This is a genomic window from Gimesia chilikensis (assembly GCF_007744075.1).
Taxonomy (GTDB): Bacteria; Planctomycetota; Planctomycetia; order Planctomycetales; family Planctomycetaceae; genus Gimesia; species Gimesia chilikensis_A.
Map to the genome: position 1 here is coordinate 4,541,918 of NZ_CP036266.1, position 57,671 is coordinate 4,599,588.

The 57,671-nt window shown below is 51.9% G+C and carries 44 protein-coding genes (1 of these 44 cut by a window edge); 24 read left to right on the forward strand and 20 right to left on the reverse strand.

Annotated features, from left to right (window positions below; all coding sequences use genetic code 11):
• The 4 genes from HG66A1_RS17065 to HG66A1_RS17080 all read left to right on the forward strand — a co-directional run.
• A protein-coding gene (locus HG66A1_RS17065) for a PQQ-binding-like beta-propeller repeat protein (RefSeq protein WP_197996636.1) crosses the window boundary here: on the forward strand, window positions 1-2,426 show its 3' portion. It extends 1,537 nt beyond the left edge of the window; the window shows 2,426 of its 3,963 coding nt (coding positions 1,538-3,963); its start codon lies off the left edge, out of view; the stop codon is at window positions 2,424-2,426.
• Window positions 2,427-2,478: 52 nt separating this feature from the next.
• On the forward strand, window positions 2,479-3,279 hold the full coding sequence (locus HG66A1_RS17070; RefSeq protein ID WP_145186478.1) for a TPM domain-containing protein: 801 nt from the start codon (window positions 2,479-2,481) through the stop codon (window positions 3,277-3,279).
• The gene (locus HG66A1_RS17075; RefSeq protein WP_145186481.1) at window positions 3,221-4,000 is read left to right on the forward strand and encodes a TPM domain-containing protein; all 780 of its coding nucleotides are present in this window, start codon (window positions 3,221-3,223) and stop codon (window positions 3,998-4,000) included. Before HG66A1_RS17070 ends, HG66A1_RS17075 begins: the two co-directional genes overlap by 59 nt.
• 184 nt (window positions 4,001-4,184) lie before the next feature.
• Window positions 4,185-4,445 (forward strand): hypothetical protein, encoded by a 261-nt coding sequence (locus HG66A1_RS17080; RefSeq protein WP_145186484.1) that lies wholly within the window; start codon window positions 4,185-4,187, stop codon window positions 4,443-4,445.
• Window positions 4,446-4,452: 7 nt separating this feature from the next.
• On the opposite strand, the gene HG66A1_RS17085 is transcribed toward HG66A1_RS17080, so the two are convergent.
• The 6 genes from HG66A1_RS17085 to HG66A1_RS17110 form a co-directional block, all read right to left on the reverse strand.
• Window positions 4,453-6,240, reverse strand: a complete 1,788-nt coding sequence (locus HG66A1_RS17085; protein ID WP_145186487.1) for an arylsulfatase — start codon at window positions 6,238-6,240, stop codon at window positions 4,453-4,455.
• Between the two features lie 40 nt (window positions 6,241-6,280).
• On the reverse strand, window positions 6,281-7,222 hold the full coding sequence (locus tag HG66A1_RS17090) for a sugar phosphate isomerase/epimerase family protein (protein WP_145186490.1): 942 nt from the start codon (window positions 7,220-7,222) through the stop codon (window positions 6,281-6,283).
• 36 nt (window positions 7,223-7,258) lie between these two features.
• Window positions 7,259-8,017, reverse strand: coding sequence for a phytanoyl-CoA dioxygenase family protein (locus HG66A1_RS17095; RefSeq protein ID WP_145186493.1), 759 nt, complete (start codon window positions 8,015-8,017; stop codon window positions 7,259-7,261).
• A gap of 64 nt (window positions 8,018-8,081) precedes the next feature.
• A complete protein-coding gene (locus HG66A1_RS17100; RefSeq protein WP_145186495.1) occupies window positions 8,082-9,410 on the reverse strand; it encodes a Gfo/Idh/MocA family protein in 1,329 nt (442 codons plus the stop codon).
• Between the two features lie 44 nt (window positions 9,411-9,454).
• Window positions 9,455-10,018, reverse strand: a complete 564-nt coding sequence (locus HG66A1_RS17105; RefSeq protein ID WP_145041660.1) for a DJ-1/PfpI family protein — start codon at window positions 10,016-10,018, stop codon at window positions 9,455-9,457.
• 165 nt (window positions 10,019-10,183) lie between these two features.
• Window positions 10,184-11,341: a XylR family transcriptional regulator gene (locus HG66A1_RS17110; RefSeq protein WP_145186498.1), complete on the reverse strand. Its 1,158-nt coding sequence runs from the start codon at window positions 11,339-11,341 to the stop codon at window positions 10,184-10,186.
• 185 nt (window positions 11,342-11,526) lie between these two features.
• On the opposite strand from HG66A1_RS17110, the gene HG66A1_RS17115 reads away from it, so the two are divergent.
• Genes HG66A1_RS17115 through HG66A1_RS17125 form a run of 3 tightly spaced genes read left to right on the forward strand, consistent with a single transcriptional unit; the run spans window position 11,527 to window position 15,096 of the window.
• Window positions 11,527-11,985, forward strand: a complete 459-nt coding sequence (locus HG66A1_RS17115; RefSeq protein WP_145186501.1) for a GNAT family N-acetyltransferase — start codon at window positions 11,527-11,529, stop codon at window positions 11,983-11,985.
• Between the two features lie 22 nt (window positions 11,986-12,007).
• On the forward strand, window positions 12,008-13,711 hold the full coding sequence (locus HG66A1_RS17120; RefSeq protein WP_145186504.1) for a glycerol-3-phosphate dehydrogenase/oxidase: 1,704 nt from the start codon (window positions 12,008-12,010) through the stop codon (window positions 13,709-13,711).
• 17 nt (window positions 13,712-13,728) lie between these two features.
• Complete coding sequence (locus HG66A1_RS17125) at window positions 13,729-15,096, forward strand: carbon-nitrogen hydrolase family protein (RefSeq protein ID WP_145186507.1); 1,368 nt, start codon at window positions 13,729-13,731, stop codon at window positions 15,094-15,096.
• A gap of 9 nt (window positions 15,097-15,105) precedes the next feature.
• On the opposite strand, the gene HG66A1_RS17130 is transcribed toward HG66A1_RS17125, so the two are convergent.
• Window positions 15,106-17,664: a bifunctional serine/threonine-protein kinase/formylglycine-generating enzyme family protein gene (locus HG66A1_RS17130; protein ID WP_145186510.1), complete on the reverse strand. Its 2,559-nt coding sequence runs from the start codon at window positions 17,662-17,664 to the stop codon at window positions 15,106-15,108.
• Window positions 17,661-18,278, reverse strand: a complete 618-nt coding sequence (locus tag HG66A1_RS17135) for an ECF-type sigma factor (protein WP_145186514.1) — start codon at window positions 18,276-18,278, stop codon at window positions 17,661-17,663. Before HG66A1_RS17135 ends, HG66A1_RS17130 begins: the two co-directional genes overlap by 4 nt.
• A 234-nt stretch (window positions 18,279-18,512) precedes the next feature.
• Here HG66A1_RS17135 and HG66A1_RS17140 point away from each other — a divergent pair, with 234 nt between their 5' ends.
• From HG66A1_RS17140 to HG66A1_RS17150, 3 genes are all read left to right on the forward strand, one after another.
• On the forward strand, window positions 18,513-19,442 hold the full coding sequence (locus tag HG66A1_RS17140) for a hypothetical protein (RefSeq protein WP_145186517.1): 930 nt from the start codon (window positions 18,513-18,515) through the stop codon (window positions 19,440-19,442).
• A gap of 160 nt (window positions 19,443-19,602) precedes the next feature.
• Window positions 19,603-21,900 carry an FAD-dependent oxidoreductase gene (locus tag HG66A1_RS17145; RefSeq protein WP_145186520.1) on the forward strand — a complete coding sequence of 766 codons (2,298 nt, stop codon included), beginning with the start codon at window positions 19,603-19,605 and terminating at the stop codon, window positions 21,898-21,900.
• Between the two features lie 107 nt (window positions 21,901-22,007).
• Entirely contained in the window at window positions 22,008-23,327 is a 1,320-nt protein-coding gene (locus HG66A1_RS17150) for a 4Fe-4S binding protein (RefSeq protein ID WP_145186523.1), read from the forward strand.
• Window positions 23,328-23,336: 9 nt separating this feature from the next.
• Here HG66A1_RS17150 and HG66A1_RS17155 read toward each other — a convergent pair whose 3' ends face one another.
• The 4 genes from HG66A1_RS17155 to HG66A1_RS17170 form a co-directional block, all read right to left on the reverse strand.
• Window positions 23,337-26,597 (reverse strand): PAS domain S-box protein, encoded by a 3,261-nt coding sequence (locus HG66A1_RS17155; RefSeq protein ID WP_145186526.1) that lies wholly within the window; start codon window positions 26,595-26,597, stop codon window positions 23,337-23,339.
• 363 nt (window positions 26,598-26,960) lie between these two features.
• Complete coding sequence (locus HG66A1_RS17160) at window positions 26,961-28,232, reverse strand: hypothetical protein (RefSeq protein ID WP_145186529.1); 1,272 nt, start codon at window positions 28,230-28,232, stop codon at window positions 26,961-26,963.
• A gap of 64 nt (window positions 28,233-28,296) precedes the next feature.
• A complete protein-coding gene (locus tag HG66A1_RS17165) occupies window positions 28,297-29,889 on the reverse strand; it encodes a hypothetical protein (RefSeq protein ID WP_145186532.1) in 1,593 nt (530 codons plus the stop codon).
• A 292-nt stretch (window positions 29,890-30,181) separates the two neighbouring features.
• Complete coding sequence (locus HG66A1_RS17170; RefSeq protein WP_145186535.1) at window positions 30,182-31,450, reverse strand: rhomboid family intramembrane serine protease; 1,269 nt, start codon at window positions 31,448-31,450, stop codon at window positions 30,182-30,184.
• A 174-nt stretch (window positions 31,451-31,624) separates the two neighbouring features.
• On the opposite strand from HG66A1_RS17170, the gene HG66A1_RS17175 reads away from it, so the two are divergent.
• From HG66A1_RS17175 to HG66A1_RS17195, 5 genes are all read left to right on the forward strand, one after another.
• Window positions 31,625-32,758: an FtsW/RodA/SpoVE family cell cycle protein gene (locus HG66A1_RS17175; protein WP_232106596.1), complete on the forward strand. Its 1,134-nt coding sequence runs from the start codon at window positions 31,625-31,627 to the stop codon at window positions 32,756-32,758.
• A gap of 181 nt (window positions 32,759-32,939) precedes the next feature.
• A complete protein-coding gene (locus HG66A1_RS17180) occupies window positions 32,940-34,505 on the forward strand; it encodes a pyridoxal phosphate-dependent decarboxylase family protein (protein ID WP_197996637.1) in 1,566 nt (521 codons plus the stop codon).
• A gap of 138 nt (window positions 34,506-34,643) precedes the next feature.
• Window positions 34,644-34,898 (forward strand): RNA polymerase subunit sigma, encoded by a 255-nt coding sequence (locus HG66A1_RS17185; protein ID WP_145186544.1) that lies wholly within the window; start codon window positions 34,644-34,646, stop codon window positions 34,896-34,898.
• Window positions 34,899-34,967: 69 nt separating this feature from the next.
• Window positions 34,968-36,560 carry a DUF6798 domain-containing protein gene (locus HG66A1_RS17190; protein ID WP_145186547.1) on the forward strand — a complete coding sequence of 531 codons (1,593 nt, stop codon included), beginning with the start codon at window positions 34,968-34,970 and terminating at the stop codon, window positions 36,558-36,560.
• A gap of 25 nt (window positions 36,561-36,585) precedes the next feature.
• Window positions 36,586-38,088, forward strand: a complete 1,503-nt coding sequence (locus HG66A1_RS17195) for a PQQ-binding-like beta-propeller repeat protein (RefSeq protein ID WP_232106597.1) — start codon at window positions 36,586-36,588, stop codon at window positions 38,086-38,088.
• A gap of 41 nt (window positions 38,089-38,129) precedes the next feature.
• Here HG66A1_RS17195 and murA read toward each other — a convergent pair whose 3' ends face one another.
• The 4 genes from murA to HG66A1_RS17215 form a co-directional block, all read right to left on the reverse strand.
• A complete protein-coding gene (murA, locus tag HG66A1_RS17200) occupies window positions 38,130-39,554 on the reverse strand; it encodes a UDP-N-acetylglucosamine 1-carboxyvinyltransferase (RefSeq protein ID WP_145186550.1) in 1,425 nt (474 codons plus the stop codon).
• Between the two features lie 65 nt (window positions 39,555-39,619).
• The gene (prmC, locus tag HG66A1_RS17205) at window positions 39,620-40,543 is read right to left on the reverse strand and encodes a peptide chain release factor N(5)-glutamine methyltransferase (protein ID WP_145186553.1); all 924 of its coding nucleotides are present in this window, start codon (window positions 40,541-40,543) and stop codon (window positions 39,620-39,622) included.
• A gap of 42 nt (window positions 40,544-40,585) precedes the next feature.
• Window positions 40,586-41,668 (reverse strand): peptide chain release factor 1, encoded by a 1,083-nt coding sequence (prfA, locus tag HG66A1_RS17210; RefSeq protein ID WP_145186556.1) that lies wholly within the window; start codon window positions 41,666-41,668, stop codon window positions 40,586-40,588.
• Window positions 41,669-41,837: 169 nt separating this feature from the next.
• Window positions 41,838-42,125 carry a type B 50S ribosomal protein L31 gene (locus tag HG66A1_RS17215; protein WP_145186559.1) on the reverse strand — a complete coding sequence of 96 codons (288 nt, stop codon included), beginning with the start codon at window positions 42,123-42,125 and terminating at the stop codon, window positions 41,838-41,840.
• 611 nt (window positions 42,126-42,736) lie between these two features.
• Here HG66A1_RS17215 and HG66A1_RS17220 point away from each other — a divergent pair.
• The 7 genes from HG66A1_RS17220 to HG66A1_RS17250 all read left to right on the forward strand — a co-directional run bounded on the left by HG66A1_RS17220 (window position 42,737) and on the right by HG66A1_RS17250 (window position 50,138).
• The gene (locus HG66A1_RS17220) at window positions 42,737-44,428 is read left to right on the forward strand and encodes a dihydroxy-acid dehydratase (RefSeq protein ID WP_145186562.1); all 1,692 of its coding nucleotides are present in this window, start codon (window positions 42,737-42,739) and stop codon (window positions 44,426-44,428) included.
• Window positions 44,429-44,472: 44 nt separating this feature from the next.
• Window positions 44,473-45,891 (forward strand): UTP--glucose-1-phosphate uridylyltransferase, encoded by a 1,419-nt coding sequence (locus HG66A1_RS17225; RefSeq protein WP_197996638.1) that lies wholly within the window; start codon window positions 44,473-44,475, stop codon window positions 45,889-45,891.
• Window positions 45,892-45,942: 51 nt separating this feature from the next.
• The gene (locus tag HG66A1_RS17230; protein ID WP_145186568.1) at window positions 45,943-47,022 is read left to right on the forward strand and encodes a mannose-1-phosphate guanylyltransferase; all 1,080 of its coding nucleotides are present in this window, start codon (window positions 45,943-45,945) and stop codon (window positions 47,020-47,022) included.
• Window positions 47,006-47,494: a Holliday junction resolvase RuvX gene (ruvX, locus tag HG66A1_RS17235; RefSeq protein WP_145186571.1), complete on the forward strand. Its 489-nt coding sequence runs from the start codon at window positions 47,006-47,008 to the stop codon at window positions 47,492-47,494. The genes HG66A1_RS17230 and ruvX overlap by 17 nt, the downstream gene beginning before the upstream one ends.
• Before the next feature lie 54 nt (window positions 47,495-47,548).
• Entirely contained in the window at window positions 47,549-48,451 is a 903-nt protein-coding gene (locus HG66A1_RS17240; RefSeq protein WP_232106598.1) for a hypothetical protein, read from the forward strand.
• Window positions 48,452-48,746: 295 nt separating this feature from the next.
• The gene (locus HG66A1_RS17245) at window positions 48,747-49,223 is read left to right on the forward strand and encodes a hypothetical protein (RefSeq protein WP_145186574.1); all 477 of its coding nucleotides are present in this window, start codon (window positions 48,747-48,749) and stop codon (window positions 49,221-49,223) included.
• 135 nt (window positions 49,224-49,358) lie between these two features.
• Entirely contained in the window at window positions 49,359-50,138 is a 780-nt protein-coding gene (locus HG66A1_RS17250; protein WP_145186577.1) for a class I SAM-dependent methyltransferase, read from the forward strand.
• 30 nt (window positions 50,139-50,168) lie between these two features.
• On the opposite strand, the gene pyrH is transcribed toward HG66A1_RS17250, so the two are convergent.
• From pyrH to rpsB, 3 genes are all read right to left on the reverse strand, one after another.
• A complete protein-coding gene (pyrH, locus tag HG66A1_RS17255) occupies window positions 50,169-50,933 on the reverse strand; it encodes a UMP kinase (protein WP_145041688.1) in 765 nt (254 codons plus the stop codon).
• A gap of 112 nt (window positions 50,934-51,045) precedes the next feature.
• A complete protein-coding gene (gene tsf / locus HG66A1_RS17260; protein ID WP_145186580.1) occupies window positions 51,046-51,882 on the reverse strand; it encodes a translation elongation factor Ts in 837 nt (278 codons plus the stop codon).
• A gap of 148 nt (window positions 51,883-52,030) precedes the next feature.
• On the reverse strand, window positions 52,031-52,783 hold the full coding sequence (gene rpsB, locus HG66A1_RS17265) for a 30S ribosomal protein S2 (RefSeq protein ID WP_145041690.1): 753 nt from the start codon (window positions 52,781-52,783) through the stop codon (window positions 52,031-52,033).
• A 376-nt stretch (window positions 52,784-53,159) separates the two neighbouring features.
• On the opposite strand from rpsB, the gene HG66A1_RS17270 reads away from it, so the two are divergent.
• Both HG66A1_RS17270 and HG66A1_RS17275 read left to right on the forward strand, forming a co-directional pair.
• Complete coding sequence (locus HG66A1_RS17270) at window positions 53,160-55,064, forward strand: GTPase (protein ID WP_145186583.1); 1,905 nt, start codon at window positions 53,160-53,162, stop codon at window positions 55,062-55,064.
• 44 nt (window positions 55,065-55,108) lie between these two features.
• Window positions 55,109-56,953, forward strand: coding sequence for a GTPase (locus HG66A1_RS17275; protein WP_145186586.1), 1,845 nt, complete (start codon window positions 55,109-55,111; stop codon window positions 56,951-56,953).
• A gap of 2 nt (window positions 56,954-56,955) precedes the next feature.
• Here HG66A1_RS17275 and HG66A1_RS17280 read toward each other — a convergent pair whose 3' ends face one another.
• Window positions 56,956-57,357 carry a thioredoxin family protein gene (locus HG66A1_RS17280; RefSeq protein WP_145186590.1) on the reverse strand — a complete coding sequence of 134 codons (402 nt, stop codon included), beginning with the start codon at window positions 57,355-57,357 and terminating at the stop codon, window positions 56,956-56,958.
• Window positions 57,358-57,671 lie beyond the last annotated feature (314 nt).

The following is a 57,671-nucleotide window of genomic DNA, read 5'->3' on the forward strand; positions in this document are numbered from 1 at the left end:
AGAACGGCTTCTGCCTGGTTCTGGGTGCTGAAGAAGGACAGCTGGCTTACGAACTGGCCCGCAACTCAAAGTTGAAAATCTACTGTATCGAACCCGATGCGGCCAAAGTTGCTGCGGCCCGGGAAAAACTGAGTCAGGCAGGCTACTACGGACATCGGATCACATTCCATCAGACCGAACTCTCGCCGCTACCTTATTCACACTACTTTGCAAATCTGATTGTCTCAGACACACTGCTCAAAACAGGAAAAGTCCCCGGGATTCCCCAGGATGTCGCCACGCATGTCAAACCGCTGGGAGGCACTATCTGTCTGGGAACCCCCGCCGACCCGAAATCAGCAACAACAGATTCAGCCAGTCTGACAGGCTGGCTCAAAGATACCGGCCTTACCGAAACCGCAGAGATTAAGACTCAGGATGGCTACGCCCTGCTCATCCGAAGAGCCCTTCCAGGAGCCGGCAGCTGGTCACATCAGTATGCTGATCCGGGAAATACCGCCAGCAGCAAGGATCAACTCGTCAGAGGTGGTCTGGGTGTGCTCTGGTTTGGCGACCCCGGTGAAAAGAAAATGGTAAACCGCCATGAAGGGGCAGTAGGTCCTCTGGCAATCAACGGCCGCCTGTTCATTCAGGGTGAAAGCACCATCATGGCCTTCGATGCCTATAACGGACTGTTTCTCTGGGAACGTGAAAACCCCCAGGCCATCCGTACCGGTGTCTTTCAGAACCAGAACCCCGGAAACCTGGTCGCCAGTGAAGACAGCCTGTTCTTCATGATGAAAGAATATTGTTATCAACTGGATGCTGCCACGGGAAAAACGGTCACTAAGATCCCCCTGCCCGAGCAGTTCAATGATGGCAAGCACGAATGGGGATACCTCGCCTACCAGGACGGCTTGTTGTTCGGTACCGCGACGACTCGCCAGGAACTCGCTGCCCGGCAGATCCGCCGCGGTCGCAGAACTGAAGATTCAACGGACGCCGTTTTTGCAATCGACGTCAAAACAGGTAAACCTGCCTGGACCTATCAGGGCAAAAGCATCGCGCATCACACCATCGCCATAGGTCCGGAAGCCGCATATTTCATCGACAGCTCCATTTCCAGCGAGCAGCGGGCAGAGATTCTCCGTCAGGACAAATCGCACCTGAAAGATTTGACCGGGAAAGAACGGGAAATCGCAGAAGACCGCTTGAAAAAACAGGACCTGCGTTTAGCAGTCGCCCTCGACGTCAAATCGGGCAAAAAACTCTGGTCCACCCCAGTCGATGTGACTGACTGTAGCGAAATTGGCATCGGGGGCGGAAAACTTACGTTGCTCTATCAGAACAACGTTCTGCTGCTCTGTGGCGCCAATGCCAACGGTCATTACTGGAAACAGTTTATCGCTGGCGATTTCTCGCGACGTCGACTCGTTGCTCTGAATGCAAACGATGGTGCCCTTCTCTGGAAGAAGGACGCCAACTACCGCCATCGTCCCATCATCGTGGGTGACAAGGTGATTGCCGAACCCTGGTCCTACGACCTCTACACCGGCCTACAGCACATGCGGAAACACCCGCTGACCGGCAAAGAAGTTCCCTGGAGTATCATGCGGGAAGGACATCATTGCGGCATGCTGGCCGCTTCCGAAAACCTGTTGATGTTCCGTTCCGGCTTCACCGGCTTTTATGACCTGGAAAAAGATGCAGGTACCCGTCACTTCGCGGGCCATCGTACGGGTTGCTGGATCAACGCGATCCCAGCCAACGGTCTGGTCATGATCCCGGAATCGAGTGCCGGCTGTGTCTGTCTGTTTTCAATCTCTTCCACCATTGTGCTCGAACCGCGCGAAGAACGAAAACACTGGACTATTTTCAGCTCGGTCGGACCGAAAACACCAGTCGATCATATGGCACTTAACATGGGAGCCCCTGGCGACCGACGGGATGCCCGCGGAACTGTCTGGATGGCATATCCGCGTCCGACCCCGAGTCGTGAAACAGGGCTCGACTTCAAATTTGATATCAGCCCGAAATTCAATAGTGGCGGTGGGTACAACAGCCTGAATGAAATTACTCATCCCGTAAAAGAAGCAGAACCTCCCTGGGTCTATACATCTTGGGCACGGGGATTGAAAGAATGTACGATTCCGCTGCTGGGTAAAGATGATGCACCTGCCAACTATGCGGTGCAGCTCTCGTTCTCGGAACTGGAACCCGTCTCTGTGAATGACTCTCAGGCTGCCCCCCTGTTTACGATTAAACTGCAGGGTAAAGTGGTACAGAAAGATTTTAACCCACACGGAAAACAGGGCATCCAGGTTCGGAAATTCGAAGGTATTCCAGTCAAAGACAATCTACATCTTGAACTGGTCCCGCAAAACGAAGCGGCAGAGCAGATGCCGGCCGCGTTAAGTGGAATTGAAATTATCCGCACAGATTCATAGACTGAATTCAGTTCAATCACTGAAGTCAGTTCTCTGAATCAAGCGAGATTACGTGAAATCCCAACACAAGTATCAATACCTCGTCGTCTTTCTGACGCTGACTGTAATCGGTTTCAGCAGGCTGAGTTCAGTTCATGCCCTGGAATTAACGCTCGAACCGCCGGGAGATCGTGAATTCGTTCGCGATCTGGCCGGCATGATCGATGAACCGACCAAGAAACAGATCCAGGAGATCTGCGATAAGCTGCTTACCGATAAGGCGACGCCGATCATTGTTGTCACCATCGATTCGATGGCCAAGTACGGCGGCGCTGATATGCGGATCGAAACGTTTGCTACGATCCTTTTCAACCAGTGGCAGATCGGACACGCTAAACTGAATGATCAGGACTGGAACACCGGCATTCTGTTACTGGTGTCTAAAGATGATCGCAAGGCACGCATTGAGCTGGGAGCCGGCTGGGGGCGGGAAGACGATGCCAAGTGCCGTGAAATCATGGACGACTATATTATCCCCCATTTCAAACAGGGACAGTTTTCACAGGGAATTCTGGCGGGCGTCGAAGCCCTTGATAAAATGGCGCGCAAGCTGGCAATGCCTGCCAAGCCACAATCTGCCTGGAGCTACGTCATCATCGCAGTTGTGATTGGGCTGGCCATTTTTACCATCGTCTCTTTAATCCGCCGCGGATCCAGTGGCTGGGCCTGGCTATTCTGGGGCGTTATCTTTGCGGTGATCGGCACGATTCTCTACCAGATGCTCACCAACCGGGGAGGTGGAGGAGGCGGTTTCAGTGGCGGCTCATTCGGAGGTGGCTTCTCCGGTGGTGGCGGTGCCACCGGCTCGTGGTAACCAGATCGTTATTCCCCAGTTTCCAGATCGAAAGCTCATTTCCATGCAGAGCGCATTTAACTTTTTAACCGGAGAACAACAGAAGCAGGTTGAGCAGGCCGTTGTTGATGCCGAGGGTAAAACATCCTGTGAGATTGTCCCCGTACTGGCAACCACGTCAGGTCGCTACGATCGTCCGGAGGACGTTGTGGGGCTCTGGTTGACCGTTATCACAGCACTGGGCTTCTGGTATTACTTTCCCCGGGTTCAGGGACCGGCAGGTGACTGGGGTGGTTTACCCGTCGTTGTCGAACTGATTCTGGCAGCCCTCGCGATGGTCATCGCGTTTATTCTGGGAGCGATTGCCGGAAGCCGCATCGGCTGGCTTCGTCGTCTGTTTACACCCCGCCAACAGATGCAGGATGAAGTCGCCGCTCGTGCCCGGGAGATCTTTTTCGATAAGCGCGTACATCATACCGAAGGGGGGACCGGAATACTCATCTACATCTCCCTGTTTGAACATGTGGCAGTAGCACTGGCTGACCAGGCGGTCATCGACAAACTGGGGCAGACTTTCATTGATCAGATCTGCCAAAAACTGACAGCAGGTCTCCACTCAGGGAAGGCAGCTGAAACGATCTGTGAAGTCATTCGAGAAATTGGCGACGAGGCAGCGACGCCCCTGCCTCGTGCCTCAGACGATAAAAACGAACTGCAGGATACCCTGGTTCTGATTGACTGACAAAGCCCCAAGGTAGACAACTGATGTAAGCCATTAAATATTCGTCAGTTGCAACTTAACGGCTGTCGACTTCCTCGGAAAACTGGTATAATGTCAGTAGTGAGCTGTTAAAACTAAGCAAGAATCAATCTGACCCATTGATCTTTGTTTTCAAGATAATGATCCAAAGTAAGGAACCATGACCATGACTAACCGCAATCGCATGGAAGAACTGATTGGTGCTCTGCAACAGCAACGCGATGAGCTGGCCCTGAAAATTCATCTGGGAAAGAAGGAAGCACAGGACGAGTGGGAGCAGGTCACCGGTCGGTTTGATAAACTGAAAGACGATTATAAACCGATGAAAGATGCCGTCTCGGAATCAGCGGGCGGAGTAGCAGATGCGCTGTGGAATGTCGGCAAAGAGATCCAGGAAAGCTTCCAGCGAATTCGTAAGTCACTCTGATCCTGATTTATTCAGGTAATGCTTTGAGCCAGATTGAATTCAGTCGCAGTCCCTGAATCCCCTCAGGGGCGGCGGCACGAATTGTAAGCTTCTGTTTTCCCTGAGACAGATCCAGTGTCCCAGCTATGTTTTTCATGAAGACATTCTGACTGGTCGTCATGGGGAGCTTACAACTCAGACTCTGATCCCCCGCTGTCAGAAGCAGAGTTCCGCTTGTCGCGGGTTCTGAACGATACCCATAGCTGAGTTCGACCTCATAACGGCCTGGCTTTAGTACGTCCAGCTGCCAATGAGCGGTAGTCTTGTTGGATTTCCAGCCATCTAGGGTATCCCAGTCATACCCGTCGAACGAATACTCGAGTCCGTCACCATCAATGATGGCCCAGCTCGGCTGTAACTCGACGACAGTTTCCGTAGGATCTCCCACAGGTATCGCAGCCGGCTGATATTCCTGCCCCCGGGTCACATCATCGAACCAGCGGTGAAACTCATTTCGCAGGCGGGAAGCCTCTTCGGGGTATTTCCGGGAGACGTCCTTGGTCTCACCTGGATCTGCTGTGAGGTCATACAACTGACCAGCCGGCTCCTGCTGTTTCTTTTTGCCTTGAGGATCGTGTCCTACCAGCTTGAACCGTGGACCATGAATCGACCAGCGATGCCAGGGGTTCGGTGTGTAACGGTCCCAGGTGTGATACAGGTACTCGTGAGGCGACTCACCTCCCCCCTGCTGCATGAGAGAGAGGATGGATTTTCCATCAAGGTCAACACCTTCGGGAATACTGACTCCCGCCAGTTCGCAGAACGTGGGAAACAGATCAATCTGAGCCACCAGCGCGTCGGTCTGTTTTCCTGCTGGAATCTGACCGGGCCAGCGGACGACGAAAGGCACTCGAGTCCCCCCTTCATAGGCACTCGCCTTGCTCCCTTTCAGGCCCGCCTTGAACGCCTTACTGACGCCTCCATTATCGCTGGTATAAATCACCAGCGTCTCTTCATCCAGTCCCTGTTCCTTCAGCATTTTGAACAATCTATCGAGATTTTGATCGATGCGTTCCACCATTCCGTAGATGCGTGCTTCTCGGAGAGGAAGCCCCTTGGCGAGGTATTTCTCAATCAGCTTGTCCCCCTCGGGTTGACCGAAGTGAGTTGTATCCAGGAGAAAGGGGGAGTGTGGTGCATTGAAGGCCAGAAAACAGAAAAAGGGTTGCTGCTGGTCGCGTTTAATAAAATCGATCGCCGCTTCGGTAAACAGATCCGTAACATAGCCGCGCGTTTCGACCGGTTGCCCGTTTACCACCACCTGATCGGGGTTGGAATAGCGTTCGATATGACCATGGTAATGACCGAAGAAATGATCGAAACCCCGCCGGTGCGGCTGATATTGAGAATAACGTCCGAGATGCCATTTTCCGAACAGCGCCGTTCGATAGCCGGCTGATTTCAGAACCTGTGCGATCGTCGTTTCATTCCGCCCCAGCGTATCACCACCAAAGCGGGTGTTATAAAGTCCGGTCCGCAGATAATGTCGCCCTGTCATCAATCCGGCGCGTGTGGGAGCACAAACCATGTTTGCATGGAAGTGTGTGAACGTGACCCCTTCCGCCGCCATCTGTTTTAAAGCAGGCGTTTCAATGTGAGGGTTACCAGCAACTTCCGTGTCCCAGTATCCCTGGTCGTCGGCCATAATCAGCAGGATATTGGGGCGCTTGGTTGGTTCCTGTGCCTGGGCATCATTCAGAGACATCAGACAGCTCAGACCCAAAACCGCAGTCAGGAGGAAACGTCGTATTTTCATGAAAACAGCCTCAGTCTTGGTGTTGAGTCGCGATTGCGGTTCATGTCTGTTTCAGACAGTTCTCCAGATAGGCGCGAGAGCGGTTGATCTCAGCCGTCACCTGTTCCGCGGTAGGCAGAATCGGAATTCCGCGGGGTACGGGATGCATGAAGATTTCGGTTCGTCCCTGGTAGTTGATCTTTTTGAGCGCTGCGAGAACGGGAACAAAATTCAGATCACCGCGACCGGGCAGTTGCAGTAGTTCCTGTTCCTTGGGCAGTTTCTTAATACAGCCCATGCCGTGTTGCCAGGCCTGGAAGTGCACGAGCCGTTCATTCAGATCTTGAATCAGCCGGGCCATCATCTCCGGATCCTGTTCCAGATGATAGGGAGCCAGCGCGATACCGAAGTTTTTCGCTGGCAGCATTTCCATCAGCCAGAGTTGTGTATCCGGATCATTGATTAATCCACCGCCATGATTCTCCAGGCCGACAATGACGCCCTTCTCGGCAGCAGCATCGACATGCGGTTTCAGCTTTTCGGCAAACTTTTTAATCGCTGCTTTGAGTTCGGCTCCTTTCAGACCTTTGGGGCCACCGCTGTTACAGATCACCATATCACCGCCCAACTGCTTGACCAGGTCCATTTCGCCCTGCATGTTGAACAAGCCGTACTTGAAACAGGTAAAACTGCCCAACTTAATGTTGTATTGATCAAACAGCTGCTTTGTCTTTTCGACGCCCAACTCGTCAATCTGTTCGCGCTGGTTCCCGTGCCGTTTCGCCCAGATCTCGAGATATTGCGCTCCGGTTTTAGGAGTTTCCTGCAGAATCGTTTCCAGGGGGAGTGTCCCATACATGCAGGAGGCAACGATGTAGTTCAGTTGAAACGGCTTTGGCGTTTTTTTCGTCCCCGCAGCCAGAGTGTTGCCAGCCAAAGTAGCTGCACAAGCTGTTCCCAGCAGTTGTTTATTAAAAACGCGACGAGTGATCTGTTCGTGCATCGGTCTGTCTTTCTAAAGTTCTATTTCACCAATTGATCAGGATACCACGCGGTCCCCACCTTTAAGGAACGGTACCGCCAGATGCTTGGGCTGACCGGTTTCCGGATCAAAAATTGGTTCCGGTGAATATTGGGTGACGTACGCCCGACGCATTTTATCGGTCGTATTCGCGCCACTGCGATGGAAGGTGAGAGAACTGAACACAGCCAGGCTCCCTGCGGGAACGACTGCAGTGACTCCCGGTTCCTTACCGAAGTAGCCGGTTTTGTCCCCGGTTTCAGGATCCCGAATGTGCTCCACTAAGGAACGGATACCAACCTTCGAAAAGGGTAACACATCAACGGTTCCGTTTTCCACGGTCATATCATCTACGGCCGCCCAGACCGTCACATAGGGACGATGATTGAACCCCAGGTAGCCAGAATCCTGGTGCCAGGAAAACTTGATCCCCTTCTCCGCCGCTTTGACAACGTACTGATCGTAAAACAGATACGCTGTGTCTCCGATGGTGGCCTTACAGATTTCCGCCATCAGATCGCCAAACACATACTCAGTCAGACGTGGCGCCTGATCGTATTTTTTCGCGATGTGGTAACGTTTGCCTCGATGGCTGATATGAATATGGTCTGTTCCCAACCGATCCATTTCCTGATGCATCAGATCGATCAGATGAGCACAGGAATCCCGAATGATCTGCAGATCCTCTTCGGGGATGACCTTTTCCAGAATAAAATATCCCTCTTCCTCAAACTGCCGTTTATGCTCTTCCGTGATGATCCCTGTGGAAACCGACATGATTGCTCCTGGTCGTAGAAAAACGGGACAGGCGAAACTTGTTTAACGCTCAACTGACTACGGTTCAGGAATCAGTGATTTCGTAACCTTTTCTCTGCTCACGTTTGAGCCACGTGTTGGCTTCGTCATCTCCCACAAACAGTTCCTGTTCGGGATCCCAGGTCAGCTTACGCCCCAGGCGTTGAGAGATATTGCCGATATGACAGACTGAAACCGAACGGTGCTGATTCTGCACACTCGAGATCGGAGTTTCGCGAGATTCGATACAGTCGAAGAAATTGCCCATGTGATTGACAATCGCATCCAGTTTGCCCATCCGGGGAGGTCGGGAAAGATTGTCGTGAGCATAGACATTAAACTTTTCGCGGGGCAGCGGATTCTGCTTCAGATCCTCGACGGGTTTACCGGCGATCGTCCCGCGGTTTACAAACATTCGTCCCTCGTCACCTTCAAACATGACGCCGGTTCGTCCGGTGTCATTGACTTCCAGAATCACCCCGTTGGCATAGCGGGCCTTCAAATGGTAGTCGAGTGCAACATTATAACCGTTTTCGACATTCGGAAATGTAGCGGTCCCTTCGATATCCACAGGACCAGTATCCTGCATCCCGGCTCCCCACTGGGCGATATCAATGTGATGCGCGCCCCAGTCGGTCATCTGGCCCCCCGAATACTCATACCACCAGCGGAACGTATAGTGACAACGTTCCTTGATGTAAGGCACATCGGGAGTCTGCCCCTGCCAGAGATCCCAGTTTAAGACTGAAGGGACAGGCTCCGGTTTGAAGGGACCACCCGTTTTGTTTTTACTGAGCGTGACGGTCACCTTCTTCAGGTTGCCGATGCGTCCGTCATGTACCATTTCGACAGCCTGACGGAAACGATGATCGCTTCGCTGCCAGGTTCCGACCTGTACGACTGCGTTGGTATCTTTGACAACCCGGTTCAGGATCTTACCTTCATCTACGGTCAGTGTGAGTGGCTTTTCACAATAGACGTCTTTCCCGGCCCGGCAGGCATCGATCAGCATTTTAGTATGCCAGTGATCGGGTGCGCCGATCGTCACGACATCAATGTCGGCCTTTTCGAGCATCTCACGGTAATCTTCAAACAAAATCGCTTTCCCGCCAAACTGCTTGCGGGCCTTCTGCGCGATCTCTCGATCCACGTCGGCTATCGCCACGATATCGCCATATTCCTGAGCCTTATCTGCGATAACCGATCCCTGGTAACGCATACCAATGGAACCAATCTTTAAACGCTCATTCGGGTTCCGCGACTTTTGAGCAGAGCGTGCCGTATTTACGAATACGCCCGGTGCCAGACAGGCGAGTGGCAGACCGGCTGCAGAGGTTTTCAGAAATGATCGACGTGTCAGTTTCCGTGAAGTCATTACACTCTCCTGTTGCGCTGGCAAGATTGGTTATTGAATTCAAATCAGAACTGGCTCTGGGCTTCATCCAGCATTTTCATCCAGGGCCCCATATAGTGTCCGTGGTCATGGTAGGTACGACCGCTGACAAGATTCCCGTCAATCACACAGGGCTCATTAACGAAAATGCCGCCACAGACTTCCAGATCAAACTGGCACTTAGGCACAGTGGCCATCCGACGTCCTTTGACACACCCGGCCCGCGCTGGAATTTCTACTCCATGACAGACGGAAGCGATCGGCTTTCCGGTTTCGAAGAAGTGCTGGGTGATGCGGATCAGATCCTCGTCGTCGCGAATGTACTCCGGCGCACGTCCACCACTGAAGAAGATACCCAGGTATTCTTCTTCTTTGATATCTTTGAAGGCAATATCTGCTTCGATCGAATACCCTTCCCATTCTTTGGTGATGGTCCAGCCCGGTTTGACTTCATGCAATACCATCTGGTACCGCCGTTTTTCGGGAGCTGCGACGACAGGTTCATAGCCTCCCTCAATCAGGCGATAGTAGGGATACAGCGTATCGACAGTTTCTGTGGCATCACCAACGATGATCAGCACTTTGTTCATTCAAGTCTTTCCTTTTACGTAAAATATGATCTTCGAACGGGAATTAATTTTACGAGGGATCCCCTCCCCGTCATTACGGATTCCCATAAACATTATCAGGTTTTGCGTATCAATTCACAATTGTGACCTGAAAATGTTCCGGAATCCTGTCAGTAAAGCGTTATTTCAGTGCATTTTAGAACGATAGGAGCCCGGCGTTTCCCCCAGTTTCTCCTTGAATATCGTGCTGAAATGCTGCGCGTGACGAAATCCGACGCGTTCTGAGATCTGTGCCAGAGACAATTCGGTCGATACGAGCAGCTCTTTGGCCCGTTCCAGCTGATTGCGGAGAATCTCTGCTTTGGGAGAACGTCCAATGGCCGCTTTCATCTGTCGTTCCAAAGCGGTTCGAGACAGCGGAACCTGTTTGAGAATATCCCCCACCTGAATTCCACGACAGGCATTTTCGCGTATAAACCGCAGCGCCATGGCCAGTTCCGGATCATCCACGGCGACGACATCAGAAGACTGACGTGTCACAATTCCCAGGGGATCAATCATGAACGGTTCTTCCGGGACTGGCTCCCCCTGCATCAATCTGCTCAACAACGCTGCCGCCTCGTAACCAATCCGGGCTGAGTTGAAGGCCACACTCGAAAGTGGCGGCCGGGCCATCATGCAGAGGATCTCGTCATTTTCGACGCCCACCACGGCCACCTCATCGGGAACCGAGATTCCCGCCCGGTCACAGGCATCCAGCAGCCAGAAACCGAGTTGATCGGTACATGCCATGATCCCCACCGGCTTGGGGAGACCACGTACCCAGTTTGCCATCTGTTCCTGGTGCTTCTCCCATTCGCGAGGGGCCTCCGAATCTTCTGCCGCGGAAAACACACTCACTTCGTAACCCGCCTGCTGGATCGTTTGAATGTAATTGTCCCTGCGTTCTTCAAAATAGACTTCGATACCGATTTCATAGACACCGAAGTGACGAATCCCGCGCTCGAGAAAATGCTCAGCAACCAGACGTCCCATGGCCCGGTTATCGATCCCCAGAAACGGAAAGGCATGCTTAAGCTTCGTCGACCGCAGTTCAACGGTGGGAATCCCGGAAGCGGTGATCGCGTCGGCCATTTCCTGGCTGGTCGTTCGACTGAGAATTCCATCCCCTTTCCAGCGGGAGAGCCAGTCCGGAATCTGAGAATCCAGGGAACGGGGCATCAGAAACACAGACCACTCTTCATTCTCAGCGATAAACTGCCGAATGCCGTTCAACAGCCCGCGCCCATGGGAGCGGGAGGTTTCAATCAGCAGTGCTACGTGGGGAATAGATGAGGAAGTCATGTGATCAGCAAGCAGATGTTGTCAGCGGAATATTTCAAGAAGGAGTCAAAAGACACTTAATCTTTTACCGGAACGCCGAAATCTATTCAATCAAGATCGAAACAGTTCAGATGAGATCGTACAATAGGCTTCAGTATCTCAGCCCCGGATTCTCTGAAGAAAAGCGACAATGAAAGGCTTTTGGATTGTATAAGATTAAACTGGCTCAACCGGGTCATTTTCTGGATGTAGCAGCCTTGGACCGTATCGCCTGGCCCGACGAGCCGGACACCTACATTCCCGATGGTGAGCATGCCTGGCGACTCTGGTGTGAGTATGCAACGGTTCTGATTGCCGTGGAGTCGCAATCAGATCAAAGAGAACTCGTGACAGGGACGCTCTTAATGTTTCCTACTAATACCAGTGAGATTTTTCTTCACAAAATCATGGTCCACCCCGATTATCGCAGCAAGGGAATCGGCTCGGCCCTGATGCAGCAGGCACTGCAAGACGCACAAGACGTCGTTCTGCTGACCGTGAATCCGGAAAACACCCCCGCAGTCAAACTCTACGAAAGCTTCGGATTCAATGTTCGTACCCGGGTAGAGGGCTACTATCGCCCACATGAGCATCGTCTGATCATGGAATTCCAACCGACCACTTAAACTTCAGGCAGGAACAACCTCAATGAATCAATCAGAGCGGGCACTCATCCTCGGAGCCGGCATCAATGGCGTTGCGATCGCCAGGGAACTGCTACTCAACGATATGCCGGTGACGATAGTCGATCAGGGAGATCTCTCACAGGGGGCGACTTCCAAATCATCTCGCTTGATTCATGGTGGACTCAGGTATCTGGAATACGGCGATTTTTCACTCGTAAGTGAATCGGTTCACGAACGGGGCATCCTACTGAACCTGGCTCCCCACCTGGTTAAGCCCCTGCGTTTTGCAATTCCCCTGTCTCATCGGGCATCGGGAATTCCCTCTTCCGGGCTGCGGTTTCTGAGTGGCTTCCGTGTGCCGGGTGTCCCCTGGCTGACCTCGCATTTGAATTTCTCTTCAGAACGCGGACTGTACCTGGTCAACATCGGACTGACCCTCTACGACTGGTTCGCATCAAAGGGAAATCTCCCCCGTCATTCCGTTCATAATGTCGGGGAAACGGGACTTCCTCAAATTAATGCGTCCAAATTCCGCTGGATGGCCTGCTATTCTGATGCACAAATGCGATTTCCCGAACGCTTCGTCGTCGCGCTGCTGCATGATTGTCAGCGTATTGCCCGTGAGAAAGGCATCGAATTCGAACTGCTGACCTACCACCAGGTCAGACTGAAAGAGCGGACCGCGGTGATACGAAATCTGCATGCGGACGGGCAACCTGAGAGGGAATTCGTTCCAACCGTTATCGTCAACGCATCGGGTGCCTGTGGTGATCTGACGCTGGAACAGATTGATGTACCGTCCCCCCGTCTGATGGGGGGAACAAAGGGCAGCCATATTGTTTCGTTTCACCCTGGGTTGCGTGAGGCGCTAGGCACACAAGCCGTCTATTCCGAAGCCAGCGATGGTCGACTGGTTTTCATTCTTCCCTTTGGTGATTCCACTTTGATTGGCACGACCGATGTTCGCGTGGAGGGTAATCCGCTGGATGTTACCGCGAGTCCGGAGGAACTGAAATATCTGGTTGAGATGGTCAACATGGTTTTCCCCAAGGTTGAACTGACCCTTGATGATATCAACCTGCATTACAGCGGTGTGCGTCCTTTGCCTTATCAGCCACAAGGGAAAGCCGCCTCGATCTCTCGGGATCATTCACTGAAAGATTACGAAGGTCCCTTTGGCTGGATTGTCACGCTGGTCGGAGGCAAATTGACCTCCTGGCGGGCCTTTGCCGAAAAAGTTTCTGATCGGATCCTGCGCAAACTGGGAAAAAGTTATTTCTCACAATCCAAAACCCGCCTGGTTCCTGGAGCAGAAGGCTACCCGCAGACAGAATCCATTTTCAACGCGGAGCTGGATCGACTTGCGGAAAAATACTCGTTGCCCAGAGACAGCATTCAAGCTCTCTGGACGCTGCAGGGAACCTATCTGGAGGAGATTCTCGATTCTCTCCCCGATTTTTCCCCGGAACTGATCCGGGGGACTTCGCTGCCACGCCAGTATGTCGCCTGGACCATTGAGCATGAATGGGCAGAAACTTTAGGTGACCTTGTCGAACGGCGTTTAATGCTGGTCTTCTCCGAAACACTCAAGGAAGAGACGTTACAGGATCTCGCAGAATGCCTGGTTTCAGCCGGTAAAGTGTTACCCGAGCAGGCACCTGATCTGATACAATCTTACAAAACGCACCTTGATCAATTTTACGGTAAAGCGGTTGTTACAACGTAAAACCGAAAGGTCCTCTCATGAATTCTTCCCTTAAGTCACCGTCTGTCTCCTTTGTGTTTGGAATTCTGCTGACTCTATTGCTGCAGATTACTTCAATATCAGCAGGTGAGCCCGTCCCTGAGGGCTGGCAACAGATTGCAATGCGCAAACCGGTCAAGCCGGAGTTCAGCTATCTCCCCCAGGGTTCCTTCGATGGTAAAGGGGCGCTGGCAATCTCTGCTGCTCCTGACCAGACAGAATCGCATGGAGCGTGGGTAAAATCATTCCCGATCAAGGGAGGACAGGGATATCGCTTTCATGTCTGGAGAAAAACCGAAGGACTCGCTGTTCCGCGTCGAAATGCAGTCGTCAAAATCACATGGCTCGATGAAAAAGGAAATCTGATTCCTTCGCGCGTCCAGGGGGCCGATGACAGAGTGAGACCCGTTTTCCCCGCAGATGGAAATACCAACAAAGCAGGCTGGACAGAAGTAACTGACGTGTATCCTGTCCCGACAGAGGCGACGCAAGCCAAAGTAGAACTGCATCTCCGCTGGGCCGGTCAGGGACGCGTTCTGTGGAGTCTGCCGGAATTGAATCCTGAAGCTGCTCCCGCGCAGCGAATCATCCGACTGGCATCCGCTCATTTGCGTCCCCGCAATGGAAAGTCAGCGATGGAGAACTGCCAACAGTTCGCTCCACTGATCGCAGAAGCCGGTAAGAAACAGGCTGACCTGATCTGTCTTCCGGAGTGTCTCACCATGTGCGGTACAGGCCTGGATTACGCAGATGTGGCTGAACCGGTCCCCGGCCCTTCAACCGAATATTTCGGCAAACTCGCGAAGGAATTTAATCTGTATATTGTGGCAGGCCTGCTGGAACAATCGGGAGACCTCGTTTATAACACAGCGGCTTTGATCGGCCCTGATGGGAAGCTGGTGGGTAAATATCGGAAAGTCTGTCTTCCCCGCGAGGAAATTGAGCACGGAATCTCGCCAGGAAAAGAATATCCGGTTTTTGACACCCGCTTTGGGAAACTGGGAATGATGATCTGCTGGGATGTTCATTTCCCTGAAGTGGCCCGGAACCTGGCCAATAATGGCGCTGAAGTCATTGCCATGCCGATCTGGGGCGGCAATCCGACACTCGCCAAGGCACGCGCCATCGAAAATCAGGTCTTTCTCGTCACCAGCACCTATACCGATCCCGACCGAGACTGGATGAAAACAACGATCATCGACAAGGAAGGCAAGATGCTCTCGATCGGCAAAGACTGGGGCACACTTGTGATGGCAGAGGTAAATCTATCACAGCCGAAGCTCTGGCGTTTCCTGGGGAACTTCCGCGAGCGGATCTACCGTGAGCGTCCCGTGGAAGGTTTTGTTGAGCCGACGGAAACACGCTAGTTAAAACCGTTAGTCAACGGGGATTTCCCGGACCACTCTGAATGCACCGCGCGAAGGTGTCTCTGGTGGTCCATGACCGCGAATATAGGAAGTCATCTGGCCAGCGGGTTGTTGAAAGCCGCCCCCACGACGTACCCGTTCGCTGCCTTCTGCGGGACCGGTTGGGTTTTCGGAGGGAGAGTTGCGGTAATAGTCGGCGGCATAGAAGTCCTGGCACCACTCCCACTCATTTCCGTAGATGTCGTAAAGCCCGAATGCGTTGGGCTGCTTCTGTTTTGCAGGATATACTTTGCCCTCAGAATTCCCCTGGAACCACGCATACTGTGCCATATCCTCAGGGCTATCCCCAAAAAACCAGGGGGTTTGTGTTCCCGCCCGGCAGGCATACTCCCATTCCGCCTCAGTGGGAAGCCGATAGATAGTCCCCGTCTTTCGAGAAAGCCATTCACAAAACGTGACAGCATCATTCCAGCTGATATTGACGGCCGGCGCTGTTTTCTGCACAGGTAGCTCACCGAGATTCTTCCAGTAATAATTTCCCGACCGATTCCAGCTGCCACCAGCCATTCCGTACCCGCCAGCCCGTTCTGCATCGGTGCGATAGCCGGTTTCATCAACGAAACTCTGGAACAACTGATTAGACACTTCAGTCGTCCCGATATAAAAAGGGCGTGTCAGTTTCACAGGATGTGTTGGCGCGTCATAGGCAACGGGATCTGTCTCTTCCGTTCCCATGATGAACTCACCGGGAGGAATTAAAGTCAGGTCGAGCATCACCGGCTCAGGACCATCAGAGATTTTCTCACTGGCCTGAGCAGGCAGTTGAACCTGTTTTGCATACTCTGCCTGAATCGTTCCGGCATCGAGCTGACCCGACTGACCTGGAGTCGTCTCCAGAGGACCAGCAGTCGAGTCTTCTGTCAACTGACGTTGCGGATTCCTGAACAGGAACATAAGCAGTACTGCTGCTGCGACCGCAGCGCCCCCCCAGATCAAGCCACGCCGTCTGCCTGCAGGAAGTGACTGGTGTTGCACAGTGGTTCCTGCCATCACCGTGTAATCGGATACCGCAGGGTAATCGGATACCGCAGGCTGCTCCCTTGTCGTCTGACTGGCCCAGGCTTCTGCTGCAGTCGTTGCCTCTGTCTGGAAATCAGCAGACTCAGCAGCAGGGAGCATAACTGTCTGCTCTGCATCGTAGCTGAGATTGAAATTTTGCAGATCCTGCAATAAATCGCTCACGCTCGAATAACGCTCGTCAGGTTCCTTGGCCAGCATCTTTGAAAAAATCGCATCAAAGTCAGTTGGCACCTGGTTGCAGACGCTCGACAAGCGAGGAATCGGCTGTTCCTTGTGCGCGAGTATCCGCTCGACTGTCGTCTCCCCGGAGTAAACGGGTTTCCCCGTCAGCAGGAAATAGAATGTGCAACCCAGGCTGTAAATATCAGAGCGATGATCGGCTAGCCTGGTATTCCGTGCCTGTTCGGGGGCCATGTAATCAATAGTCCCCATGAATATCTGACTGGAGGTGAGTTCGGTCTGTTCTCCGTTAGTGAGAATGTCCGCTGATGATTCCTGCAGGCGGGCCAGCCCCATATCCAGGATTTTCAGATCTCCCTGATCATCGACTAAAATATTCGCCGGCTTTATATCCCGATGAATCACCCCCTGGGAATGGGCATAATCCAAGCCTTCCGCGATCTGTTGCAGACAATGCAACGCGTCTGCAAAATCAAGTGGTCCCGAATCCCGTACCAGTTGAGTAAGACTTTCACCATCGATGTATTCGCAGATCAGATAATGGATTCCCTGTGATTCCCCGGCATCGTAAGCGGTTACAATATGGGGATGAGAGAGGCGAGCGGCGGTCTGCACTTCTCGCTCGAATCGCTTCAGCCGTTCCGGATTCTGATCCAGGTCGGCGCGAATGACTTTCAGGGCTACAAGCCGTTTCATCCGCCGATGAATGGCTTTATAAACCGTCCCCATGCCCCCTGAACCGATCGGTTCCTGGATCAAATATTCGCCAATCAACAACGGACGGCATTCCGGTTCAAGCAGCACCTGACTCTGATAAGTCGTCAGTCGACCGGACTGAGTCAGCAACTCCGCCATTTCATCTGCAGACGAAGGTAATTCAACCATTTCGAGAATTTCGGTCAGTTCAGAGGCAGCCAGGACCCCGGACTGAATAATCCGCTCCCTGTAGGACTCTATGGAATTTCCCTGAGAGCCTGATGACAGATCGTTCGCTTTTGCAGGTTTGAGTTCAGCTCTGGCCGTTCCAATCGTTTCCAATAACCAGTCCTGGTCCAGCAGGGGAAACGGCTGCAGATAGTCGCTGACCTGCGGAATGTCACCAGTCTGAATCCGGTGCTCGATTTCCAGCGGTATCAGTTCTTTTAGAATTACTTCGCGATATTCGACGGCAACATGATCCAGCCAATCTGTAATTGACGGTAGATCTCCCTGCCTGAGCTCTATTTCAAACTGATCACACAACTGATTGATTTTGAGCATCAGATCTGAAGGGAGCTGTTCGAAATCTGTTCCATTTCGCGACTTCACAAATTGCAATCCTCTTGCCAAAGACGGGTAATCAGCTGAAGCTTCCGTTCAATCGTACGACGGGCACAACCCAGCTGTTCGGCAATTTCAGTTGTAGTTTCCCCTTCCATTTTGGCTAACGCAACCTGTCTTAAGGTCGAATCGCCGGTTTTGTCCAATAAATCGAGCAGGCGTTCCAGTTCCTCGGCCAGTTGGACAGTGAATTCAGGGGAAGGTTGACTCTGAATAATCTGCTCAAAATCAACGGGTGTACTTTGTTTGTTGCGTTCCGACTCTGTGCCGCTGGCACCACTGCCTCCCCGTTTTTTCCGATTCTCATGGCGTATCAGGTCAACGGACTTATGCGAGGTAATTGCCACCAGGAGCGGCCACAGGTTTTCTCGATCGGTGACCTGAGAAAAGCGGCCATTCTGCGCTCCCAGACAAAAACTTTTAAAAGCACTGAGCGCGACATCTTCTTCATCAGCCACGGCGCGTGGTGCCCCCTGCAGCTTTCTGCGGGCCACTTCCACCATTTCCAGAAAGTAGGATTCCCACAGCCGCTGCGCAGCGCGCGCATCGCCCGTTTTTAACTGATCGATCCACTGTGTGACAGTCTCTTCGATTAAAGACATTCGCGACTGTTTTCCTGAAAATGAAACTCTGTCCTGGAACACTGAATTATATCGTATGCTGAGACGGTGCAACAGCTTAGACCGCTTTTCCGTGAAACAGAATTATTTTCACAAATTTTGTCGCAACTTCATATTTGCTGTCGAATCTCCTGCAGAGACTTGAACGATAAAGCGAGAACAAAGAGAAGTTTTCAGAGTCGGTATATCGTGTCCCCTTCGATAGAGAGAATCAACATGCGAAAATCGCAAACTGGAAGTGCCCGACTACTTTACTGGATGCTCATCATCCTCCTGATGGCAACGAAGTTCATTACCAACACTCAGGCCCAGTCCCGAAACAACACGAAAGATGATCTGCAGTCGCTCAGCGATGACTTTGATGATCCTTCCACTCTCAAAAACTGGATGCGCATCTTTGAAACCGAACAGACAAACGCCGATCAACTGGAACGGTTTGATATTTCGCAAACCCGTAAGGGCTGGATGGTCATGATGCCTTACAGTAGTACCTGGTATATGGATTACCGGGGAATCCTAGTCTACAAACAGATCAAGGGAGACTTTGTCGTCACATCTCAGATTCGCGTCGCCCGGCGGGGGGGAGATGGTGCACCGCGCAGCAATTATTCGCTGGCAGGACTTATGATTCGGACCCCGCGACAGGTCACTCCGCAAACATGGAAACCGGGTGGGGAAAACTACATCTTTCTTTCACTAGGTGCAGCCAATCGTCCAGGAAGCTATCAGTTCGAAGTCAAGACGACTGTCAACAGTCGCTCGAAACTCGCTGTCACAAACGCAGGCACGCCGATGGCTCAGATTCAGATTGCCCGAATCGGCGATGATTTCATACTGCTGAAAAAGACTCCTGATGGAAACTGGAACATCCATCAGCGGTATCGTCGAACTGACATGCCCGCAGAACTTCAGGTAGGACTGACGGTCTACACCGATTACAGTACCGCATCCCGCTTACAGCCATTACAGCAAAATACGCAGGTCATTAAGAACGGTCGCCCCGATCTGGTCGCGGGTTTTGACTATGTCCAGTTTCAACGCCCTCAAATTCCTGAAGAACTCAACGGAAAAACACTCAGCGATCCCCGCGCTGTTTCTGATGCAGAACTCCTGCAGTTTCTGGGAGAACAGGCCCTTAATAAATAAGGTTATGTAACATTCTGGCACCTAAATTCGCTATACTGTCGGTTTGCAATTGATTCCGTCTGGGGCTTATAATCTGCTTTGGTCTATCAATTTACGGAGTTTGTCCGTTCACATAGCTCTGAGCAAGCCCTCAGTGAATTTACGACAGGAGTCAGGCAGTATGCGCTTATTACCTCAATCACTTCTGGTCCTCACCGGTTTAGCAATCACATTGCTTCCCGCCATCAGTCGTGCCGAAACGAAACCCACCAATGGCGTGCTGGTAGAAGCAGAGAGTTTTAACCAGCATGGCGGCTGGAAACTCGATACGCAATTCATTCACATCATGGGGTCCCCTTATCTGCTCGCTCACGGGTTAGGACAGCCCGTTGCTGATGCAGAAACCACGGTGAAATTTCCGGAAACGGGAACATACCGGGTTCTGGTCAGAACCAAAGACTGGGTCGCTCCCTGGAAAGCGCCTGGATCTCCTGGCCGATTCCAGTTGAAAATTGATGGACAGCCTCTCAAAGAAACATTCGGTACGAAAGGCGCCAAATGGTTCTGGCACGATGGCGGGACCGTTGAGATCACAAAACCGGAAGTCAAACTCACCTTACATGATCTGACCGGTTTTGAGGGACGCTGCGATGCAATTCTGTTTACACGAGATCTGAATTACCAGCCCCCCAATGATCTTTCTCCCATGGATCAGTGGCGTAAAAGCATGCTGGGACTGCCTGCGGAACCTGAAGTGACCGAGCCTTACGACCTGGTCGTTGTCGGTGGGGGATACTCTGGGATGGGCGCTGCCATCTCCGCCGCGCGCATGGGTTGTAAAGTCGCCTTGATTCAGAATCGTCCGGTTCTGGGAGGTAATGGAAGCTCTGAAGTACGTGTCTGGGCACAGGGACTGGTGCGTCGTGGTAAATATCCACATATTGGTGAAATCATCGCCGAATTCGCTGATTCCGCCGCCGCCTCTCCCGGGACCTATGAAGAGTATGGAGACAAGAAAAAAGAAGCCATCGTGCGGGCCGAGAAAAATATTGACCTCTTCCTGAACACGCATGCTTTCGCAGTCAAAAAAGAGGGAGACGCCATCCAGAGCGTTACTGCTTTCAATACCAAAACCAGTAAACGGACTGAGTTCCGCGGCAAACTGTTTGCTGACTGCACCGGTCATGCGGAAATCGGTTATCTCGCAGGCGCAGATTATTATACGCACGATAAAGGCCACATGGGAATGAGTAACATGTGGACCTGGAAAGAAGCAGAACAGCCTCAGTCCTTCCCTGACCTGGAATGGGCACTCAATCTGAATATGGACGATTTCCCCTACCCGAAACGCTTTCATGGCGAGTGGTTCTGGGAAAGTGGTTTTGACAAAGACCCCATTCAGGATCTGGAATCAATGCGGGACTGGAATTTTCGTGCCGTCTATGGTGCCTGGAACGCGATGAAGAATAAAGGGGGCAAGGACAAGCATGAGAATGCCGTGATGACCTGGATGGCCTATATTGGGGGTCCTCGTGAATCCCGTATGCTTCGGGGAGATGTTATTCTGCGTCGGAAAGATATCGTCGCAAAAGTTGATTTTCCCGATGGATGCGTTCCCAGCACCTGGTCTATCGATCTGCATTACCCCAAGAAGCAGTACATGCAGAAGTATCCAGAAGATCCTTTCATCTCACAGGCCGTCTTCGATCGCAGCGTCGATCGTAAGCGAGGCTATCCGATTCCTTACCGCTGTTTCTACTCACGGAACGTACCGAACCTGTTCATGGCGGGACGCTGCATCAGCGTAACGCATGAAGCGCTGGGTACAGTACGTGTGATGAAGACTGGTGGAATGATGGGAGAAGTCGTCGGGAAAGCAGCTGCTGTCTGTGTTGAGAAAGACTGTCAGCCGCGTGCTGTTTACACTGACTATTACAAAGACCTGGAAAAACTAATGGCCCGCAAGGGTATCGAACGGCGTGACACAGTCGACGGTAAGTTTTACACACCTGAAAACTCTCAGGAATTACCGCCAGTAATTGACCCCTACATCGATCCGGCAACGCTCCCCGGGATGGTCATCGACGATGAAAACGAAAACGTTCAGTTCGTTGGCAAGTGGACTAAAGGTGAAGGTCTCAAGGGTTATATCGGCAACCACTATGTTTATCATGGGAAGGGTAAAAAAGCGGAAATCCACTTCAAATTTGAGGTCGCTAAAACCGGAAAATACGAAGTCCGCCTCGCTTATGGCCACCATGAAAACCGGGCGACGAACACACCTGTGACAGTTCGCTCAGCCGATGAAACCAAGACCGTAAAGATTAATCAGCGGATCAAGCCTCCCCTGCCTCATGGTTTTATCTCACTGGGTACCTTCGAGTTTAAACAGGGGCAACCTGTCGAAGTTATCATGTCGAATACGGGTGTCGATGGTAATGTGCATGCTGATGCGATTCAGGTCCTTCCGGTAGACTGATTCACTCTGACTTTGCACAATCTGGGCACACAGAAGCCGCTTTACGCAACATCAACAGAAAAGTGAATCCCACCAGTGTCTGACTGGTGGGATTCTAAGAGAGAAGGATGACCGAGTTACCTCTAGTCTCTCAGCCTGCGCCACGCCCCCGGCCAGCCAGTCGTCTCAGATCTTTCTCGTTGAAACTCTATCGTCTTACGGTTCTGATTCTGATTGTCTGGCTGATTCGCGATTACTACATCCGGATTCGTGTTCAAGGTAAGGCTCCCGTAGAACTGCATGAAGTGAAAGCTATCCTGCCCGGGGCAGAATCGCTGAGTGTCGATCATTCAGACCGCATGGGGCTCTTTGTCCTGGATGAAAATAACCAAACCATCGGCTACGCCATCCGCACTTCACCTGTTTCTGATGAGATCATTGGTTATTGTGGGCCCTCCGATACCCTGGTCGTCTTTGAACAGAAAACGGGGAAAGTAGCAGGGCTGGCGATTCGCTCAAGTGGTGATACGACCTCGCATGTCAATGATGTTCGCGCAAACCAGTACTTCATGGACCGCTGGAAAGAATATGCCTGGGACCAGATCGCGGGGCTCGATCTGGAACGAGGTGAAATTGAAGGGGTATCTGGAGCAACGATGACCAGCATGGGACTGGCATATGCCATCCGAAATCGCATCCGATACTCGAAGCAGCAGGAGCAGTCTGTCACTCCCTTTCGTTTTGCAGCGAAAGACGCATTTCTCATCTCATTTACTGTAGGGGCCTGCCTGCTGACGTTCACACGACTGAAGCGATTTCACTGGCTGCGAAAACTGTTCAAAATTGCTGCGTTCATTTACCTGGGATTCGTCACAGGAGATCTGCTGGCGGAATCTCTATTCGCCGGCTGGGCCAAGTATTCCGTACCGTGGCGACAACTTTCTGGTCTGGTCTTACTGGCCGGAGCTGCGATATTGGTCCCCTGGAGTTCCCGGCGGAATATTTACTGCCAGACTTTATGCCCACATGGCACAGCCCAGGAATTCCTGGGAAAAATTGTCCCTCATCAAAAGAAGTTAAAAATCAGACCTGATGTGAAACGGGCCTTGCGCTGGATTCCTGGTTTGCTGCTTGGCCTGATCCTGGTCATCATCTTTCTCAAACTCCCCGTCGATCTGGCAGAACTGGAGGCTTTCGACGCTTATCTGCTGACGTCCGCGGGAATCGCTTCGATTGCCATCGCTGTATCTGGACTGGTGGCGTCGATCTTTGTTCCACAGGCCTACTGCCATTATGGATGTCCCACGGGGACAATTTTTGAATTTGTCCGCTCACATGGCCGCGCCGATCATTTCGGAAAGAGTGATTTCGTAGCAGGTCTCTTTTTAATGTTGGCGCTGACCCTCAATCAGTATGCCGAACAGTTCCAGCAACTGTTACTGCAATAGACTCAGTCACTAATACTTTCCGGTGGCATCATCTTTAATCTGATGTCGCAGAAGCGCTTTACTCACGATATTGACCAGTTTCTGTGGCTTGTATGGCTTCTTGAGGAAATGCACGATCTCAGAGCCTTCCATCTGGTCTGAGATGTCGTTTTCACTGAGACCACTCGTCAGGATGACGGGAATATTGATCTGGAGTTCCTGGAGCTGCCTGAGAGTTTCGACGCCACTCATTCCGGGCATGGTCATATCCAGTAAGACCACGCTGATGGAGTCACGATTGCGCTCGTAAACCTCGAGCCCCTGTGCGCCTGAGTTGGCAAGCAGTACGGAAAACCCAAAGCGCTTGAGCACATTTGTCACCACATTACAGACCGCTTTATCATCGTCAATCACCAGGACATAACCCACATCGGCAGGCACTACAGGGTCGATACTACTATCCGTGTTGACTTCCTCTTCCGCTTCAATCGAAACGGGAAGAATCACTCTGAAACAGGAACCACTCTCGACTGCAGATTGAACAAACAGTCCCCCATGGTGACCACGAATGATTCCGGATACCCCCGCCAGACCGAGCCCCCTGCCGGTGAATTTGGTAGTAAAAAATGGATCGAACATTTTCGACTGACAGTCTGCATCCATTCCACTTCCATTATCCTCGATTTCGAAGAAGACGAATCGTCCAGGGGTTACATTCTCGCAGAAATAATAGTCAGCAAAGTCATCCTGCCGCAGTTCGAGTAATCCCGTCCGAACGTTGATTTTCCCGGCATCTTTCTGATTCTGAATGGCTTCGGAAGCATTTGTCAGCAGATTTAAAACGACTTGTTCTATCTGACCGGTATCACCGTGAATCAGCAGAGAGTCTTTTGACAGGTTCAGATCGATATGAGCATTGGGAGAAATGATTGTTTTCAGAATCTCTACCGTTTCCCGAATGATCTGATTCAGGTTAAATGTTGTCGTTACAAATGTACGACGGCCAGAATAAGCCAGCAGCCGTTCGCAGATTTTGGTTGCATGTCTGGCTGCGATTTCAATGTTCTTCACATTCTGGCTGATGGGAGAAGTTTCCTGCAGTTCCATGAGCGCGAGATTGGTATTCCCGAGAATCGCCAGCAGCAGATTATTGAAATCATGTGCCACCCCTCCAGCAAGGACCCCCAGGCTTTCCAGTTTTTGTGCATGCAGCATCTGGGCATGCAACTGGTCTTTCTCCTCTTCCATCTGAATCCGGTCAGTGATATCACGAATCACCTGAATATATCCGGTGATTTGATTATCTGAGCGGCGCAGGGGAGTGATGATTGTCTCCCCTTGAAATGAAGTGTCATCGGTTCTCAGGTATTCCAGAATAAAAGGTTTCAGCACGTGTGAATTGGGATAAGAAACCCGGTTGAACTGAGCCTGGTAGTCGGCCTCTGACTTGACGAGTTCCCTGATCGGTCTTCCCAGCAGATCCGCCTCTTTGCACCGAAAATGCAGCTGAATTGATTCATTGCACATGACGATATTATGACTGCGATCAGTAACAATCATCACATCGGTGACTGAGTGAAAAATAGTCTGCAGCAGAATCCGTTGTCGATTTAACTGCTCGATCGTCTTCTTGCGGACGGTAACATCAATCGCCAGCCCGATACAGCCAATGATGTCCTCATGTGAGTTTCGCAAGGGCTCGATATGGATATCCAGAATCGTGTTCTGCAACTTTTGTTCAAAACGAACGGACTCTCCTTTCAGAGTTCGCTCATGCATGGCCGTCATGTAATGGGACACTTCTTCCGATTCATGAAATTCATAAATCGGTTTTCCAACTGCTTCATCCGGCTGCAGCCCTAACTGAGTCAATCCTGCGCCGACAATTGAGGTATAATGATTCTCCTTGTCTGTGGTCCACAGAATCGCAGGGATCTGCTCCATGATGATCCGCAGACGTGCTTCATTCTGCAAACGAATCTGCTGGGAACGTTTCAAGTCATCGATATCAATATGGGTTCCAATGACCTGAACCGGCTTCTGATGCGGGCTGTAAGCTGCTATTTTTCCGCGGGTCAGGATCCATTTCCAAGCTCCCGCTTTCGTCTTCATGCGGATTTCTGCTTCGTAGGAAGGGCTCTTTCCATCCAGATAATCTTTCAGTAGCCGAAGCGTTGGTGGTAAATCCTCCGGATGCACCAGGGATTGCCAGGCGGCAAAGCTGGCAGCAAATTCCCCTGGTGTGTAGCCGAGCATGGTAAACCATTTATCATCAAACCGGGCCTGTTTAGTGATCACATCATAATCCCAGAGGCCGATTTCCGAGCCACGGGCCGCCATGGTGATTCGCAGCTCACTCTCTTTCAGTTTGCGTTCTGCGTACTCACGACTCAGTTCTGCTGCCGCCCGATAGGTGTAACTTTTAATGGCCGGGATTTCACAGAGGTCTTCGTAGATAGGACGGTCGCCCAACATCACGAGATGCCCCTGCACTGCACCATGTTTGTCGACCATCGGCAGGCTGAAATAGGATTCGATTTCATATTCCTGCAGGAACATATCTTCCGGATAATGCCGTGCTACATTTTGACAGACACTGTAAGGTTCCGTACCGATCGCATCGGCACAGGGAGTCCCTTTGACCTCATACTCAAAATCGGGAACCAGTTCCCCGTCGAAACAAGCCCCCACTGTCTGACACTTGCCTATTCGCTGGTTTCCTGGTTCAAAATGAAATGTCTGATGTTTGACCAGCAGCACACATTTCAGTTTCAAAGCTTCTGCGAGAGTTGTCACGAGACGTTTGAAGAACTCGTCCCCGGTTACATCACTGGTTGCGCTGGTCAGCAGATGATGCAGTCGCTCGTTCTGACGTCTGGATGTAATTTCATCGATCAACCAGAGACTGGATTCTTCTTGAGCAGGTAAAGTTACTTCACACAAACACTGATTGCCGTCATGACAACTGGACCAGAACTCTACCTGAGCGGGGTGTACCGCAGATTCAGGTAATGGATTGGGCTTCAGCGTGAGTAACCGTGTAACGTTTTCCTCGAAGACTTCCGGGTGATCTTCGGAGCTCCCTAATAAGGCATTGGCACGTTCATTGAAATACAGACTGCCAGTCTGTAATAAGACTGCGCCGGAAGGAATACTTTCGAGTATTGATTTAATACAGGTCGTTTCACTCTCGGCAGTGTATGCATCTTTTCGCGGTTCAAGTGTATTCTGAGTCGAATCGATACGGAACTGATTTAGTTTCACTTTGCCGGAACCAAACTTGAACTTCATCCATACTACTCCCGGGTATCCTACTGATGCTCAAACTGCCAGCCTGCATTATACAACTCGTTTGCTCTATTTAACATAGGTATGCGTATGCTACAAAATCGGGATTCGGTCCGATATCCCAAAATTCGATTCGCGATCGATTTGAATCATAAAAAACACCTGGTGCTCAAAGGTTCCGATTTGTGGCTGTCAAAGAGACCAGAGTTATAGAGACATCTCGATTTATATTAGAGCGAGTGGCGAATCCAGGTGGCTAAGACGCCTGTCTGGCAGAGATTCAGAAATAGCAGGCGAATGCAGTGTGAAACCGACTTCACACTGTTTGAAAGGAAGGACTAGAGTACCATCCCTGGCTGCTCTTCACTATAAGGTCGGTTTGGGAGCGACAAGCGGTGCGTTGTCGGCTTTCTGCTCTGGTACATAGGGATGCGTTTTCTGCCACTCTTTCCAGAATGGGGCGGCATGCGTATTTCGCCAGAGCGCCAGGGCGTTGCCCACATGGCTGTAGAAGGTGTATTTCTGCAGAATTTCCTCTTCTGAATGTGATGTGGTATTCTGAATGATCCACTTGGCGGCTTTCACAATCTGTTCATGAGGCGGATGCAGTTCTTTGGGGGCGATCGCCAGCCACTCCAAATGATGTCCGGTGGCAATCACGTTTTTATACTCAGGAATCTCTTCGGGATGCGTGAGAGCCGTTTTGCCTTCCATCCAGTTCGCGGGCCAGTGTCCATCCTCAAACTGGCAGACGCTGATCAGATCACGTACTTTTTCCAGGTAAGCATAACCTTCCGCGCGAACCGAGTCCGAAAGAATATCATACTCGTCATCCAGGCGAATCAGTAACATTACGGAGTACACGCGATGTGTACCGACGCAGACACCAAATCGCTTATCGCCGCGAATCAGTCGCTGGACAATCTGGTCAAACGAAATCGTGCGGCCATCACTTGTTTTCCACTGTTTTACTGGCGGAATCCAGAGACCAAAGGCCATCGCTGACCACTCTACTTCGGGCTCATCCAGATGAAAATCACGTAATGACTGCTGAATGACATCGTTGACGGTCATATCACGCTGTGCCGGTGCAAACACGTGCTCGTCACGATGAATGCCCGCTTCGGTCAAGGATGCCAGCCAGTGATCGTGATGTACCGAACCGCCGATCTCTGTTCCCCAGCGAATCGAAATGCCCGCAGGTTGATCTACGAGCAGGGGATCAGCTTCGTCTCCCCAGGATGCAAGGAAACGGGCATGATCGATCAGGAAGTCCCGCATTTCAACTCCCGAGACTATACTTGGATCTTCAAAAGTCGATTTAATACTCCAGGTGCGCAGGGCATGTTCCACATGATTGGGTTTCATATGCTTGCGTGGAAATTTTGGGCGTACCTGCTTCAATACCGCCGCCAGTTCCTCGTCTGTCACCACTGTCGGATCGTTGTAGAAGGGTTTTACCCGAAGTGGCAGTTCGCGTTCAATTTTCACTTCCGGATAGAAGGTTTCCTGCAGAAACACCTCATCGAATGACTGACGTGACTCGCGTGATCCCAGGGAGTATGCAGCACCAAAGGCGATGACAACCACAACCTGAACGGCAATCAGAGTTTTTGAGGACAACTTGCGTGACTTCATGATAGATCTCAAAATAGATGATTAAACTACGGAATAATTTCTGAAACGGATCGGTAATCGAATGCTATTTAATGGGGTCTGCTCTTAATAAAACCACCGACCGACCATCTTTATACCCCACGCGCCAGACGCCTTCTTTAGTCAGACTCTTCATCAGCGATTCTCGACGTGGCAGGTCCAGCACGATTGTGTTCACACCGTAACGATCCAGCAGTTCTTCTGTATCGCCTGCGCGATTACTGATCCGCAGGTAATGATTCCAGACTTCACGGGGCAGCAGATGCACGTGTGAATTGGCAAATATGTTTAGATTCTCGGGGCCCGCCCAGAGCAGATAGTCTCCCAGTTCCATGGAATTAAAGAGCTGTCCCTGAATCTGCTTTTCTTTCAGATATTCGACCGCCCCAATCGGGGTATATTCGGAGACACTCCGCTTGAAATCAACCAGTTTCCCATGCAGCATGAAAGAGCCCATGGGAGTGATCGCAAAACAGATCCAGACCATACCGATCGACACAATCGTCCATTTCCCTGCACAGAAGACTTTGCCCCCCGAGGGATCAGCGAGTCGTTTTAATTTCCACCTGCAGATGGCAGCGCCGTGAATCGCCAGGTAATAAGCGGCGATGGGAGCCCACCAGATAATCATCCGGGAACTCCACATGGCGGAGACACCCAGTCCAACCAGGAGCAGCACTTCAGTTGTAGAAATACGCCGAGGTGTAAAGCGGCTGGCGATAACAAGAAGTAAAGCAATGAGCGCCGCAGTCTTGCCCTGATACATCCGCAACGTCAGCGGATTCCATTCGATCAGGTCGGCCAGATTCGGATTCGATGAGAACGAAAAGACTTCACTGTATAACTGCAATCCATAGGGGTTGAGCAGTACCGCGACAGCAGACAGTTCCAGCAAAATCAGGTAGCGCCGAGTCACATTGTCGCCCAGCATTGCCTTCCAGTTCCGCGCTTTCCAACTGACATCGACAGCACGCCCGACCAGAAAACAGCCGATCAGTCCCAGACCAACGGGAAACGAGCCATGCAGATTTGCCCAGAAAACAAACAGCAACGGGATCAGAACCCAGTTCGCCTTTTTCCAGGTTCGCGAGGTCATGCAGAAAAACAACGTCACAAAGCAGAGCAATCCGGCCAGTTGAGGGCGGACAATCCCGAGTTGTTTCCAGTCGCATAACAGAAATCCTGCGACACAGAGCATACTCCAGACAAAGCTTCCGGTTCGTTGCTGAACACGGTACAGCAGGAGCGTCATACAAGCCGTAATGGCGGCTGCGTACAGAAACTTAATTCCCGCGACTCCCGCTATGTCGAACATTTTAAAAGCAGTAATCTGGCTGAGCCAGGCGGTATCGATGAATGACATTCCCGACGCCAGAGGCATAAAGGGTGCGAAATCCGGGATACTCCCCGTCTCCCAAATCAGTCTGCCATAGGCCAGGTGTCCCCAGATATCGGTATGCCACAGCGGCATCGAACTGAACAAGACAAAGGCCAGCGAAAGTACACAGACCGAGAAGAACGTGAACCGGGAAACGCGGACTGCTTCCGGAAAGCGATCGACGAGGACGGCATCCTCTTCGAGTTCTTCAGGGGTATTCTCGTTGGTGGACTCGTTTTGATTTTTCAAAGCAGTGGCCATAATCAATTGATCGTGATACGAGGTTTCTATTTACATCATAAGCGGTACCGGTTCAGCAGACGAGGTCGTTCCGTTAATTGCCTGATTCATCTAAAACCAGTGCGGGGGACGCCTTATCAGAACCTGTAGCGCAGCATGACAGGAATTATGTGTACTGATAGCCTAGTTCAAACAGTCCCACCACGGAAAAACCAGTTTGGCGAATCGAGACCGTCGCGAAAAATCAACATGTGTTGCTGTCGATTCTGATGTTTCTGTGCAATATATCGATTTTGACGATTTCAGCACTGACTCAAAGCGTGACGCCTTCGACGGCACTCTGGGGAGAACCGGGATCCACTGGTGGCGCGGTCAAGTCCTGGGGCTTAAGAGTTCCGGTTTGAGGTCCCTGCTCTTTCAAGAACAGCAGTTCCTCCGCGGGACCTTTACCACCTCGCTCGGGAGCGAGATCGGTCTGCACCATTTCCACCTGCGCCAGTTGCAGACGATCTGACCAGGCCTCAGACTCATCGCCAAAGATCTCGTCCACCATGGCCCGTGCCTGTGCTTTCTGGTCTTCGGAATGGAACTGTTTCCAGATCAGCCTCGCCAGCTCTACACCTTTCTCATAGCTTCGATTCCGCTTGAGAGACTTGAGAATGGTCTCCCAGGAACCAAAGGGGACTGACTCGGTACGATACAGGCTCAGCGCGAGTTCTGCACCAATTTTTGGTTCGCCTGGTGACAGATCGACCCCTTTTTGTAAATAGGTAATCCGCTGCCCCAGGTCCTCGGTATGACGCGCCAGGTACCAGTAATACTTTCCATTCCAGTAAGGATGACAGACCAGCCAGGTCGCCGGGATTAAAGCCAGATGTAACGCGACAAACGCAAACCGGAACAGGCTCTTCCAACGCGAGTGATTGACCACCACCACTCCCGCCAGAAGTCCATACAGGAACCCGGTCACATGGGCGGCATTCGCGATATTCAGGATTCCCAGATAGGTCAGTACAAAGCAGAGTAAGAGCCAGCCCAGGCCCCAGTGGATTTCTCGATCGGTAAACACTTCAGCAATGTGCTCATCGGTCTTACGTAACAGAATCAGCATGCCAAACATCGCAAACGCGGCTCCCGACAACCCCACGGCATAGTGCTCCCAGTAGTACTCAGGCAGCAGGGATACGAATGTCGCGACAATCAGAAACAGCGCGTAAATCCAGTTACGCATCACCGGTTCGATCAGATGACCCAGAAAGCCGATTGCGAGGCAGTTCATCACCAGATGCAGCAAATCTCCATGATGAAAACCGCTGATCAGAATCCGCCACCATTCTCCCGCCCAAAGATCGAAGGGTCCCCCCGTTGGATAATCCTTCTCTTCAATCAACGGATGGTCGTGTACAAAGACCAGTGGCTGAACGGCTCCCAGTTTCCAGAGCGCATCATCAAAATCACTTTGACCAGCTGAATTGTGGTTGATGCGATAAACCTGAACGGCGATGAATAACCCGACTGCAATCGCGATAAAGGCTGCAGTGACAGGAAAGCGGGAACAGAAACTTCTGATAGAATGCAACATTGACTCTTAATAAATAATCCGACAGGGACTTGGTTCACTCCAGCTCAAGAATAGCTGATTTTCGCGGATTTGACACCTGAAAAGAAATCTCAGCCCGGGAACTTCATAAAAAAGATCGCTCTTCCCCCAATTCTCGATTTCCGCTACAAAATGCCACCCTAATCAAGAGATTTTTTGATCCTGAAGAACATGCATTACTCCGGCTTAAATCGCATTCCCTGGTCCCTGCTCTGCTGCATCCTGATTCTGATGGGTTGTGGTCTGGCAGGAATTGCGCGCGGCGATGAACTGGCTGGACAGGGACATTATTTCCAGAAACAGTGTGTCTGGATCCTGATCTCACTTGCGGCACTGATCGGCACAATCCTGTTTCCCTACCGTAATCTGCGGAGCATCAGCTATCCCCTGTTTCTAATGACGTTGATCCTGCTGATTGCCGTCTTTTTTATTCCTGCCGTGAACGGTTCCCGACGCTGGATTCCGCTCGGCTTCTTTAAATTTCAACCCTCGGAACTGGCGAAGATCACGTACATCCTGGCTCTGGCCCATTATCTGATGTACCGCAAGAATTACCGACGGATCCCGGGTTTGATTGTCCCGTTCATACTGACCTGTGTCCCCGTCATCCTGATTCTACGTGAACCAGACCTGGGAACCTCCCTGCTGTTCTTCCCGATTCTCTTCGCCATGCTGTTTTCCGCAGGAGCCCGCCCACGGCATCTGATCACCATCGTGTTCCTGGGAATCTGCATGCTGCCACTCCTCTGGCTCCAGATGAATCCCGAGCAGAAATCTCGTATCGTGGCACTGTTCACGCAGCGTGATGGAGGCGAGATGCCGCGTGGAGACGGCTACCACCTCTACCAGTCAAAGCAGATGCTGGCACTGGGGGGCGTCTGGGGAAGCGAGATTGCCGGCATGCCCGTCGATGATCCTGCGGCCTACCACCTGCCTGCGGGTCGTACCGACTTCATTTTCTGTCTGGTTGGCGAACGGTTTGGCATCATGGGCTGCCTGTTTGCGCTGGCGGTCTTCAGCTTTCTCTTTATCCGGGGATTGCAGATCGCGACAGCAACCCGCGAGCCCTTTGGTCGACTGGTCGCAGTGGGGATAGTCACGCTGCTCGCGTCGCAGACAATCATCAATACGGGAATGACCGTCGGCCTCATGCCCATCACCGGGATGACGCTTCCTCTGATGAGTTACGGCGGGACCAGTATGCTCAGCACCTGCCTGGCTCTGGGATTGTTGATCAATATCTGTATAAGGCCCGGCTATGAAATTCACGCTGAACCATTCCGGTTCTAAGCCTCTCCCATTCCCCGGAGGTGTTCTCAAATCAGTATCCGCTGCCTTGAGATTTCAAAATCACGCATTTTGTCCAGCCGTACACATTTCCGGTCATTTCAGTTTGGATACAATAGAGAATTAGCTCAACACATAAGCCTGTTGAGAAATGCTTTCAGCGCCTGATAAAGTTGCAACCAGAATGACCGAAGACCAAGAACTCAATTCTGCGCGATCCCGAATTGAAGCTGCCTTTGATCCGGAATTACTCTCCGCCGCCAGCCAGACATTAGCGGAACTACTGACGACACATGCCCGTTCTCTGACTGAACCGGACACACCAGTGTTAAACTGGCAGTCTCCAGCAGAAAATCTGAAACAGGCACTGGAGCAATTGTTACAGGCGCCGACTGAAGAGAGTGTCGACTCCGATATTACAAATCGGATTCAGAATTTCCGCCTGCTGGCTAAGACGATGCTGGATCGGGGACACAATCTGCAAAACCCCCGCTATATTGGTCACCAGGTACCGGCTTCCGTCCCACTGGCCGGCCTGTTTGATGCGATCACAGCTGTGACGAATCAGGTCATGGCGGTCTACGAAATGGGCCCCTGGGCTACCGCCGTCGAACTGGCCCTGATTGAGATGATTGGCACCGAAATTGGATTCACACCTGGTGAATTTACCGGACTGGTAACACATGGTGGCTCACTGGCCAACCTCACAGGCCTCCTGGCAGCCCGCAATCAGAGTTGCCCGGAAATCGGAACTCTGGGCCCTCAGGCACAACTAGATGCTGCTCCCGTCCTGCTTGTTTCCGCGGATGCCCACTACAGTGTGACCCGCTCAGCGAATATCCTGGGGATCGGAACCGAGCAGATTCTCAAGATTCCCCTTGATGAACAACGTCGAATCCAGCCTCAGGCTCTGGAAGAATTGATTCTGCAATGCAGATCGGAACAGCGGACGATCATCGCTGTGGTAGCCTGTGCCTGTGCGACTCCTATAGGAGCTTTCGATCCACTGGAACAGATCGCTGACCTGTGTGAAAAGTACAAGGTCTGGCTGCACGTCGATGCTGCCCATGGGGGCCCCACCTGTTTTTCAGAGCGTCACCGACACCTGACACGTGGTCTGCACCGGGCCGACAGTGTCGTATTTGATGCTCACAAAATGATGTTCATCCCCGCATTAAGCGCCTTTCTCTTTTTTAAGAACAAAGCGCACCGGTTCACCGCGTTTCAACAGCAGGCCCCTTATTTGTTCGATCCATCTGCCCCTGAAATCGCCGATTATGACCTGGGTTTGCGAACGATTGAGTGCACCAAACGGGCCAACAGCTACGCACTCTGGGGGACCTGGGCCCTGTTTGGAAAACAGATCTTTGCCGATCTGGTTGACGTCACCTTCGAGACCGCACGTACGTTTCACAACCTGCTCAAAGAGATGCCGGACTTTGAAGCGGTGCATGATCCGCAGTGTAATATTGTTGTCTTCAGGTATTTGCCTGACTGGCTGGCAGCCCTGCCTCTGGAACAGCAGAATATGATTCACTTCCGAGTGCGACGCCAGATCATCGAATCCGGGGAATTCTACATTGTTCATTCCGTACTGGATGGTCAGGCAGCGTTTCGAATTACAGTGATGAATCCTCTCACGAAAGAATCGCACCTCAGACAACTGCTGAACTCGATTCAAACAAAAGTCGAAAAGTTCAAGGACACCATTCCTGCTTCTGTCCAGACCGATCATTGTGAACAGACTTGACAATTTGTGATCAGATCGAAAGAATCGTCGCTCGGAAAAGACAAGAACATTGTCACAGGTTATAATACAACCTGTTTTAAACGTTTCGATTGATATTACCAGTTTGTGAATTCGAATTCCAAACGGAGAGATGAGACCATGAGCGGCCCCATTGTTCGTACCGGCACAACTCCCAAGTTCTGGGAAAACTATGATAAAATCTTTGGTGAATCCGACAAAAAGGGAACCAAAAAGAAAGCAGCTAAGAAAAAAGGAAGTACCAAGAAAAAAACAGCTTCCAAATCCGCTGCCAGCAATAAGAAAGCCCCAGCGAAGAAATCTCCTGCCAAAAAAGTAACCGCGAAAAAAACTCCGGCTAAAAAAGCTGCGAAGAAAAAAGCAAAGAAGAAATAACACGGCCAGGCGACTTGCGCAGTCCCTGTACCGGTTAAACCCGATGGCTTAATAAGGTGCTCAAGTTCAGTGACCTCTGAATCCACAGCGACTAAAACATCACCTCCAGCCATCCTGCTCATCCTGTTGATTGCCGGTTCCTTCGCCGTCGATTCCTTTCTCCGGTTTCCGATCCCCGGCACTAATGAGCCGCACTACCTCTGCAAGGCGAAACATTACTGGAATCCCCAATGGTGCGAAGGAGATTTCTTTCTTGAATCTTCCAACGCACACCGATTCTTTTATCAAGTTGTGGGATTCTTCACGCAGTGGCTCACACTGACACAGACAGTCGTCATTGCGCGACTGACGGGTTGCCTGCTGCTGGCGATCGGCTGGTTTCGACTGCTGCGCGTATTGACCCCAGGAACCTGGTCTCCCCTGATCGCCGCTGCGCTCTATCTTGGCATCGCCGCCTTCGGCAACTTTTCAGGGGAATGGATTATTGGCGGTATCGAATCCAAGGTATTCGCTTACGGTTTTCTGTTTTTAGCTCTGGCCAATGCCTGTGAACAGCACTGGAATCGTGCCGGAGTTTACCTGGGGCTGACGATCTGCTGGCATCCCATAGTGGGAGTCTGGGGACTGCTTTGTGCTCTCTTTGCGTTATTATGCTACGCGGTCGTACAGCGAAAGTCACTCAATCGAACCTCGCTGGGGCTGACCATCAGTCAGGCCATTCCGGCCATCGGCTGGCTCATTCTCTGTTCTCTGCCGGGCCTGATCCCTGCATTGAGTCTACTCCAGGGGGGGACTCCCCGGGAAGAATTTTCGGCGAACTTCATCCAGGTCTTTTACCGGCTCAAACACCACCTGGATCCCATGGATTTCGACACCTTCAGTTATCTGCTGTATGGGTCGCTGCTCGTAGCCTGGCTGATATTTCGTAGAAGGGAAAGCTCAGACTTTCAGTTGCGTTTCTTCCAGTATTTTATCGCGGGGACTCTCGGCCTGGCCTGTGTTGGACTTCTACTGGGAGCAGGACCACGCCCAGCGACTGACATGCCTTATTACGCCTTCCGAATGTCGCTATTGAAGTTCTATCCCTTTCGCCTGTTTGATTCACTGCTGCCCCTGGCGGTGACGGTTACAGTTATTAATGTGATCTACCAGCGTTGTTTCGCTCCCACTGAGAATGCTGCTGGAAGTCAACAGGGAAGTTCGCGAATTGCTGTCGTGACAGTCGGCCTGCTGAGCCTGGCATTGTTTGGAGGAGTTTTCTATTCCGCATGGGCCAAACCCCCGGTCCACAAGATGACGGCGCAACAACGTTCAGACTGGCTGGATGCCTGCCACTGGATCGAAGAAAATACCCCCGAATCAGCTCTGTTTCTGACTCCAATCCACCAGTCTGATTTTAAGTGGTACGCGCAACGCCCCGAATATGTAACCTATAAAGACTGTCCCCAGGACGCGCCAGGCATTGTGGAATGGAATCGGAGGCTGAAATACCTTCGAAAATGGGGACAGGATTACTATAATGAAGGCTTTGACGATGAAGCCCTCCAGGTGCTGAAACGGGAAACTGGAATCACACATTTGCTGGTGAAACGCCTGGGCCCATTTAAAACCATCGAACCTGTTTATCAGAATCCAACCTATAAGATCTACCAACTTCCCTGAATCCTTCCACTTAATGGTTTCACTCATGCACACACAAGATCCCGCTGTCCTACGCCGCCCCTGGAAAATGACACTGTGCTCAACCGTCCTGTTGTTCGTACTGTCTCCCGCTCTCAGCCCCGGTCTGAAACCATTTGACTCAACGCTGCAAGCTCAGCCACCGTCGGTTAAAACGGGAGACTGGCCCTATTTTCTTGGACCAGAGGAAACAGGTATCTCTGCAGAAACCGGTCTGATCGATGAATTCCCCCGACAGGGACCTCCCCTGCTCTGGGAGAAAAAAATCGGAACGGGTTACAGCGCACCTTCGGTTCTGGGAAATCGACTCGTGATTCATCATCGGCCAGACGATGATGGGCCCGGCAAGGAAGTCATCGAATGCGTCGATGCCGATTCAGGAAAGCCGCTCTGGAAGTACGAGTACCCCTCTGACTTCCATGATCCATATGGTTACAATAACGGCCCCCGCTGCTCTCCCCTGTTGACATCGAAGTACTGCTACACATTTGGGGCACAAGGCAAACTGTATTGCCTGACACTCGATAAGGGCATAGAAGTCTGGCATCGTGATTGTCTGAAAGATTTCGATGTACCTCCCGGCTTCTTCGGCGTTGGTGCCACACCCATCCTGGAAGGTGACAAACTGATTGTAATGGTCGGTGGTAAACCGAATTCCGGAATGGTCGCCTTCGATCCTGAAACAGGAAAAACACTCTGGCAGAACGTCGGTAAGGATGTGTGGGATGGAACATCCACCGGCTGGGAACGACTTCCCGTATATAAGTGGCGGGGAAATGAAAAGCTTTCCAGCTACTCCTCACCGATTGCAGCGACGATTCACGGCAAGCGACACCTGCTGTGCCTGATGCGTCAGGGGCTGGTCTCACTCAATCCTGACGATGGTTCCGTCAATTTCAAATACTGGTTCCGTTCGCTGCTGCGAGACTCTGTGAATGCTGCCCGGCCCGTGGTCGTTGATGACAAGATCTTTTTGTCAGCAGCCTACCAGGTGGGATCGGCGTTGCTCGAAGTGAACCCGAATGGGAAGAGCTACAAAGAACTGTGGCGTGATCCCACCAACATGATGACTCACTGGTCGACCAGTATTTTTCACGACGGATATTTCTACGGCTTCAGTGGTCGTCACGAACGCGGGGCAACCATGCGGTGTGTGAAGCTCTCAGACGGAAAAGTCATGTGGGAAACCGATGGGACCTCACCGGTCGCAGATAAGGTCAAACCGAATCAGATCACCGGAAAATTTCAATGGATCGACACCGGCAAGCCGGCCCCCTGGCCTTTTTACGGACGCGGCTCAGCAATCCTGGCGGATAACAAATTCATTGTGCTGGGAGAACGCGGCACTCTGGCCATCGTAAAAGTAGACCCGGAAAAATTCAGTGAAGTCTGCCGGACCTCGTTCCCCCAGATCACATACCCTGCATGGGCGGCACCGGTGCTGGCTCACAAGAAACTTTACCTGAGAAGTGAATCACACCTGATCTGTCTGGACTTTGCGAAAAAGTAAAATAGCTCTCCCGGACAACACAGGTGACTCAGAGGCTCAGATCAACCTTCAGCGGATGGGGTCGGTTTCTCACTGGAATTCAGGTTCCAGTGCGGCCCTGTCAGAGCATCTAACAGCTCGGAATAGGTGGGGCGTTCTTCCCCGTCGGTCAGTTTCAGGCTCTCAGGCATGTTTTCGGGTTCGTCTTTAACCCGTTGTACGTTCGCGCCCAGTGCTATCAGCTTCTCTTCGAGGCATTCATAGCCCCGATCGAGATGATAAATCCGGCGAATGACTGTCTCGCCTTCAGCCGCTAGTCCTGCCAGGACCAGGGCTGCACTCGCTCTTAAGTCGGACGCCATCACACAGGCACCGCTCAGACGGGAAACACCATTCAGAATTGCACTGGCTGACTCACGTCGGATTTTCGCTCCCATGCGGGCCAGTTCCGAAGCATGCATAAAACGGTCGGGAAATACTTTATCAGTCACAATACTGATCCCCGGCACACAGGCCAGTAGCGACATCAGCTGTGCCTGGACGTCCGTGGGAATTCCCGGGTAAGGCAAGGCGATACAATCCACCGATTTCAGGGGTTGAGTAACCTTCACCCAGACGGACTGTCTGCGTTCAGGCTGTTGTGGGTACTCCAGTTGAATCGTCACTCCAATTTCACGCAGTTTTTCCATGACTGCGGTAATGTGATCCGGTCGCACCTCGTTCAACTGCACATCGCCGCCGGTCATCGCAGCCGCAATCATCAGTGTGGCAGCTTCAATGCGGTCAGGTATGACCTCGTGCTCGACTGCCTGCAGACGCGCCACTCCTTCGATCTTCAGGAAGGGAGTCCCCAACCCCTCAATACGCGCCCCGCAAGCATTGAGGAAGTTACCCACATCGACAACTTCCGGCTCACAGGCAGCCGACTCAATGGTTGTCGTTCCCTCCGCCAGTGTAGCAGCGATCATCACATTACAGGTGCCGGTGACAGTACTCCCGAATGCTCCCCCCAGAAAAATATTCGCTCCACGTAAGCGGTCGGCACGAGCGATCACATATCCACGGTCGACACGAATCTGAGCTCCCAGTGCAGCCAGCCCTTTGAGATGCAAGTCAATCGGGCGATCACCGATATTACAGCCGCCCGGCAGAGAGACACAGGCCATCCGTCGTTTCGCGAGTAAAGGGCCGAGTACGCAGACACTGGCCCGCATACGCCGGACCAGATCATAGTCGGCAATGCAGGCACTTTCATCGACGGTCTTCAGATGCAGCAGACCAGACTCATCACGCTGCACGTCCATCCCTAGAGAGCCTAATACCCGGGACTGTGTCGTCACATCAACCAGGTTGGGAATGGAGCTTAAAGTCGTTTCCCCCTCGCAGGCCAGTGCAGCCGCCATTAATGGCAATGCTGAATTTTTCGCACCGCTGACTGTAACACTGCCGGAAAGCCGTTCGCCTCCGCGAACGATAAACATATCCATCCCTGGATCTCCTGGAGTTGACTGGATGAAATGGGGGTCAGAACAGTATAGGCAATGACTTTATTTTAAGATAGGCATTTTTGCGCAACGATCACCCGGGATCGGTTTGCCAGATCTGCTTTCACTCTGATATTCCGATAATTTCCGGATGTCGTAAGTATCTCTCTCAAAGAGGCTTCCTGCTCCGGCGAAAATTCCAGCAGCAGATGCCCACCTTCTTTCAGATAAGGGATCGCTGTTTGAATAATCTTCCGATAAAAGTCGAGGCCGTCCGCTCCTCCCGCGAGAGCAAGTCGCGGTTCGTGTTGACGCACATCGGCATCCAGCGTTTCGATTTCGGCATCGGGAATATAGGGGGGATTGCTGGCAATCAGATCAAACTGCCCCTCAGCGGGAAGCTGTTCGAAACAGTCGCTTAACAGAAACTGAATCTGTTCCAGCAGACCATTACTCTCGGCATTCTTCTGTGCGATAGCCAGAGCCGCCTCGCTGATGTCCGTCGCCAGAAAGGAAGCGGCAGGACAGTTTGCTGCAGCTGCGATCGCCACACACCCACTTCCGGTACATAAATCGAGAATCCGGGGGGAAGTCAGCTTCTGTGCTTCTTCGACCAGTTCCATGACCAGGGTTTCGGTGTCCGGACGCGGGATCAGAACATTCTGATCGACATAAAAATCAAGCCCGAAGAATTCCCGCTTGCCTACCAGGTATGCCACCGGTTCGGCATGAGAGCGACGTTGAACCAGCGAACGCATTGTTGCCCGCTGCTCTTCGGTCACGATATCTTCGTAATTGGTGTAGAGCCGAATCCGCTCACAATTACGTGCAAACGCCAGCAGGACCTCCGCATCCAGACGGGGAGAATCACTGCCATGTTTCGCCAGATGGCTTGTGGTCCAGTCCAGGATGCGACGCACGGTCCACGGTTCTGCAGATGCATTCGAACCAACTTCCTGAGATGGGGAGTTATCTGTCACGTCACGATCCATCGAACTGCCTGTCAGTCAGAAACTGAAGCAGCCACGCTTTAATTATTTTTTGGCGCTGTCACCCAGCAGACGCTCTTCGCGGTCAAACTGTAACAGTGCGTTGATCAGTTCATCCAGATCACCCTGCATGATCTGATCCAGCCTGTACAGAGAAAGGTTGATCCGGTGATCCGTCACTCGTCCCTGCGGAAAGTTGTAAGTCCGGATACGCTGGCTGCGGTCACCTGAACCAATCAACGTCCGTCGCTGATCAGCACGCTCTGCAGCGGCCTGCTGCTGCATCTGTTCGAGCACCCGGCTGCGGAGCACGCGCATCGCTTTGGCTTTGTTCTTGTGCTGACTTTTTTCATCCTGACACTGCACCACGGTACCTGTCGGCAAGTGAGTGATGCGGACGGCACTTTCAGTCTTATTGACCTTCTGTCCCCCCGGGCCACTGGCGTGAAATGTATCCAGGCGAATATCGTCCGGTTTAATTTCCACCTCCACTTCACTGGCTTCGGGCAGCACAGCGACAGTCGCGGCACTCGTGTGGACACGCCCCTGTGTTTCTGTTTCCGGAACGCGCTGCACCCGATGACCGCCACTCTCAAATTGCAGACGGTGGTAAGCGCCCTCTCCAGAAATTGAGAATGTGACTTCCTTGACGCCCCCGAGTTCGGTCGCACTCAGGTTCAGTACTTCTGTCTTCCAGCCCTTCTGGGCTTCGACGAAGTGCTGGTACATCTGGAACAGCTCACTGGCAAACAGTGCGGCTTCATCCCCGCCGGCACCAGCGCGGATTTCCATAATCAGACCGCCACGCGTAATCGAATCGCCGGCGACAACCAGATCTTCCAGATCTTTGGTGTGCTTTTCATGCTCTTCGCACAGTTGATCCAGTTCTTTCTGTGCGTAGGCTTTGGCGTCCGGGTCGGTTTCTTCCTCGAGCATTTCCTGTGCGACTTCAATATCCTCTTCACGGGTATTGAACGCACGGACTTCCTGAGCGACTTTGGCCAGACCGCCATACTCACGTTGAACTTCGACCAGCTTGGTGGTGTTTGTCAGTACCTCTGGATCCTGCAGCTGTTTTTCCAGCTCTTCGAAACGTTCCAGTTTGGCCTGCAGAGTGGGAAACTTCATGACCCCGAATCCACGATTAAGACCGCCTGATTATAAGTGATCTGGTCATCCATGTGACTACAGTCGCGAGTGAATCAGGCTAAAAGAAGTATTTGAGACGACCATGTATTAAACGAGGCTCATACGGACAATCCGCAGAGCCTCAGTTTGAAATCGATGATTCAGGCCGCTACTCGGTTTCTTTCTTGTCTTCCCCTTCGGATGCGTTGCGCTTGTCCCAGTTGTATTTTTTCTGGAACTTTTCGACCCGACCGGCACTGTCGACGAACTTCATCTTACCGGTGTAGAAAGGGTGCGACTTGGAGCTGATTTCAACTGCAACGACCGGGTAAGTATTGCCATCTTCCCATTCGATGGTGGACTTTGAGGTCGCGGTAGACTGAATCATAAATGCATCACCAGTCGAAGTATCCTTAAATACGACCGGATGATAATCGGGATGAATGTCTTTTTTCATTTTCTCAGTTTCTTTGTTACCTAATAACCTGTTCAATCATACGGACTGACTGCTGACAATCCGACGTGGGGGCACTTTGAATCCACAACTGTCCCGGCCTGTCTACTCCTTCATCAGGACCGGACAAGACCTCGTTCTGTTTCACAAGTCTGTTCCTGTAGACTTCACGTATGCAGACTCGGATTCCTAAAATCTGGAAACAAAACGGCTTATAGAATTCTCGCTTTACGAAACAACACAGTTTACGTTCCGCCAGTCCAATGAGCAAGCGCAAAGGCCCCATCAGCCAAATTCACATAATCTGTTACATGACATAGTGTTACATCATATCCAACCGGTAATTATCGACTGATTCCGGTCATTTTTTCAGATTTTTAACCAATGAGTCGAGATTCGCCTGATAAGCAGTCAATCCAGCACGCTCAATCACCTCTCAGCACATCCTGGCTGTTCAATTCTGTTCACGAGGCTATTCTGAAGTGAGATAACTCTCTATCTGTTTTGAAATTCAAATGTTAAGTAACTTGGCCTGCTGCAGCTGAGCGTTTAGAGTTAAGGAAGTTTTCGAGCGATAGCTCCTCTTTCTCATTTCTCCTGCAGGAACACCAAAGATGACACAGGCGTTGAACTGGAACAGTCAGAATCTGACACACGGCTGGCAGCGGGGCGTCACCGCATTCTACTACGGACTTGGCTTCTCTGATGCAGATTTTGACAAGGCGCAGATCGGGATTGGTGTTCCCCTGCTGGATGGCAACCTCTGCAATGTTCACGCTTATTCACTGGCAAAGACAATCGCCGAAGGATGTCAGTCCGCAGATATGATCGGTCTCCCTTTCGGAACGCCGGCTATCAGTGACAACATCACCCAGGGACAGGAAGGGGGCAATGCGAGTCTGCCTTCGCGGAATATGATTGCCAATGCAGCCGAATGCGTTGTCAGTGCCCACTCCTATGACGCCCTGATCGGCCTGCATAACTGCGATAAGAACGGCCCTGGTTTTGCGATGGCTCTGGCCCGGATGAACTACCCCGGCCTGATCGTCAGTGGCGGAAGTATTATGCCTGGCTGCCACAAAGGACAGGATATTTCCATTCTCGACGTTTACGACTCCCAGGCAGCTGCTTCCGTCGGGGCCATCGAGAAATCGGAAGCAGACGAAATCCTGCGGACGGCCTGCCCCGGACCGGGAGGCTGTGGTATCGCTGCCTCTTTCAATACCTGGGGAATCGCGTTGGAAGCCATCGGCCTGATGCTCCCCTTCAGCAGTTCGACTCCCGCCATCGACAACGCCAAAAAAGACGAATGCCTGAATGTCGCAGCTGCTGTCAAACACCTGCTGGCAGAAAATATTCGGCCGCGAGACATTCTGACTCGTAAAGCTTTTGAGAACGCTGCCGCTACCATTGCAGCCATAGGTGGCTCAACCAACGGTATTCTCCACCTGCTGGCGCTGGCCCGTGAAGCGGGAGTGGACTTCCAGCTGCAGGACATTCAGCAGATCCTCAAAAAGACCCCCGTGTACTGCAGCTTCGCCCCCCGCGGCAAAAAAACGATGGTAGACCTGCATCACCTGGGTGGGACTCCGCTGCTGCTCAAACACCTTTTAAAGGCAGGCATCATCGATGGCAGTTGCCTGACCGTTACCGGCAAAACACTCGCCGAAAACCTCGCAGAGATCGGCGATGTCCCCGCAGACCAGGATCTGATTGCCCCCCTCGATCAGCCTTATAAAGAGTACGCCGACATGCAGATCTGCTTCGGCAATCTGGCGCCGGGGGGAATCGTGTTTAAGGTTTCCAGCATGCAGGAATCGCATTTTACCGGCGTTGCCTGCTGTTTTGATGAAGCCAAAGGCGTTGTTGATGCCGTTGAAGCCGGTCAGATTAAACCGGGGAGTGTGATCGTACTCCGCAACCTGGGTCCGGTTGCCTCGGGGATGCCTGAAGTGCTGGTCGCAACAGCCGCCCTGACCGTCCCTGAACTCGATGGTAAAGTTGCCTTCATCTCCGACACGCGTGTCTCGGGTGTCTCGCATGGCGCGATCGGCGTACACTGTTCTCCCGAAGCTGCCGTTGGCGGTCCAATCGGTCTGGTTCAGGATGGCGATGAAATCTCGTTTGATCTGCTGGCAGGAACGATTCAGCTGGGAATCAGTGATGAAGAATTTCAAAAGCGAGAAGCTGCTTTAACCATCAAACCAGTTCAGCATACCCGAGGTTATCTGGCCGATTTTTCAGCCACTACTTCTCAGGCACACCACGGTTGCGTGAGCAAGGCGCTGCTCCCCGACTGCGAATGAACGGAACTCCGAGACGAATCATAACACGAGGAAAACCTAAAAGTATGAATAATTCCGCAGCTTTCCCTGAGGACCTGCTCCAGACACTGGAAGAATACCAACAGACACATCTGCTGACCTGGTGGAGCGAACTTGAGCCCGCACAACAGGCGGAACTGGTGAAACAGATTCGTGAAATCAATTTCGCGCAAATCCAGCGACTCTATTCTCCGGGCAGCGCCAGTTCAGAAGAGTCTCCTGCAGAGAAAGCCGAACGGGCCACTCGTCCTGCCACTGTGGTCCGGCTGGCAGACCGCGAATCAGATTCAGCAGAATTGTCAAAGGCCACTGAGGCAGGAAAACAGTGTCTGTCTGAGGGGAAAGTGGGAGCCATCCTGGTGGCTGGTGGTCAGGGCTCTCGTCTCGGCTTCCCCCATCCCAAAGGTATGTATCCGGTCGGTCCCGTCCGACAGACATCGCTGTTTCAGATTCTGGTCGAACAGTTACGGGCCCGTGCGAAGCAGGCAGGTCAGCCAATCAGCTATTTCATCATGACCAGCGATGCGACCCACGACGATACCGTTGCCTACTTTCAGCAGAATCAGAATTTTGGTCTTGTGGATGAGAACCTGTATTTCTTCAAGCAGGGCACAATGCCCGCAGTTGATGCAGAGACCGGCAAAATTCTGCTGGAAAGTAAACACCACATCGCCGTCAGTCCGGACGGACATGGTGGGATGCTGGCCGCGCTCAAGAACTCCGGCATGTTCGATGTGATGCGTGAACAGGGAATCGACACCTTGTACTACCATCAGGTGGATAACCCGACCGCCATCGTCTGCGACCCCGCGTTTCTGGGTTATCATCTCCAGCGGAATGCGGAAGTGTCGGTGAAAGTGGTTTCGAAACGCTCTGCTGATGAGAAAATGGGCGTCGTCTGTGATGTGGATCAGAAGACTCAGATCATTGAATACAGTGACCTGCCATCCCATATCGCGGAACGAACGGATGAAGCGGGACAGTTACTGCACTGGGCCGGCAGCACGGCGATCCATGTCTTCAATCGTGATTTCCTGGAACAGATTGCGGACAACGATGATCAGTTTCCATTCCACCGGGCCAATAAGAAAGTTCCGCACATTGATGCTTCCGGTTCACAGATTACACCTGAGGAGCCGAATGCCATCAAATTTGAACGATTCATTTTCGATGTGCTGCCGGTCGCGGATACCGTTCTGGTCTATGAAATCGATCGGGAACGGGAATTCAATCCATTGAAAAACGCGGAAGGACAGGATTCGCCTACAACAGTCCATGCCGCCCTGAATCGGATCGCCGGGGAATGGCTCACAGCCTGCGGAGTTGAAGTTCCCGGGGACTGTCCGGTTGAAATCAGCCCGCTGCTCGCTCTTGACGCAGAGGATCTCAAATCGAAAGTTTCCGCGGACCTGACAATCAATGGCCCCCTCTACCTCGGAGAATAACAGCCCGGAGCCAGCCTGAGCTGGCAGGGTTTCGTATCTGGAGAAACGAATATGCTGCATACGGTGGTCATGGCGGGGGGAAGCGGTACGCGTTTCTGGCCCCAGAGTCGCAAAGCGATGCCCAAGCAACTGCTCAGTCTGATCGGCGCGGAGACGATGATCCAGGAGACCGTCGGTCGCTGTCGTCCACTGTCGGAAGCTGAGCAGACCTGGATCGCCACCAATGCGACACTGGCACCGGAAATCCAGCAACAACTTCCCCAGTTGACGGCGGATCATATTCTGGTCGAGCCCGCCCCCCGAAACACAGCCCCCTGTATCGGGCTGGCTGCCATTCATCTGCTGAAACAGGATCCCGAAGCGATCATGCTGGTGGTTTCCTCGGATCATGTGATTCATCCCGCGTCCGGCTTTCAACAGACAATCCAGCATGCAGTCAATCTGGTGAATGCGGAGCCTGAGCGCCTGGTTCTGATTGGAGTCCCCCCGAATGCACCTGCAACCGGGTACGGATATATTCAGACGGGTACGAGAATCAACGAGGAAACAGGGCCGGCGATGCAGGTCGCCGCTTTCAAAGAAAAACCAGATCTGGAAACCGCACAGCAGTATCTCGACAGTGGTGAATTTCTCTGGAACTGTGGCATCTTCGTCTGGAAAGCAAAGACGATAATGGAATCCCTGAAACATCGGGAACCGGTAATGTACGAGGCGTTGAATCGTATTGCAGACGCCATTGATTCTGCTGAATATGAATCGGTTCTCACAGCCGAGTTTAGTGCGATGAACTCCATATCGATCGACTATGCCGTCCTGGAACACTCGAAAACAACTCTGGCAGTCGTGCCGGCTGAATTTGAATGGGACGATGTCGGCAACTGGAGTACGCTGCAGAAGTATTTCCCCTCAGATGAGCAGGGAAATACGGTAGTGGGTCTGCACTGCGGCATTGAAACATCGAACTGCATCATTCGCACGACAGACGATCATCTGGTGGCGACTTTCGGTGTGAGCAATTCCCTGATTGTACATACGCCTGACGCGACACTGATCGCCCCGCGAGATGATGAAGCAGCCATCAAAGATCTGGTGAACGCCTTGAAGGAGCGAGGTTATGAACAATACCTCTGAGACAGAGGGAACGGGCGAATCGGAGTTCCCCACGGAGGGCCGATTGCTGGGCCTGGACTACGGCACCAAACGGGTTGGCATTGCGATCTCGACGGCAGAACAGAATATTTCGAGCCCGCTGGATAATTATACGCGGCAGTCTGTCGAGCAGGACCAGAAGCACCTGCAGAAAATCATTACGGAGTACCAGTGCAAGGGACTGGTAGTCGGGCTTCCCGTTCACATGAGCGGAGATGAGGGCCAGAAAGCGAAAGAGGCCCGCCGATTTGGCGACTGGATCAGTGAGTTTGCCGGGATTCCGGTACGCTACTGGGACGAGCGTTATTCATCCGCCACTGCCGAGGAATTCCTGATGAATATGAACATCAGTCGGAACAAACGAAAAGCCTACCTCGATAAACTGGCCGCTCAGATCATCCTGCAGTCGTTTCTGGAGAGTCCGAATCGCGATCAAAAACCGGAATCTTTTTGACTCCCACCGACGCTGTTTCCCTATAATGGACGAAACCTCTTTGGGTACAGAAGCATGTCAGATCAGAAACACGAACGGTCATTAATGAAACACCAGCCCCTGGATCGTGAAGAATACATCGAACAGGTCTACTTCTTCCGTAACTATCGTGAGCGGCTGGAAGACGCGGTCCCTTCACAAGTAATCCTGGCGACGATTTACGAAGAAATTCTGGCAACCACGAAATTGCCGATGGCGATTGATTTTCTGAAAGGGGAGTTACTGCTCACCGGTCGTATCTCCGACGGAATGCAGAAGCTTTCGCATTACTTCACTCCTTTTCAGGCGTTCATTCTCAAAAGTGCCGAGGAAGAGAAATCCAAGTTTGATCAGAAGACGGCACTGATGGTTCTGGAACGTGAGGCCGAGTATCGCTCAGAAAACTCCAGCAGTGCCGGACTGTTTATCTATCAGTTTGAATGCATCTCGCGTAACCGGCTGGGCTATCACCTAGGCCTGGAAGCAATCTCCCAGGACACACAGTACAACGCCGACTGGGCGGAATGGATTCGCAAACTCAAGATCCAGCTGGGCTCGGTCGATTTTGCAGATCTACTCTATTTAAGATCTCAGCATTTTGTCGATGAACAGAAACGCATCCCGGGGAACGCGGACTTTGAGCCTTCGTACCCAATTCTGTTCAGCGTACAGGACGGACGGATTGCCAAGGCTAACCACAACCGGGATCCTCTGTATATGTTTGCGGCTTTGCAGCGCCAGCTGGGTTACCCCAAGGTTCCCCGCAGCCTGGCCAAACCGGATAAACCTGTATTTCACCCCGCCTTAGAAGCGAGGCTGCATAAAATTGAAATGCGTCTGCAGCTCATCGACGCAGAGCTCAAAGGAAAATTCGATTTGAAACAGTTCATGGTCAAAGACAAGAAATTTGATGATCTCGACCTGAACAAAAACCTGTAAACATCAGACCAGATATTTGCCCGGTTTTCTGATTATCACTTGTCAAAGACCAGCCTGATTACCTAATATAATCATATCGAAGCTGTACTTATCGCATGATCAGGCGCAACTGATCGGTAAACTGGAAAGTTTCTTGAGAATTTAACGCATCGACTTTGTCTCATTAACATTCAGGAGGTACTATCCGCCCAGCTTTGTTACACGTTCCCGCCTAAAACCACTTGAGAAATGCCTTTGATTTCCCACCTTTAACCTACACCCACCTTATGTAGGACAGTTAGAAAGGCTCACGAAAATGTCTACGATCACTATTGATGCGCCCGAAGCGCGCCCACTGTATCCATCCACAACTGCTCACCACCAGACACAATTTCAGTCAATTTTTAAAACCATTATCTGGTCTGCTGGTGTGATTTTATTCTGTCTGGCGATGTTTGATTTTTATGCCCAGACTTACGCACATGAGACCGAGATTGCTTTGCAGAAAGCCCAGGCTGCTAAGCTCGATCTCAACAAAGACCTGAGAATGTCTGATATCACTCCGTTCATTTCAGGTTCTCCCAGCATCAGCACTCTGCCTGCTGACCGCTACACTCACATGTGCAAGGAAATGAAACAATATACCTGGAACGGGTTCTTCAAAACCTACACTCTGTCGCTCTATGTTGGTCTGGGTGAAAACCCATCGATCGACTTCGTACATGGCCCCGGCGACGTGGTCGAAGCGAAACAGAGACCACGTGCTCCTCAGATTAGAAAATTAAAAATCTGATTTAAACCGGCACTGGTTGAACATCAGCCTTGAGCAGACTATAACGACTGCTCAAGGCTTTTTTTATTGATCAAATTATGCAGACACTGCGATTGCTCACACATCGGCTACGACTCAGAACAGCAAGAAAGAATCATGGAACGCATCGAAGGCCATCTCTATGACTATCCGAAATACTACGATCTGATCTTTGGTGATGACTGGAAAGCGGAATTTGACTTTCTGCAGAACTGTTTTAAAAAACATGCCACACGCAAAGTCAAAAGCCTGTTCGAGCCTGCCTGCGGGACTGGGCGACTGCTGATTAAACTGGCCCAGGCTGGTTACAAAGTCGCCGGCAATGATCTCAACCAGCATGCGATCAAATACTGCAATGATCGCCTGGAACGCGGCGGTTTTCCCCGTTCTGCAGAACTGGGGGACATGTCTGACTTCAAACTCAAACGCCCCGTGGATGCTGCTTTCAACACGATTAACAGCTTTCGTCATCTGCCCAGTGAAGCCGCAGCTGAAAATCATCTGAAATGCGTGGCCGAGGCCCTGAAACCCGGAGGCCTGTATATCCTGGGACTGCATCTGACCCCCACCAAAGGGGAACCCATGCAGAGCGAGAGCTGGTCAGCGCGGAGAGGCAATCTGCAGATCAACTCACACATGCAGTCGATCTGTACGGATCTGAAAAAGCGGAACGAACACCTCGAAATGACGTTCGACGTTTACACGCCGTCGCGCCAGTTTCAGTTGTTTGATACGATGGACTACCGCACCTATACCGCACCGCAGTTCAAAAAGCTGCTGTCCAAAGTTCCGGAGCTGGAAGTGGTCGAGCTCTACGACTTCATGTATGAGATGGATTTTACCATCGAAATCGATGCTCGAACCGAAGATGTCGTTTTTATTCTGCGAAAGAAATAGTCGACATTTACAACTCAGCTCAAGCAGCGATTAACCTTCGCTGGCTTCTGCGTTCGGAATGACGCGAGTACCGATATTCTCACCCGCGACAGCCTTCTCGATGTTTCCGGTCTTACGGAAGTTGAATACCAGAATTGGAATGCCGTGTTCCATGCAGTGATGCAGAGCCTGGGCATCCATGACCTGCAGGTTTTTATGCAGCACGTCCTGGTAACTGATTTCCGAGAAACGAACGGCATGCGGGTTCTTTTCAGGATCGTCTGAATAGATGCCATCAACCTTGGTGGCCTTGAGCAGGATATCAGCGTCGATTTCACGCGAACGCAGTGCAGCGGCCGTGTCGGTCGTCACGAAGGGACTTCCTGTTCCAGCAGCCAGAATCACGACACGTCCTTTTTCCAGGTGACGGATGCAGCGTCTTCGGATAAATGGTTCGGCGACCCCTTCCATGCGGATAGCGGTCTGCAGACGAGTTGCCACTCCAGCCATCTCCAAAGCATCCTGCAGTGCCAGACCGTTGATAACGGTTGCCAGCATCCCCATGTAATGAGCGGTGGCCGGGTTGATCGATCCGCTGGAAGAAGAGAACTGCTTACCCCGCAGAATGTTTCCCCCACCACAGACAATCGCCAGTTGCACTCCGGAGTCAACCAGCCGCTTGATCTGTGCGGAAATGGATTCCAGCTCCGACATGCTGATGCCCCCTTCTCCATCGCGGCAGAAAACTTCACCGCTCAATTTGAGCAGAACACGCTGGTAAGCAGGTTTCAACAGGGGAGCAGGAGAATCGTTCATCCTTGGATTCCTCGATGTCAGAGAGGTTGCTGAAAGTAGGTATTGAGTGCAGTCAGTGTAGAAAAAAACGCACGCGCGCCCGGGGCACGCATGCGTCTTTCAGTTTATATTATTAGCCGCCAATCGCCCAACGGGTGAATGAAACAGCTTCCAGTCCTTTTTCTGCCAGAGCCTGGCTGACGGTCTTGGAATCATCAACGGCAAATGGCTGATAAACCAGTACGCCCTGCTCAACAAAGAAAGTCTTCATCCGGCCATCAACGATTTTCTCGATGATGTTATCCGGCTTGCCTGTTGCTTTTGCTTCGTCAACCAGACGGGTCCGCTCTTCTGCAACAACAGCAGAATCCAGTTCGTCTTCTTTAACAACTGTCGGCTTCAAAGCGGCGATGTGCATTGCAACGCCACGCAGCAGATCTGCGTCTGCAGTCTCACCAGCAGCCTGGAACAGAACGCCGGTCTTACCGTCATGGTGCACGTAGCTGCCACTGGGAGATTTGGCTCGTGCGATTTTAGAAACGACGATCTTTTCGCGGATCTTATTCAGCATGTCCATGAAGTCGTCGTTGAGAGTTTTGCCAGCTGTCTTTTCAGAGTCGAGTTTCAGCAGGTCTTCAACGGTGTTGACTTCCGGGTTAGCCAACAGCTGTGCGGCACAGGCGTTGGCGAAGTTGGTCAGGTCTTCCCCACCGGCAACCGGCGCTGATTCACAGACGATTTCCAGCATGACAGTGTTAGAACCATCATCGCTGGAGAGGACTGTAATCCGGCCTTCGCTGGTGGCATTATCACTTCGCTTCAGCTGAATTTTACCGGCTTCTTCACGCAGAATTTCGATGGCTTTATCCTGATCGCCACCAGCTTCCTGCAGTGCTTTTTTGCATGCCATCATTGGCAGGTCGGTCATTTCGCGTAAGGCTTTCACGGCTGCAGCTGTAATTTCAGCCATTGTCAGTCATCTCCTTCGAAAGCAATTCACTGGGAAATTGCTCTTAATACTAATCCGATGTAATTGTTGATATTCACTGTGCTGCTGCCGACCGGTCAACCAACCGGAACAGCAGCAGTCACGCTTACTGTCTCTTAATGACACGAAATTACAGAGAAGGTACCGGCTTCAGTTCTTCTTCGCCGCCTTCATCTTCATCTTTTTTACCGGTATCCGGCAGATTGCCTTTACCAGAAACAACAGCTGCAGCCAGCTGATTCATGACCAGACGGATGGAACGAATGCTGTCGTCGTTACCTGGAATCGGCAGATCGACTTCATCCGGATCGGAATCGGTATCAATCAGGCCAACAACTTTGATTCCCAGGATGTGGGCTTCGTGAACGGCATTCTTTTCCTTGGTTGGGTCGACAACCACCAGTGCTTCGGGCAGGCGGTTCATGGTACGGATACCATTCAGGTTACGGTAAACCTTGCGTTTTTCCCGCATCAGAGTCGACTGCATCTTCTTGGAGTAGGAATTGATTTCACCGGTTTCTTCCAGTGATTCCAGTTCTTCCAGACGCTTCAGACGATTACGAACGGTGCGGAAGTTGGTCAGAGCGCCACCCAGCCAGCGTTCGGTCACGTAAGGCATGCCACAAGCGTTGGCTGCATCGCGAATCGGGCCCTGTGCCTGCTTCTTGGTTCCGACGAAGAGAATCAGGCTGCCCTGTGAAGCGACCCGTTCCAGATACTTTTTACCACGCAGAATGCCGCGGACAGTCTCTTTCAGGTCGATGATGTGAATCTGGTTACGACGTCCGTAAATGTAAGGACGCATTTTGGGGTTCCAACGGCTGGTCTTGTGACCGTAGTGAACACCCGCTTCGAGAATATCTTTAACGACTAATTCCGACATCTTTGAACTCCTAATGTAAAGGGCACATGACCTGCCAGGGGTCACGTTCTTAAATGAATACAATCATTAGACTTATCTAATGAAGGCGTCTGTCATGGCATTCCAGATCATTAAGCGCACTCTGAGCTGACAACACCGCTGAGTGCGAATGGATGGATCCTATCTGAGTTATTCGCGCCCGTCAAACCATGCGACCGTTAATTCAGTGAATTGAATCGAATTTGAAGCTGGCGTTCTAAGAAGTTGGGCTCATCCTGAATGCCTCGAGTCGATATACTCCAGAAAAGCCGGTTTAAGTTAAGAATCTGTCAACTGTTGCGAATGTATCTCTATACAGGAATAAGGCATTCCACAGCGACTCGATTGAAAAGCAAACATGTCATCTACCCTGCATACATTTTCCACCACAACCCAGGAACTCAGGGACTCTTTACGCGCCCTGGAACAGCAGTCCGCTCAACTGGAGCTCCCCGGCCTGGAAGGTCGTGAATGGTTTGAAATCCTGGAGCGGAAACTGATTCCCCAGCTGTCTGACCAGATCTACCTGGTAGCGGCTATTGTTGGCGGCACCAATATCGGCAAAAGTGTGATCTTCAACCATCTGGTGAACCAGCAATCCAGTGCCATCAGCCCCCTGGCCTCTCAGACGAAACACCCGGTCTGCCTGGTCCCCACGGGCTTTGAAGACCGGCATAATCTGTCAAAAGTCTTCCAGGGGTTTGAACTGATCCCCTGGTCGTCAGCAGAGGATCCACTGAGAACTGATGAACAGCACCTGCTGTTCTGGCAGGAATGCGGGAGCCTGGCCCCCAATCTACTGGTGCTGGACACGCCCGACATCGACAGCGACGCCGAAGTCAACTGGGAACGGGCCGAACGGATCCGCCAGTCAGCCGACGTTCTGGTCGCTGTCCTCACGCAACAGAAATATAACGACGCTGCCGTCAAACAGTTCTTCCGCGAAGCCGCGCGGGAAGAGAAAGTCATCATTACGGTATTCAACCAATGCCAGCTTCCCGAAGACGAAGAATACTGGCCGCTCTGGTTGAACACCTTCTGCCAGGAAACAGGCGTGAATCCTGAGCTTGTTTTCATCGCCCCTAATGACCGACAGGCTGCCAACAATCTGCAGCTCCCCTTTTATCGCCGCGTGTTCGAGCCGGCCCCAGAAAACAGCGACGACTCATTAACTGCGGAAACGCCCGATACCGATTCCGCCCTCAACCTGATGCAGGTTCTCTCAGAACTGCATTTCGATGAAATCAAAGTCCGCACTCTCAAGGGGGCTCTGTATTACCTGAGTAATCAGGAGACTGGCGTGCCTGCATATCTGCGGGAAATCAAAACGCGGAGCCAGGAATTTCTCGCAGCTTCCCAGTTGCTCTCAGAACATGAACTGGCCGAGATTGACAACTGGCCGCTGGTTCCTAACACCGTCATCGTGCATTCCATTCGCAAGTGGTGGCAGGAACAGCGGGAAGGCTGGTCCGCTCATGTGCACGGCTTCTACAACGCGATTGGCAAAGGGGTTCTCTGGCCTGTCCGCTACCTGCACTCGTTAACCACCGAGGAGAAACGTCCCCCCATGGAACAGTACCGCGAGCAGGAGTGGTCAGTGGTCCTGCAGACAGTGGAGGGCATATACGACCGACTGACCCTGGTCAGTGAGCTGGGAAATGAACTGCTCACCAGTCGCCTGAAGTCGCTGCTCCGAGGAACTTCCCGTGAAGAGCTGCTCAAAATTCTGCATCAGGAACACGCGGCCTTTGATTTCAATGGCCAGCTCGAAGAACTCGTCGACCGGGAAATGACGTTCTTCAAAGATGAGAGCCCCCAGTACTACACATTCCTTAAGCAACTGGATCGCGTGGCGGCCGTTGGTCGTCCCGCTCTAAGCGTCGGCCTGTTCTTTGTCGGTTTTGGAGCAGTGGGTGATGTGGGCACACAACTTGTGACCGATACCATGATTCAATCCGTGGTCAACGTCACCGGCGATGTTGCCGGCGGTGCAGCAACAACCACGTTCGGTGAGACCGCAGTCAGCAGTACCGCAGCGACAGGCATGGGCTACCTGGAAGCCAAGTTTCGCAGATTCCATGCAGTCTTTGCTCAGAAACGGACGGAATGGCTGGCGACCGCGATTCGCGAACACTTGCTGAAGACATTACCCGAAGAGTTAAAATCGGCAGTCTCTCTACCTGAGAGTGAAACTTACCAGGCGGTCCAGAAGCTGACAGCTCAACTGGAAACGGAACTGAAACAACTGCAGGTCTCCCTCTGACCCTGACCTCGTGAAAGTGAATTTGACACAGGACTTCGTGACTTATGCCTACGTCGGAAATTGCACAGATAGAAATGCTGGCAGCCGTGGATGGATTAATCCAGCAACTCACGAACTGGAGCCAGAAGCCCACCGGCTGGAGGACGGCACAGCAGTGTCAGGCCGTTATCCAACAGCTGCTTCCCCGTCTGGACATGCTCCGGGTCCGACTGGAATCCCCGCTGGTGATCGCCACATTTGGCGGAACCGGAACCGGAAAAAGCAGTCTGGTCAACGCCCTGGTTGGCTCTTACTGCACAACCTCTGGCCGCCAGCGTCCAACCACAACTCAACCGGTTCTGATCGCACACCCCGACACCGACCTGGACCGCCTGGGACTCGATCTGAGCCAGTTTCAGGTGGAACAGAAACCCCTGGATCAATTGCGAAACATCATCTTGATCGATTGCCCGGACCCAGACACGTCAGAAGAGAGCGAGGGAGAGAACAATCTCACCCGGTTGCAGCACATCATTCCACTCTGCGACATTCTGCTATATGCCTCGACGCAGCAGAAATATCGTTCTGCACGCGTTTCGGACGAATTACGCGAGGCGGCTGTTGGACGTCGCTTGATTTTCGTCCAGACCCACGCTGGCCTGGATGAGGATATCCGTGACGACTGGCGGGAACAGCTCTCGCAACAGTTTGAAGTTCCTGAAATCTACTTTGTCGATTCGGTTCGTGCCCTGGAAGACCAGCTCGCAGACCGTCCCGTCGATCCGGAATTTGCCAGCCTGCAGAATATTCTCAGTACGCAACTCGGCAAGTCCGAACGCCTGCAGGTTCGTCGAGCCAATCTGCTGGAACTGATTCAACATGCCATCGATCACTGTGCGCAGAAGTTCGAGCAAAACCTCCCGGAACTCCGCGAACTGGAATCGTTTTTAAAACAGCAGCACGTGACGCTCACAACCCAGATGTCGCAGGAACTTCGCTCGGAACTCCTGATCAGCCGCAATCTGTGGGAACGCAGACTGCTCTCCAGCATTTCTGATTCCTGGGGGGCGAGTCCCTTTGCAATGATGCTCCGGCTTTATAATGGACTGGGAAATCTGATCGCATCCGCCAGCCTGTTCCGCGCCCGTAACTCAGCTCAGGTCGCGCTGATTGGCGCTCTGCAGGGAGCACGCTGGCTCGGGGATCGTCACAAAGAACAGGCCGCCGAAGATCGACTGAAACGCATCGGCTCCTTTGGTCTGGATGACAATACCTTACGCGAATCTCAGTTGCTGATTGATGGCTACACCCAGGCAGCCGGCCTGGAGAACCAGCCACAGTTGACCGACTCGCTGGAACGACTGCAGACTGAAGCCGCCCACGTCGAAGAAGAATTCCTCAGTGATGCCGGCACGAAAATCGATGGCATCATCGGTAAACTGGCGCGCAAAAATTCGGGCTGGTTCACGCGACTGGTTTACGAAAGCCTGTTTCTGACATTCGTGATTTATGCCCTGGTCCGCATCGGCAGGAACTTCTTCATGGATTCCTTTTTCAATGAATCCCAAATTCTGCCCATTGATTTCTACGTGACCGCTGGCGTCATTTTCCTGATCTGGACCGGCTTCCTGGTGATGATGTTCACGCGCAAACTCAAACGCGGGCTGGAACAGGAGATCAACCAGCTTTCGGATGAACTTGCCCAGGCGAAACTGTCACACGGACTGTTTCCACATCTCGAGCAGGAATGCCGCCAGGTTCACAGCCTGCAGCACTCCCTGGTACGCATGGGGGGCGAGGTCCATCACCTGCGGACGGAAATCGCTTCTTCCCGGATCCTGGGTGCCTGGAAAGTGAATGAGCCGACCGGAAAAGCCGGCTCGGGAGCGTCACATCTCAGCTCACAGTGAGCTTATTTGCGATTGTAGAACATCTCAGCGATGCTGTAGGCATTCAGTGAACCGGAGCGGCTGACTTCTTTGCCATCGACAACCAGAATGAGTGTGGGCAGCGACTGCACATTGTACTTATCTGTGAGTCCCGGATGTTGATCCACGTCAATCACGCGAATGTGGCTGGATTGACTTTCGCCGATTTCCCAGTTCTTGTCTCGCAGTGCGGGAAATTCGTTATTCTTCATCTGCACACAGGCTGGACACCAGCTGGCAGTAAACAGAAGAATCTGATGATTAGAAACATCTTCTTCTACTTGAAATAATTTGACTACGTTTTCAGGAATGGCAGGCACTTCCACGGCCTGCATTGGTGCCAGAGAAAGCGACAGCACCATTGTTGCTGGAATAAGCGTATTCATTGTGATCCGTTACAATTTGAAAAGAGTCATTTCGAAACGTCGTTAACAATAGCCGACCACAATAGCGGGTCGAACTAACCGGTTCAACCGTTAAAGTCGACTCAAATTGACAAGATTCCGATTCCCGGTTATAGAGTTTTTTTGACTCTTTCTAGAGATTCCTACTTACGCCGCCCCCTAGCACAACACCCTAAGATTCACCATACAAAAGACTTACACCCTCGGCTCTACAGACGATTTCTCGACGTAGATTGGTCTTGGATAAAACAACGTAAATCGGTTCCAATACGCTGCCTGCACTACTCCAGCCTCTC

Excerpts from the sequence above, each read along its gene's own strand:
- HG66A1_RS17080 (WP_145186484.1), top strand. The coding sequence starts at position 4,185 with ATGACTAACCGCAATCGCATGGAAGAACTGATTGGTGCTCTGCAACAG.
- HG66A1_RS17085 (WP_145186487.1), bottom strand. The coding sequence starts at position 6,240 with ATGAAAATACGACGTTTCCTCCTGACTGCGGTTTTGGGTCTGAGCTGT.
- HG66A1_RS17090 (WP_145186490.1), bottom strand. The coding sequence starts at position 7,222 with ATGCACGAACAGATCACTCGTCGCGTTTTTAATAAACAACTGCTGGGA.
- HG66A1_RS17095 (WP_145186493.1), bottom strand. The coding sequence starts at position 8,017 with ATGTCGGTTTCCACAGGGATCATCACGGAAGAGCATAAACGGCAGTTT.
- HG66A1_RS17100 (WP_145186495.1), bottom strand. The coding sequence starts at position 9,410 with ATGACTTCACGGAAACTGACACGTCGATCATTTCTGAAAACCTCTGCA.
- HG66A1_RS17105 (WP_145041660.1), bottom strand. The coding sequence starts at position 10,018 with ATGAACAAAGTGCTGATCATCGTTGGTGATGCCACAGAAACTGTCGAT.
- HG66A1_RS17110 (WP_145186498.1), bottom strand. The coding sequence starts at position 11,341 with ATGACTTCCTCATCTATTCCCCACGTAGCACTGCTGATTGAAACCTCC.
- HG66A1_RS17120 (WP_145186504.1), top strand. The coding sequence starts at position 12,008 with ATGAATCAATCAGAGCGGGCACTCATCCTCGGAGCCGGCATCAATGGC.
- HG66A1_RS17125 (WP_145186507.1), top strand. The coding sequence starts at position 13,729 with ATGAATTCTTCCCTTAAGTCACCGTCTGTCTCCTTTGTGTTTGGAATT.
- HG66A1_RS17135 (WP_145186514.1), bottom strand. The coding sequence starts at position 18,278 with ATGTCTTTAATCGAAGAGACTGTCACACAGTGGATCGATCAGTTAAAA.
- HG66A1_RS17140 (WP_145186517.1), top strand. The coding sequence starts at position 18,513 with ATGCGAAAATCGCAAACTGGAAGTGCCCGACTACTTTACTGGATGCTC.
- HG66A1_RS17145 (WP_145186520.1), top strand. The coding sequence starts at position 19,603 with ATGCGCTTATTACCTCAATCACTTCTGGTCCTCACCGGTTTAGCAATC.
- HG66A1_RS17150 (WP_145186523.1), top strand. The coding sequence starts at position 22,008 with ATGACCGAGTTACCTCTAGTCTCTCAGCCTGCGCCACGCCCCCGGCCA.
- HG66A1_RS17155 (WP_145186526.1), bottom strand. The coding sequence starts at position 26,597 with ATGAAGTTCAAGTTTGGTTCCGGCAAAGTGAAACTAAATCAGTTCCGT.
- HG66A1_RS17160 (WP_145186529.1), bottom strand. The coding sequence starts at position 28,232 with ATGAAGTCACGCAAGTTGTCCTCAAAAACTCTGATTGCCGTTCAGGTT.
- HG66A1_RS17165 (WP_145186532.1), bottom strand. The coding sequence starts at position 29,889 with ATGGCCACTGCTTTGAAAAATCAAAACGAGTCCACCAACGAGAATACC.
- HG66A1_RS17170 (WP_145186535.1), bottom strand. The coding sequence starts at position 31,450 with ATGTTGCATTCTATCAGAAGTTTCTGTTCCCGCTTTCCTGTCACTGCA.
- HG66A1_RS17180 (WP_197996637.1), top strand. The coding sequence starts at position 32,940 with ATGACCGAAGACCAAGAACTCAATTCTGCGCGATCCCGAATTGAAGCT.
- HG66A1_RS17185 (WP_145186544.1), top strand. The coding sequence starts at position 34,644 with ATGAGCGGCCCCATTGTTCGTACCGGCACAACTCCCAAGTTCTGGGAA.
- HG66A1_RS17195 (WP_232106597.1), top strand. The coding sequence starts at position 36,586 with ATGCACACACAAGATCCCGCTGTCCTACGCCGCCCCTGGAAAATGACA.
- murA (WP_145186550.1), bottom strand. The coding sequence starts at position 39,554 with ATGGATATGTTTATCGTTCGCGGAGGCGAACGGCTTTCCGGCAGTGTT.
- prmC (WP_145186553.1), bottom strand. The coding sequence starts at position 40,543 with ATGGATCGTGACGTGACAGATAACTCCCCATCTCAGGAAGTTGGTTCG.
- prfA (WP_145186556.1), bottom strand. The coding sequence starts at position 41,668 with ATGAAGTTTCCCACTCTGCAGGCCAAACTGGAACGTTTCGAAGAGCTG.
- HG66A1_RS17215 (WP_145186559.1), bottom strand. The coding sequence starts at position 42,125 with ATGAAAAAAGACATTCATCCCGATTATCATCCGGTCGTATTTAAGGAT.
- HG66A1_RS17220 (WP_145186562.1), top strand. The coding sequence starts at position 42,737 with ATGACACAGGCGTTGAACTGGAACAGTCAGAATCTGACACACGGCTGG.
- HG66A1_RS17225 (WP_197996638.1), top strand. The coding sequence starts at position 44,473 with ATGAATAATTCCGCAGCTTTCCCTGAGGACCTGCTCCAGACACTGGAA.
- HG66A1_RS17230 (WP_145186568.1), top strand. The coding sequence starts at position 45,943 with ATGCTGCATACGGTGGTCATGGCGGGGGGAAGCGGTACGCGTTTCTGG.
- ruvX (WP_145186571.1), top strand. The coding sequence starts at position 47,006 with ATGAACAATACCTCTGAGACAGAGGGAACGGGCGAATCGGAGTTCCCC.
- HG66A1_RS17240 (WP_232106598.1), top strand. The coding sequence starts at position 47,549 with ATGTCAGATCAGAAACACGAACGGTCATTAATGAAACACCAGCCCCTG.
- HG66A1_RS17245 (WP_145186574.1), top strand. The coding sequence starts at position 48,747 with ATGTCTACGATCACTATTGATGCGCCCGAAGCGCGCCCACTGTATCCA.
- HG66A1_RS17250 (WP_145186577.1), top strand. The coding sequence starts at position 49,359 with ATGGAACGCATCGAAGGCCATCTCTATGACTATCCGAAATACTACGAT.
- pyrH (WP_145041688.1), bottom strand. The coding sequence starts at position 50,933 with ATGAACGATTCTCCTGCTCCCCTGTTGAAACCTGCTTACCAGCGTGTT.
- tsf (WP_145186580.1), bottom strand. The coding sequence starts at position 51,882 with ATGGCTGAAATTACAGCTGCAGCCGTGAAAGCCTTACGCGAAATGACC.
- rpsB (WP_145041690.1), bottom strand. The coding sequence starts at position 52,783 with ATGTCGGAATTAGTCGTTAAAGATATTCTCGAAGCGGGTGTTCACTAC.
- HG66A1_RS17270 (WP_145186583.1), top strand. The coding sequence starts at position 53,160 with ATGTCATCTACCCTGCATACATTTTCCACCACAACCCAGGAACTCAGG.
- HG66A1_RS17275 (WP_145186586.1), top strand. The coding sequence starts at position 55,109 with ATGCCTACGTCGGAAATTGCACAGATAGAAATGCTGGCAGCCGTGGAT.
- HG66A1_RS17280 (WP_145186590.1), bottom strand. The coding sequence starts at position 57,357 with ATGAATACGCTTATTCCAGCAACAATGGTGCTGTCGCTTTCTCTGGCA.